Annotated in this window: 50 protein-coding genes and 3 riboswitches (1 of these 53 only partly in view); of the genes, 25 read left to right on the top strand and 25 right to left on the bottom strand. The window is 71.1% G+C overall.

All coding sequences use genetic code 11. From position 1 onward, the window contains the following. Nucleotides 1-412 carry the end of an MFS transporter gene (locus tag ABZ833_RS03995; RefSeq protein WP_361040627.1) on the top strand. The gene continues 932 nt to the left of window position 1, outside the view, so only the last 412 of its 1,344 coding nucleotides appear in the window; its start codon lies off the left edge, out of view; its stop codon occupies nucleotides 410-412. A gap of 12 nt (nucleotides 413-424) precedes the next feature. Here ABZ833_RS03995 and ABZ833_RS03990 read toward each other — a convergent pair whose 3' ends face one another. Next, entirely contained in the window at nucleotides 425-1,066 is a 642-nt protein-coding gene (locus ABZ833_RS03990) for a TetR/AcrR family transcriptional regulator (protein WP_361040624.1), read from the bottom strand. A gap of 240 nt (nucleotides 1,067-1,306) precedes the next feature. Here ABZ833_RS03990 and ABZ833_RS03985 point away from each other — a divergent pair, with 240 nt between their 5' ends. Continuing rightward, nucleotides 1,307-2,509 carry a family 1 glycosylhydrolase gene (locus ABZ833_RS03985; protein WP_361040621.1) on the top strand — a complete coding sequence of 401 codons (1,203 nt, stop codon included), beginning with the start codon at nucleotides 1,307-1,309 and terminating at the stop codon, nucleotides 2,507-2,509. Between the two features lie 877 nt (nucleotides 2,510-3,386). On the opposite strand, the gene recA is transcribed toward ABZ833_RS03985, so the two are convergent. Then, entirely contained in the window at nucleotides 3,387-4,463 is a 1,077-nt protein-coding gene (gene recA, locus ABZ833_RS03980) for a recombinase RecA (protein WP_361040619.1), read from the bottom strand. Between the two features lie 297 nt (nucleotides 4,464-4,760). Between recA and ABZ833_RS03975 the strand changes: the two genes are divergently transcribed. The 7 genes from ABZ833_RS03975 (at nucleotide 4,761) to ABZ833_RS03945 (ending at nucleotide 11,661) form a co-directional block, all read left to right on the top strand. After that, a complete protein-coding gene (locus ABZ833_RS03975; protein ID WP_361040617.1) occupies nucleotides 4,761-5,561 on the top strand; it encodes an SAM-dependent methyltransferase in 801 nt (266 codons plus the stop codon). Between the two features lie 198 nt (nucleotides 5,562-5,759). Next, the gene (locus tag ABZ833_RS03970; RefSeq protein ID WP_361040615.1) at nucleotides 5,760-7,328 is read left to right on the top strand and encodes an alpha/beta hydrolase; all 1,569 of its coding nucleotides are present in this window, start codon (nucleotides 5,760-5,762) and stop codon (nucleotides 7,326-7,328) included. Nucleotides 7,329-7,543: 215 nt separating this feature from the next. Next, nucleotides 7,544-7,696, top strand: coding sequence for a hypothetical protein (locus ABZ833_RS03965; protein WP_361040613.1), 153 nt, complete (start codon nucleotides 7,544-7,546; stop codon nucleotides 7,694-7,696). 285 nt (nucleotides 7,697-7,981) lie between these two features. Then, nucleotides 7,982-8,560, top strand: a complete 579-nt coding sequence (locus ABZ833_RS03960) for a fasciclin domain-containing protein (RefSeq protein WP_361040611.1) — start codon at nucleotides 7,982-7,984, stop codon at nucleotides 8,558-8,560. Between the two features lie 227 nt (nucleotides 8,561-8,787). Continuing rightward, nucleotides 8,788-9,582 (top strand): VOC family protein, encoded by a 795-nt coding sequence (locus ABZ833_RS03955; protein WP_361040609.1) that lies wholly within the window; start codon nucleotides 8,788-8,790, stop codon nucleotides 9,580-9,582. Between the two features lie 187 nt (nucleotides 9,583-9,769). After that, nucleotides 9,770-11,029: a sensor histidine kinase gene (locus ABZ833_RS03950; protein WP_361040607.1), complete on the top strand. Its 1,260-nt coding sequence runs from the start codon at nucleotides 9,770-9,772 to the stop codon at nucleotides 11,027-11,029. After that, nucleotides 11,014-11,661: a response regulator transcription factor gene (locus ABZ833_RS03945; protein ID WP_361040605.1), complete on the top strand. Its 648-nt coding sequence runs from the start codon at nucleotides 11,014-11,016 to the stop codon at nucleotides 11,659-11,661. Before ABZ833_RS03950 ends, ABZ833_RS03945 begins: the two co-directional genes overlap by 16 nt. Here the strand turns inward: ABZ833_RS03945 and ABZ833_RS03940 are convergent. The 6 genes from ABZ833_RS03940 to ABZ833_RS03915 are packed head-to-tail and all read right to left on the bottom strand — an operon-like array spanning nucleotide 11,643 to nucleotide 18,295. Next, the gene (locus ABZ833_RS03940; protein WP_361040603.1) at nucleotides 11,643-13,082 is read right to left on the bottom strand and encodes a hypothetical protein; all 1,440 of its coding nucleotides are present in this window, start codon (nucleotides 13,080-13,082) and stop codon (nucleotides 11,643-11,645) included. The two genes, ABZ833_RS03945 and ABZ833_RS03940, sit on opposite strands and share 19 nt — an antisense overlap. Then, nucleotides 13,079-14,479, bottom strand: coding sequence for an MFS transporter (locus ABZ833_RS03935; RefSeq protein ID WP_361040600.1), 1,401 nt, complete (start codon nucleotides 14,477-14,479; stop codon nucleotides 13,079-13,081). The genes ABZ833_RS03940 and ABZ833_RS03935 overlap by 4 nt, the downstream gene beginning before the upstream one ends. A gap of 13 nt (nucleotides 14,480-14,492) precedes the next feature. Then, entirely contained in the window at nucleotides 14,493-14,948 is a 456-nt protein-coding gene (locus ABZ833_RS03930; protein WP_361040597.1) for a MaoC family dehydratase, read from the bottom strand. After that, complete coding sequence (locus ABZ833_RS03925) at nucleotides 14,945-16,483, bottom strand: long-chain fatty acid--CoA ligase (protein WP_361040594.1); 1,539 nt, start codon at nucleotides 16,481-16,483, stop codon at nucleotides 14,945-14,947. The genes ABZ833_RS03930 and ABZ833_RS03925 overlap by 4 nt, the downstream gene beginning before the upstream one ends. A gap of 10 nt (nucleotides 16,484-16,493) precedes the next feature. Further along, entirely contained in the window at nucleotides 16,494-17,366 is an 873-nt protein-coding gene (locus ABZ833_RS03920; protein WP_361041353.1) for an amidohydrolase family protein, read from the bottom strand. A gap of 5 nt (nucleotides 17,367-17,371) precedes the next feature. Next, nucleotides 17,372-18,295, bottom strand: a complete 924-nt coding sequence (locus ABZ833_RS03915) for an SDR family NAD(P)-dependent oxidoreductase (RefSeq protein WP_361041350.1) — start codon at nucleotides 18,293-18,295, stop codon at nucleotides 17,372-17,374. Between the two features lie 279 nt (nucleotides 18,296-18,574). On the opposite strand from ABZ833_RS03915, the gene ABZ833_RS03910 reads away from it, so the two are divergent. Further along, nucleotides 18,575-19,000 (top strand): MarR family winged helix-turn-helix transcriptional regulator, encoded by a 426-nt coding sequence (locus ABZ833_RS03910; protein WP_361041348.1) that lies wholly within the window; start codon nucleotides 18,575-18,577, stop codon nucleotides 18,998-19,000. Between the two features lie 24 nt (nucleotides 19,001-19,024). Here ABZ833_RS03910 and ABZ833_RS03905 read toward each other — a convergent pair whose 3' ends face one another. The 5 genes from ABZ833_RS03905 to aceA all read right to left on the bottom strand — a co-directional run bounded on the left by ABZ833_RS03905 (nucleotide 19,025) and on the right by aceA (nucleotide 28,992). Continuing rightward, on the bottom strand, nucleotides 19,025-22,132 hold the full coding sequence (locus ABZ833_RS03905; protein ID WP_361040592.1) for a hypothetical protein: 3,108 nt from the start codon (nucleotides 22,130-22,132) through the stop codon (nucleotides 19,025-19,027). Nucleotides 22,133-22,256: 124 nt separating this feature from the next. Then, nucleotides 22,257-24,572 (bottom strand): 5-methyltetrahydropteroyltriglutamate--homocysteine S-methyltransferase, encoded by a 2,316-nt coding sequence (gene metE, locus ABZ833_RS03900; protein ID WP_361040590.1) that lies wholly within the window; start codon nucleotides 24,570-24,572, stop codon nucleotides 22,257-22,259. Between the two features lie 159 nt (nucleotides 24,573-24,731). Further along, nucleotides 24,732-24,950: riboswitch (cobalamin riboswitch) on the bottom strand. A gap of 171 nt (nucleotides 24,951-25,121) precedes the next feature. Next, nucleotides 25,122-25,991: a 3-hydroxybutyryl-CoA dehydrogenase gene (locus ABZ833_RS03895; RefSeq protein ID WP_361040587.1), complete on the bottom strand. Its 870-nt coding sequence runs from the start codon at nucleotides 25,989-25,991 to the stop codon at nucleotides 25,122-25,124. Next, nucleotides 25,988-27,580 carry a malate synthase A gene (aceB, locus tag ABZ833_RS03890; protein WP_361040585.1) on the bottom strand — a complete coding sequence of 531 codons (1,593 nt, stop codon included), beginning with the start codon at nucleotides 27,578-27,580 and terminating at the stop codon, nucleotides 25,988-25,990. The genes ABZ833_RS03895 and aceB overlap by 4 nt, the downstream gene beginning before the upstream one ends. A gap of 122 nt (nucleotides 27,581-27,702) precedes the next feature. Continuing rightward, complete coding sequence (aceA, locus tag ABZ833_RS03885; RefSeq protein ID WP_361040583.1) at nucleotides 27,703-28,992, bottom strand: isocitrate lyase; 1,290 nt, start codon at nucleotides 28,990-28,992, stop codon at nucleotides 27,703-27,705. A 374-nt stretch (nucleotides 28,993-29,366) separates the two neighbouring features. Here aceA and ABZ833_RS03880 point away from each other — a divergent pair, with 374 nt between their 5' ends. From ABZ833_RS03880 to ABZ833_RS03835, 10 genes are all read left to right on the top strand, one after another. After that, nucleotides 29,367-30,785 (top strand): short-chain fatty acyl-CoA regulator family protein, encoded by a 1,419-nt coding sequence (locus ABZ833_RS03880; protein WP_361040580.1) that lies wholly within the window; start codon nucleotides 29,367-29,369, stop codon nucleotides 30,783-30,785. Nucleotides 30,786-30,852: 67 nt separating this feature from the next. Beyond that, a riboswitch (cobalamin riboswitch) is annotated at nucleotides 30,853-31,038 on the top strand. Between the two features lie 242 nt (nucleotides 31,039-31,280). Continuing rightward, on the top strand, nucleotides 31,281-32,780 hold the full coding sequence (locus ABZ833_RS03875; RefSeq protein WP_361040578.1) for a CoA-acylating methylmalonate-semialdehyde dehydrogenase: 1,500 nt from the start codon (nucleotides 31,281-31,283) through the stop codon (nucleotides 32,778-32,780). 5 nt (nucleotides 32,781-32,785) lie between these two features. Further along, nucleotides 32,786-33,934 carry an acyl-CoA dehydrogenase family protein gene (locus ABZ833_RS03870; RefSeq protein WP_361040576.1) on the top strand — a complete coding sequence of 383 codons (1,149 nt, stop codon included), beginning with the start codon at nucleotides 32,786-32,788 and terminating at the stop codon, nucleotides 33,932-33,934. Continuing rightward, nucleotides 33,931-34,998 carry an enoyl-CoA hydratase/isomerase family protein gene (locus tag ABZ833_RS03865; protein WP_361040573.1) on the top strand — a complete coding sequence of 356 codons (1,068 nt, stop codon included), beginning with the start codon at nucleotides 33,931-33,933 and terminating at the stop codon, nucleotides 34,996-34,998. The genes ABZ833_RS03870 and ABZ833_RS03865 overlap by 4 nt, the downstream gene beginning before the upstream one ends. Before the next feature lie 38 nt (nucleotides 34,999-35,036). Further along, on the top strand, nucleotides 35,037-35,912 hold the full coding sequence (gene mmsB / locus ABZ833_RS03860; RefSeq protein ID WP_361041346.1) for a 3-hydroxyisobutyrate dehydrogenase: 876 nt from the start codon (nucleotides 35,037-35,039) through the stop codon (nucleotides 35,910-35,912). Next, the gene (locus tag ABZ833_RS03855) at nucleotides 35,909-36,763 is read left to right on the top strand and encodes an enoyl-CoA hydratase (protein ID WP_361040571.1); all 855 of its coding nucleotides are present in this window, start codon (nucleotides 35,909-35,911) and stop codon (nucleotides 36,761-36,763) included. Before mmsB ends, ABZ833_RS03855 begins: the two co-directional genes overlap by 4 nt. Nucleotides 36,764-36,895: 132 nt before the next feature. Then, nucleotides 36,896-37,107: riboswitch (cobalamin riboswitch) on the top strand. 29 nt (nucleotides 37,108-37,136) lie between these two features. Then, nucleotides 37,137-37,910: an energy-coupling factor ABC transporter permease gene (locus tag ABZ833_RS03850; protein ID WP_361040569.1), complete on the top strand. Its 774-nt coding sequence runs from the start codon at nucleotides 37,137-37,139 to the stop codon at nucleotides 37,908-37,910. Then, nucleotides 37,910-38,308, top strand: coding sequence for an energy-coupling factor ABC transporter substrate-binding protein (locus ABZ833_RS03845; RefSeq protein WP_361040566.1), 399 nt, complete (start codon nucleotides 37,910-37,912; stop codon nucleotides 38,306-38,308). The genes ABZ833_RS03850 and ABZ833_RS03845 overlap by 1 nt, the downstream gene beginning before the upstream one ends. A gap of 6 nt (nucleotides 38,309-38,314) precedes the next feature. Next, a complete protein-coding gene (gene cbiQ / locus ABZ833_RS03840) occupies nucleotides 38,315-39,064 on the top strand; it encodes a cobalt ECF transporter T component CbiQ (protein WP_361040564.1) in 750 nt (249 codons plus the stop codon). Then, entirely contained in the window at nucleotides 39,061-39,942 is an 882-nt protein-coding gene (locus tag ABZ833_RS03835) for an ATP-binding cassette domain-containing protein (protein WP_361040561.1), read from the top strand. The genes cbiQ and ABZ833_RS03835 overlap by 4 nt, the downstream gene beginning before the upstream one ends. On the opposite strand, the gene ABZ833_RS03830 is transcribed toward ABZ833_RS03835, so the two are convergent. From ABZ833_RS03830 to ABZ833_RS03815, 4 genes are all read right to left on the bottom strand, one after another. Then, the gene (locus tag ABZ833_RS03830) at nucleotides 39,931-41,133 is read right to left on the bottom strand and encodes an MFS transporter (protein WP_361041343.1); all 1,203 of its coding nucleotides are present in this window, start codon (nucleotides 41,131-41,133) and stop codon (nucleotides 39,931-39,933) included. The genes ABZ833_RS03835 and ABZ833_RS03830 overlap by 12 nt on opposite strands. Nucleotides 41,134-41,216: 83 nt before the next feature. After that, the gene (locus tag ABZ833_RS03825; RefSeq protein ID WP_361040559.1) at nucleotides 41,217-43,046 is read right to left on the bottom strand and encodes an ABC transporter permease subunit; all 1,830 of its coding nucleotides are present in this window, start codon (nucleotides 43,044-43,046) and stop codon (nucleotides 41,217-41,219) included. A gap of 7 nt (nucleotides 43,047-43,053) precedes the next feature. After that, entirely contained in the window at nucleotides 43,054-44,547 is a 1,494-nt protein-coding gene (locus ABZ833_RS03820) for an ABC transporter substrate-binding protein (RefSeq protein WP_361040557.1), read from the bottom strand. 145 nt (nucleotides 44,548-44,692) lie between these two features. Next, nucleotides 44,693-45,232 (bottom strand): GNAT family N-acetyltransferase, encoded by a 540-nt coding sequence (locus tag ABZ833_RS03815; RefSeq protein WP_361040554.1) that lies wholly within the window; start codon nucleotides 45,230-45,232, stop codon nucleotides 44,693-44,695. A 109-nt stretch (nucleotides 45,233-45,341) separates the two neighbouring features. Between ABZ833_RS03815 and argG the strand changes: the two genes are divergently transcribed. Continuing rightward, the gene (gene argG / locus ABZ833_RS03810) at nucleotides 45,342-46,790 is read left to right on the top strand and encodes an argininosuccinate synthase (protein ID WP_361040551.1); all 1,449 of its coding nucleotides are present in this window, start codon (nucleotides 45,342-45,344) and stop codon (nucleotides 46,788-46,790) included. A 78-nt stretch (nucleotides 46,791-46,868) separates the two neighbouring features. Here argG and ABZ833_RS03805 read toward each other — a convergent pair whose 3' ends face one another. Next, the gene (locus ABZ833_RS03805) at nucleotides 46,869-47,861 is read right to left on the bottom strand and encodes a winged helix-turn-helix transcriptional regulator (RefSeq protein WP_361040549.1); all 993 of its coding nucleotides are present in this window, start codon (nucleotides 47,859-47,861) and stop codon (nucleotides 46,869-46,871) included. 324 nt (nucleotides 47,862-48,185) lie between these two features. On the opposite strand from ABZ833_RS03805, the gene ABZ833_RS03800 reads away from it, so the two are divergent. The 3 genes from ABZ833_RS03800 to ABZ833_RS03790 all read left to right on the top strand — a co-directional run bounded on the left by ABZ833_RS03800 (nucleotide 48,186) and on the right by ABZ833_RS03790 (nucleotide 51,717). Then, the gene (locus tag ABZ833_RS03800; RefSeq protein ID WP_361041341.1) at nucleotides 48,186-49,226 is read left to right on the top strand and encodes an NAD(P)-dependent alcohol dehydrogenase; all 1,041 of its coding nucleotides are present in this window, start codon (nucleotides 48,186-48,188) and stop codon (nucleotides 49,224-49,226) included. Between the two features lie 260 nt (nucleotides 49,227-49,486). Further along, a complete protein-coding gene (locus ABZ833_RS03795; protein ID WP_361040547.1) occupies nucleotides 49,487-50,575 on the top strand; it encodes a ferredoxin reductase in 1,089 nt (362 codons plus the stop codon). A 113-nt stretch (nucleotides 50,576-50,688) separates the two neighbouring features. Next, nucleotides 50,689-51,717, top strand: coding sequence for an acyl-CoA desaturase (locus ABZ833_RS03790; protein WP_361041338.1), 1,029 nt, complete (start codon nucleotides 50,689-50,691; stop codon nucleotides 51,715-51,717). On the opposite strand, the gene ABZ833_RS03785 is transcribed toward ABZ833_RS03790, so the two are convergent. The 3 genes from ABZ833_RS03785 to ABZ833_RS03775 form a co-directional block, all read right to left on the bottom strand. Further along, entirely contained in the window at nucleotides 51,714-52,118 is a 405-nt protein-coding gene (locus ABZ833_RS03785; protein WP_361040544.1) for a hypothetical protein, read from the bottom strand. The genes ABZ833_RS03790 and ABZ833_RS03785 overlap by 4 nt on opposite strands. After that, nucleotides 52,118-52,714, bottom strand: a complete 597-nt coding sequence (locus ABZ833_RS03780) for a hypothetical protein (RefSeq protein ID WP_361041336.1) — start codon at nucleotides 52,712-52,714, stop codon at nucleotides 52,118-52,120. Before ABZ833_RS03780 ends, ABZ833_RS03785 begins: the two co-directional genes overlap by 1 nt. A 201-nt stretch (nucleotides 52,715-52,915) precedes the next feature. Continuing rightward, complete coding sequence (locus tag ABZ833_RS03775; protein ID WP_361040542.1) at nucleotides 52,916-53,512, bottom strand: TetR/AcrR family transcriptional regulator; 597 nt, start codon at nucleotides 53,510-53,512, stop codon at nucleotides 52,916-52,918. 237 nt (nucleotides 53,513-53,749) lie between these two features. Between ABZ833_RS03775 and ABZ833_RS03770 the strand changes: the two genes are divergently transcribed. Continuing rightward, nucleotides 53,750-54,121 carry a hypothetical protein gene (locus tag ABZ833_RS03770; RefSeq protein WP_361040540.1) on the top strand — a complete coding sequence of 124 codons (372 nt, stop codon included), beginning with the start codon at nucleotides 53,750-53,752 and terminating at the stop codon, nucleotides 54,119-54,121. A 37-nt stretch (nucleotides 54,122-54,158) separates the two neighbouring features. On the opposite strand, the gene ABZ833_RS03765 is transcribed toward ABZ833_RS03770, so the two are convergent. The 4 genes from ABZ833_RS03765 to ABZ833_RS03750 form a co-directional block, all read right to left on the bottom strand. Then, entirely contained in the window at nucleotides 54,159-54,419 is a 261-nt protein-coding gene (locus ABZ833_RS03765) for a hypothetical protein (RefSeq protein ID WP_361040538.1), read from the bottom strand. A gap of 69 nt (nucleotides 54,420-54,488) precedes the next feature. After that, complete coding sequence (locus ABZ833_RS03760) at nucleotides 54,489-54,791, bottom strand: carboxypeptidase-like regulatory domain-containing protein (protein WP_361040536.1); 303 nt, start codon at nucleotides 54,789-54,791, stop codon at nucleotides 54,489-54,491. A gap of 10 nt (nucleotides 54,792-54,801) precedes the next feature. Next, nucleotides 54,802-55,734 carry an endopeptidase gene (locus ABZ833_RS03755; RefSeq protein ID WP_361040533.1) on the bottom strand — a complete coding sequence of 311 codons (933 nt, stop codon included), beginning with the start codon at nucleotides 55,732-55,734 and terminating at the stop codon, nucleotides 54,802-54,804. A 378-nt stretch (nucleotides 55,735-56,112) separates the two neighbouring features. Next, nucleotides 56,113-56,538: a VOC family protein gene (locus ABZ833_RS03750; RefSeq protein ID WP_361040531.1), complete on the bottom strand. Its 426-nt coding sequence runs from the start codon at nucleotides 56,536-56,538 to the stop codon at nucleotides 56,113-56,115. Nucleotides 56,539-56,541: the final 3 nt, after the last annotated feature.

Raw genomic sequence — 56,541 nt, 5'->3', positions numbered from 1 at the left:
GGCGGCCCAGTTCGCCTTCGCGCTCTTCGCCTACTTCGGCACCCAGTTCGACTACGGGAGCATCGCCCTGTTCGGTGTCTTCTTCGCCCTCATGGGCGCGGCCCAGGGCGTCAACCCGAGTGTCAATCGCCCCATGGTCATGGCCATCACCCCGCCCGAGCTGCGCGGCGCCGCCTTCGCCATCTACGTCTCCGTCTTCGAGGCGATCGCCTGGGCCTCCTTCAGCCTCGGCGCCGGCTTCCTCGGCGACGCGATCGGGCTCCGCACCGTCTTCCTGTGGGCGCTCGTCATCCTGATGCTGGTCAACGGCATGTTCCTGACGCTGCTTCACCGCTCGTACGCCGATGACGTGGCCCGTGTCCAGAGGGAACTTCACGCGCGCCGCGAACAGGCCCTCGACGCCACCACCTGACGCTTCTTCCTTTCAGTCTTGCTGTGCCGGTGCGGGGCCGTTCTCGGGGGCCAGGGCCGGGAGGAGGGTCTGGGCGAGGGTGAGGATGTCGGCGGCCATGTCGATGTCCGGGTCGCGCAGCCACTGGAGTTGGAGGCCGTCGACGGCGGCGAGCAGGATGCGCGCCGCCCAGTCGGCGTCGGGGGTGGTCCGGCGTCCCTTGAGCTCCTGTTGCCGGGCTTGGCGACTGGAGAGGTCGGTGAGTGAGTCCGCCAGGCTGCCGCGCAGCCGGGGGTAGCGCTCCTTGAAGTAGCTGTGCGCGGGGTGGTCGGGCTCGGCCGATGCGGCCGCGAGGTCGAGGAACAGTTTGACCAGGCCGGGGGCTGTGGCGTTGTGGGCCAGGAGGTCGAGTGCCGCCTTCGGGTCTTCGCTGGGGTTTCCGAAGGCGGCCCGGTCGGTCGTCTCCCGTGCCTTCAGGACGGCGGTGAGCAGTTCCTCGCGGCTGCCGAAGTGGTGCAGGACTCCGGCGTCCGTCAGGCCCACGCGCTGGGCGATGTCCCGTACGGAGACGCCCCGGCTGCCCGCTTCGGTGTACGCGGCCAGCGCGGCGTCGATGATCTGCTGACGTCTGGCGACGGTCTTGCGGTACGGGCCCCGGGGGCTGCGGCTGGTCACGCCGCGATTCTAGGCGGCGCAGGGCCCGGGAAACGAAAACCTTGACACGCAAGGTTTACGAATCCATGCTGGCCAGGTCGGCACCCGGGCCACCCGTGGCGGAGGGATGCGACTGCCGCGCCGCTGTCTTCGACGCTCGCCTGCTGCGGCCCCGACCGCCGGGCCCGTTGCCCGCCTCGACTGTTCCCGCACATGGCCACACAGCTACCCGCATGGCTACTTGGAAGAGAGAACCAGCTCATGACGCATGCACGACGCCTGCCCGAGGGATTCCTGTGGGGTGCCTCCACCGCCGCCCACCAGATCGAGGGCGGCAACACCAACAGCGACTGGTGGGAGTTCGAGCACAGCGGAATCCCGTACGTCAAGGAACCCAGCGGTGACGCCTGCGACAGCTACCACCGCTGGCCCGAGGACATGGACCTCCTTGCCGAACTCGGCTTCACCGACTACCGGTTCAGCATCGAATGGGCCCGCATCGAACCGGCCCCGGGCGAGTTCTCCCGCGCAGCCATCGCCCACTACCGGCGCATGGTCGAGGGTGCCCGCGAACGGGGTCTGCGGCCCATGGTGACCCTGCACCACTTCACCGCACCGCGGTGGTTCGCCCAGCGCGGCGGCTGGGCCGCCGCCGGATCGGACGAACTCTTCGCCCGCTACCTCACTGCTGCGGCACCCATCTACGCCACAGACGTGGCACACGTGTGCACCATCAACGAGCCCAATATTCTCGCCGTCATGGCTGCCGCGCAGGCCGCCCTCGTCTCCGGCCAGGCCGTGTCCTTCGCCGAGGACCCGCCGGCCCCGGACGAGGCCACCACCGATGCCCTGGTGCGGGCGCACGCCCGCGCCGTCGAAACGGTCAAGTCCCTTGCGCCGCAGGTGAGTACCGGCTGGTCCGTCGCCAACCTGGTGTGCCAGCCCTTGCCCGGAGCCGAGGGTGTCGCCGCGGCATTCCGGCACCCACGTGTGGACGTCTTCCTCGAAGCCGCCCGCGGCGACGACTGGCTCGGAGTGCAGGCCTACACCCGCACTCTCATCGGCCCGAGCGGTCGACTGCCCGTACCCGACGGCGCGGAACGCACCCTCATGGGATGGGAGTACTACCCGCAGGCGTTGGGCCATGCCCTGCGGCACAGCGCTTCCGTCACCGCCGGCACCCCGCTGATCGTCACCGAGAACGGCATCGCCACCGCCGACGACACCCGCCGGATCCAGTACACCACCGGCGCCCTGGACTCCCTGGCCGCCGCAATGCGCGACGGCATCGACGTCCGCGGCTACTTCCACTGGAGCGCCCTGGACAACTACGAATGGGGCCGCTACGAGCCGACCTTCGGCCTGATCGCCGTCGACCGCGAGACCTTCATCCGTACGCCCAAGCCCTCGGCCGCCTGGCTCGGCGCCATCGGCCGCACCCGCGTGCTGCCCAGTGAGGCGTGAGGAGCTCGACACTGCCGCCTGCCGTTGGCGTACCGGGGGAACTGGCGTTGCACCACAGGAACGAACAACGCGACAGCACTGGGCGACGAGGTCCCGGGCGCGGGCAGTGATGCGCAGCTGATGGTGTGGAGGAAGCCTTGTGCGGTGCTGTCGCTTTGCGCCTTCCTGCGGAACGCGTGGAGGGGCCCGGGTGCCGTACCGGCACCCGGGCCCCGAAGGAAACTGCTACACCATCTGCCGGCCCTGATACTGCGCCGGCCTTCTGTTTCCGCACACCCACCTGGGAGCGGGGGAGTGCGGGGATCGCGGTTGCTTGACCGGAGACCACCTCACTATCGATGTCCTGCGGTACCCGGGCTCTGCCATTCCGCCCGGGCGATCCTGATGGCGCGAAGCTCCTCCGTTCTTCCCTCTTGATCAACATTTACCGAAGGGGGGACTGCGTACTGCTGGTACTGCCCTACTGCGTACTGCTGGGTGATGCAAACTGCTGGTGACCTGATGAAGCGTCACGCTTCGGCAGCCAGCCCCGTCGCCTCTCCTGCATCCGCTCTGGCTTAGAACCCCACTGCCGAACCTCCCGGTGCGCGCGCCCGCAGCCGACGCCTTCACCGAGGTGCTGCTCACTTGCCTGCACTGCTGGGTACTGCGAACTGCACTTACCTGTACTGCACTTGCGGGTACTGCTGCCCGGCAGTTCATCTCTGCCGGGCCCTGCTGTCTTTCTGGCTACGAGAGAAACCATAACCACACCACCACCCAATGTCTACTCCGGCCGACATAGATTTCCGCGTGTTCGACAGTGAGGTAATCGACCTCGACGCCGACGGGGGGGCAGGCGCAAGGGTCGGAGCCCGTCACCAATGCCCTGCGCCTGTCAGGCGGCGTTTCCCGCCGAGGTCCCTGCGGCATCGGGGACGGGGGCGGCCGCCGTGTCCTCGGCGACCGCGGCCTTCGCCGGTGCCCCGATTCCGAGCTTCTCGAGGATCTTCTTCTCGATCTCGTCGGCGAGATCGGGGTTGTCCTTCAGGAAGTTGCGGGCGTTCTCCTTGCCCTGGCCGAGCTGGTCGCCCTCGTGCGTGTACCAGGCGCCCGCCTTGCGGACGAAGCCGTTGTCCACGCCCATGTCGATCAGGCCGCCCTCGCGGCTGATGCCCTGGCCGTAGAGGATGTCGAACTCGGCCTGCTTGAAGGGCGGCGCGACCTTGTTCTTGACGACCTTGACGCGGGTGCGGTTGCCGACCGCGTCGGTGCCGTCCTTCAGTGTCTCGATGCGCCGGATGTCGAGCCGCACGGAGGCGTAGAACTTCAGCGCGCGGCCACCGGTCGTGGTCTCCGGGGAGCCGAACATCACGCCGATCTTCTCGCGCAGCTGGTTGATGAAGATGACCGTCGTCCTCGTCTGGCTGAGCGCGCTGGTGATCTTCCGGAGGGCCTGGCTCATCAGGCGGGCCTGCAGACCCATGTGGGAGTCGCCCATCTCGCCCTCGATTTCCGCACGCGGCACCAGGGCCGCGACGGAGTCGACCACGATCAAGTCGATCGCGCCGGAGCGGATCAGGATGTCGGCGATCTCCAGCGCCTGTTCACCGTTGTCCGGCTGGGACAGGATGAGGTTGTCGGTGTCGACGCCGAGCTTCTTGGCGTACTCCGGGTCCAGGGCGTGCTCGGCGTCGATGAACGCCACCGAGCCGCCGGCCTTCTGTGCGTTCGCCACCGCGTGCAACGTCAGCGTCGTCTTGCCGGAGGACTCCGGCCCGTACACCTCCACCACGCGGCCGCGGGGCAGGCCGCCCACACCGAGCGCCACGTCCAGCGCGGTCGATCCGGTGGGGATCACCTCGATGGGCTCGTTGGGCCGCTCGCCGAGGCGCATGACCGCACCCCTGCCAAATTTCCGCTCGATCTGTGCGAGCGCGGTGTCAAGCGCCTTTTCGTGGTCGGTTCCTGCCATGAGCTTTCACCCGGTCCGATTGTGTGGCACGCGGCACGTCGGAGGACGTGAGCGTCAACTGCCGACTACGGACGTCTCGGAGATCCCAGTAAACGAACATCCGATCGATTTACGTGTCCAGTGAAAGGTACCAAACTGCGGGGGACCGGGACGGGACGCGCACCGGACCGCTCCTGACGCGGGCCGCGCCGCCGCCCGCTTCCTCTCGTGATCGGCCTGCTTCTGCAGGCCGAGCCGCGGTTCGGGCAGTTGTAGCGTTTGAAGACCATTGGCAGCGGTGAAAGGCGGAGCGTGCCCATGCACGGCGCAGGCGATCGGATCGACACCTCGACCGCGCATTCGGCGCGGGTGTACGACTACATCCTGGGAGGCAAGGACCACTACCTTGTCGACGCCGAGGCGGGCGACGCCATGTGTCAGCACTGGCCGGCGCTGCCCGTGCACATGCTGGAGAACCGGCGGTTCATGCACCGTGCCGGGCGCTGCCTCGCCCAGGAGCACGGTGTCCGGCAGTTCCTCGACATAGGCACCGGCCTGCCCACAGCCCCCAACCTGCATGAGGTGGTGCAGGAGGTGGCACCGGAGTCCCGTGTGGTCTATGTCGACAACGACCCCATCGTCCTGGCTCACGCCCGCGCCCTCCTGCAGGGCTCATCCGAGGGGGCGACCGCCTACATCGACGCTGACATGCACGACCCGGACGCCATCCTGGAGAGTCCCGAATTCCGTGCGCTGATCGACGTGAACGAGCCGGTCGGCTTGATGGTCATCGGAATCCTGCACTTCATCTTGCCGCCGGACGACCGGCGTCTGGTGCAGCGACTGCTCGAACCGCTGCCGTCGGGCAGCTTCCTGGCGATGACCATCGGCACCGCCGACTTCGCGCCCGAGGAAGTCGGACGGGTGGCCGAGGAATACACCCAGCAGGGCATGCCCATGGCGCTGCGCGACCTGCCGACCGCCACCTCCCTCTTCGACGGAATGGACCTGGTCGAGCCCGGCGTCACCCAGGTTCACAAATGGCGACCGGGCCCCGAGCAGGACGGCATCGACGACCGGGCCATCGCCATGTACGGGGCGGTGGCCCGTAAGCCCTGACCAGTTGTGACGTCCAGGCACCAGGCAGGAGTTGGTGTCGCTCGGCGGGATGCGGTGGCCCGCCGGAGGGCTGGGGCAGTTCGCCACCGCCGCCTGTGCCTTCGGGCCGCCGCTCCTCAAGGAGGCGGGGGACAACCCCACTTGGGTACGGGGTTCTCCCGGAGTGTGCCGGGATGTCCGCCCCCCTAGCGTGCAGGCATGTCAACTACCCGATGCGTCAAGGTCTTTGCGGCGTGCGTGGCGGTGGTCGCCGCCGCCACTACGACGGCGACCACCGCCGCAACCGCGACGACCCCCGCCGCCCCCGCCACTGCGACCCCCGCCGCCCCGGGCCCGTTAGCCCGCTTCCACGACCAGCACGTCGACTGGCACGCCTGCGCCCTCGGCGCCGACGACGAGGACGGCCAGGAGCTGGACGCCGCCGGCGCCGATTGCGCTGACATCGACGTACCGCTCGACTACGCGGACCCCGGCGGCCGCACCATCACCGTCGCCATATCCCGCCTGAAGGCCACCGACACCGCCCGCCGCGTCGGCCCGCTGCTGCTCAATGACGGAGGACCGGCCGGCCCCGGCCTCCGTATGCCGGTGACCAAGTCGAAGGTGATGGGCGAGGTCGCCGACCGCTACGACCTGATCGGCATGGACCCGCGCTTCGTCGGTCGGAGCACCCCGCTGGACTGCGGCTGGGACCTCGGCTCCGCCCCCCTGCGCTCCGCGGGCGCCGACCTGGCGGCGTACCGCGAGGAGGTCTCCGTCGCGCGCGAGCTGGCCGGGCGGTGCAAACGCGCCCACGGCGATGTGCTGCCGTACGTCACCACCCGCAACACCGCCCGCGACATGGACGTCATCCGCGCCGCCCTCGGCGAGGACACCCTCTCCTACCTCGGCTACTCCTACGGAAGTTACCTCGGAGAGGTCTACACACAGCTCTTCCCCGGCCGCACCGACCGCATGGTGCTCGACGGCGTCAATTCCCCGAAGCGCTACAGCCACACCCTGCTGCGGGGTTCCGAGGCGGCCAACGAAGCGGCCCTGCGCGCATGGGCGTCGTGGGCCGCCGCACGGCACGCCACCTACGGTCTCGGCGCCACGCGCGCCGAGGTCCTGGCGACGGTGCAACACATCCTCGACGCCGCCGCACAGAAGCCGCTGCGGATCGGGGACGCGTACCTGCTGGACGAGCACGCGCTCCCCTTCCTCTTCATCGGCGGCCTCGGCAGCGACCTCGACGAGGAGCGCGCCGCCCTGGCCGCGACCGTACGTCTCCTGGCACGCGCCGCCGACCGGGAACCGGTCGAGCCGTCCGAAAGGCTTGCCGCTCAGCTGGAGTTCCTGCTGACCGGGGCAGGCTCGGCCCCCGCCAGCCAGATGACCGCGATCATCTGCGGCGACGTGGCCGAGCGGCGCGGCGTCGCCGGCTACTGGCGCGCGGTCGAGAAGTCCCGTGCACAGTTCCCCCTCACCGGACCGCTGGCCAACAACATCACCCCCTGCGAGTTCTGGGACCAGCCCGCCGAAGCGCCGACCGTGCTCGACAACGACGTCCCGGCACTGCTCGTCAACGCCACCGGCGACCCCCGCACCCTCTACGCCGACGCCAGGGCCATGCGCGAGCAGTGGCCCAGCTCCCGGCTGCTCACCGTCAAGGGCGCCCGCCAGCACGGCCTGTACGGCGAGTACGGCAACACCTGCGTCAACGAGCGCGTCAACGCCTACCTGCGGACGGGACGGCTCCCCACGCACGATCCGACCTGCGAGAAGTAGCGCCAGTGCCCCTGAAAGAACGGCGGGGTCGGGTGCGCGGCTCCACCACGCCGACGCTTCCGCCGGTCGGCCTGATCGACGTCCCTGCCTGACCAGGCTGCTTCCCCTTCGGACCAATCCGGTGGTCCCGGCTGCTCCGGATTACTCATGGAAGCTGCTCCGGGATTGCACCCAGCCGGATTCCGCGCAGAAGGGGAAAGCGAGGTGACGGTGAAATGACTGACGAAGAGTTCGACAAGCTGATGGCTCAGGCCCGCAGGGAGATCCTTCAGCGGCACTTTGCTCCGCCTCCTCGCCAGGAGAAGCGGGACGACGACGCGTATGCCGTCCGGGCCCGGCACGCGGAATTCGGTGCCTGCGCTCACTGAGCAGTGCCCCGTTCAGCGGTGAGTGCGTCGCGTCTCAGCTGGGCCATGCACCACGAGCAGGGAACCCTCAGTGCTCATGGAGTGGCTCGCGGTCAATATGTGAGCTTTAAAGGGAATTTTCTGTCGGAGACGCCAATCCGGCTCTGGTTCTGCTTCGAATTAACGGTGTGATCGAAATGGGCCGGTTTCAATGGATTCCTTCGGGGGTGAGTCGTCCGCCGGCCTCCATCGGCACTCGTACAAGAGCTCTTCGAGAGCTCATCTCGTCCCGAGGAGGGACTGATCATGACCACCCGAAGCATGATCCGCACTGCCGCTGTCTCTGCCGCGGCCATCGCCCTGCCCGTGTCCCTTGGGCTCCTCGCCCCAGCGGCTCACGCCGACGACAGCAAGCCGTTCGGGCCTGCGTGTTCGTCGGTTCCCAAAGAAGGGGCGGGCAGCCTGGACGGCATGGCCAAGGACCCGGTCGCCACGGCCGCGTCCAACAACCCGGAGCTGTCGACGCTCGTGACCGCGGTGAAGAAGGCGGGCCTGGTCGACACGCTCAACAACGCGAAGAACATCACCGTCTTCGCCCCGTCCAACGACGCCTTCGAGAAGATCCCGAAGGCTGACCTGGACAAGGTCCTCGCCGACAAGGATCAGCTCACCAAGATCCTCACATACCACGTGGTCGGCGAGAAGGCCGCGCCGAGCCAGCTGGAGATGGGTTCGTTCAAGACCCTTGAGGGCGGCGAGCTCACCACCAAGGGATCGGACGAGTCCTTCAAGGTCAATGACATGGCGAACGTCGTCTGCGGCAACGTCCAGACAGCCAACGCGACGGTCTACATCATCGACAGCGTCCTCATGCCGCCCAAGTAGGCGACTGACACGGCAAGGCAGGTCCGGGCTGTGGCGTCAGGAATGACGCCACAGCCCGGACGCATGAATCCGCGCGTCCGACTGGCCGGACATGTGACTGACCGGCCTTCTGTCGCCCTTCCGGGCCGTGCGGCGTGGGTCGCTTCGCGATCCGCCATGCGGCCGACGCGCGACTGTCAGTGCCGAGTGCCAGGCTGGTGTCACAAGGACCTGCGAAGGGAATCGTCGTGATCACCACTGACAACACTCCCGGATCCCCCTGTTGGCTCGACCTCGGTACCCCCGACGTCCCGGCCACCGCTGCCTTCTACGGCGCGGTGCTCGGCTGGGAGTACGAGTCCATGGGCGAGGCGGACGGGGAAGGCGGCATGTTCCAGAAGGACGGCAAGACCGTCGCCGGGCTCGGCAAACTCACCGAGGAGGGCGCGCGCCCGGCCTGGATGATCTATTACACGGTCACCGACGCGGACGCCACGACTCAGGCCGTCGAGCGCGCGGGCGGCACGGTGCGGGTGGCGCCCAGGGACCTCGACGACTGGGGACGGATGGCGCAGTACACCGACCCGCTGGGGGGCCAGTTCGCCGTCTGGCAGCCGGGCACGAACTCGGGCTTCGAGCTGGCGGACGACCCGGGCTCGCTGTCCTGGGCCGAGCTGTTCACGACCGACGTGGCCGCCGCGAAGGAGTTCTACGGCGGCGTCCTCGGCTGGCAGTTCAGCAACATGGAACTGCCGGGCGGCGCCGGCACGTACACCCTCGTCACCCCCGCCGGCCTTCCCGAAGAGCGCATGCAGGGCGGCCTGATGGAGCTGAGCGAGAAGGACCTCACGCTGACGGACGGTCGGCCGTACTGGCACCCGGTCTTCGCGGTCACCGACTGCGACGCCGCGGTCGCCCAGGTCACCGGGAACGGCGGCAGCGTGGTGATGGGGCCCGACGACGCGGAGGGCGTCGGCCGGTTGGCCGTCTGCCGCGACCCGTCGAACGCGGAATTCGTGGTGCTCAACCCCGTCGAGAGCTGAGCTCGTCCCCCTGGCTGAGCCCCTAGGAACCAACGACATCGCCGTCCTTCCGGTGGGCCCGGACCCAGAGGTGGGTGGGGCTAGGCCCACTTCTGGGCTGACCAGGGGGGGGAATCGGGCCGTGTGCCGTGCAGAGTGGACGCACCGAGCCGCACCGGCCGGGGTTCATGAAGCAGAGGGAAGAGTCATGCGACAGGTCGTGTCGTGGGTGGGGAGCGCCTGCGTGGGGTTCGTCCGGGCGTGCGTGGTGGTGATCGTCAGCATGGTGGTTCCGGCCGTGTGGGCCGTTGCCGTGGCGTGGGGGATCTGGTGGGGAGCGGGCAACCCGTGGTCGTGGGTCGCGCCGGTGGTGGTGGCGGGTGTCGGTACGTTCGGCCTGTCCCGCCCGGTCTGCCGGATGTTTCGCTTCCTCGTCGCGCGGTGGACAGGCACCGTCATCCCCGACGGATACCGGCAGGCCGAGCCCGTGATGCGGATGTCCACCGGGTTCTGGTGGAACGGCTTCTCGTACGAGCGCACCCGCCGCGACGCCTTGATGGACCAGCGGTGGCGGATCTGGTGGAGCGACCCGGCCGTCCGGCGTGACCTGCGCTTCACGGGGATCGCGCCGCTCACGGCGGGCGTGATCGCGGCCGTCCCGCCGGCCGGCGTCGCGGCGGCGGCCGGCGGGTTCAGCCAGCCCTCGCTCTCCGCACACCTCGTCGGAGGGTTCGGCCTCCTCGCCGCGATCGCGAGTGCTCCGTACGCCTGGCGGGCCGTCGAGCCGGTGGCCGCCCGCTTCCTGCGCGCGTCTCCCGCGATGGTCCTCGCCGCCCGGGTGGACGAACTGACGGCCCAGCGCGCCGACACGACCGTCGCGCAGGCCGCCGAGATCCGCCGGATCGAACGCGACCTGCACGACGGGGCGCAGGCACGGCTCGTCGGGCTCGGGCTCTCCTTGGCGACGGCCGAGAAGCTGATGGAGACCGATCCCGACCAGGCCAGGGCGCTGATGCGGGAGGCGCGAGCGGGCGCCACCACGTCACTGGCCGAGCTCCGCGAACTGGTCAAGGGGATCAACCCGCCGGTGCTCAACGACCGAGGGCTCATCGATGCCGTTCGCGCTCTCGCCCTCGACAGCCCGCTGGAAGCGGCTGTCACCGCCGACGTGTCGCTGCGCCTCGACCCGCCGATCGAGTCCGCCGCGTACTTCGGGATCGCCGAACTGCTGACCAACGCGGTCAAGCACGCACACGCGACCCGGGCGCGGATCTCCTTCGCGCGGGACGGCACCGGTCTCGTCGTGGACGTCGAGGACGACGGCCGGGGAGGGGCGAGCGTGCGCGCCGACGGTGGACTCGCGGGGCTGCGCCGCCGCCTCGCGGCCTTCGACGGCACCCTGGAGATCACCAGCCCGGCAGGCGGCCCGACCCGCGTGAGAATAGTGGTGCCATGCGAATCGTCGTAGCCGAAGACCTCTACCTCCTGCGTGACGGAATGGTCCGCCTCATCGAGGCGTGCGGACACGAGGTGGTGGCCACGGCGGCCACCGGCCCCGAGACGCTCGACGCGCTCCTGAAGTGGCGCCCGGACGTCGCCGTCGTCGACGTCCGCATGCCGCCGACCCAGACGGACGAGGGCCTGCGGGCGGCTCTGGCCGCCCGCGGTGAAGTGCCGGGACTGCCGGTCCTGATCCTCTCCCAGTACGTCGAACAGCTCTATGCCCGCGAGCTGTTGGCCGACGGCACCGGCGGCATCGGCTACTTCCTCAAGGAGAGCGTGTTCGACGCCGACCAGTTCATCGACGCCCTGGAACGCGTCGCCGCCGGTGGCACCGCCATGGACCCGGCCGTCATCGCGAAGCTGCTGTCCAGCGGGTCGTCGAACCGGCTGCTTGACCGGCTCACCGAACGCGAACACTCCGTGCTCGCCCTCATGGCCGAGGGACTGTCCAACCAGGCCATCGCCGGGCGGCTCTTCCTGAGCGACAGCGCCATCAGCAAGTACACCACCTTGCTCTTCGGCAAGCTCGGCATCACCGATGACGACAGCAACAACCGTCGCGTCCTCGCCGTCCTCACCTATCTGAACAACCCCTGACGCGGGTACGGACCGGGGCGGTACGCCGTGTAGCGGGCCGCGGTCGTCGGGTCGGCCTGCTGGGCGCGGGAGTTGAGGGCGGACGGTGAGGTGTCGTCCCAGTGGCCCGCCGTGATCCGGTGGTCGATCGCGTGCACGGCGGCGAGCTGTTCGGCGGGGCTGAAGGTGCAGTGCCCGGCATGGTTGGTGTACGCCTGGCGCAGCAGCGGGGCGCGGCCCGCCGAGGCCACCGCGCGCCGGTAGGCGCTCTCCACCTCCACCGGGACGAGCGCGTCACCGGTGGTGTGGATGTCGAACTGGGGCTTGCTCAGGCGGCCGGAGGGCGCGGCGTGCTCGGCCATGTAGCGCACCGCGCGGGGCTGTGCGCTGACACGGGGCGCGCGGGCGAGGTCGTCGAGGTCGTGCCGGAGGGAAAGGCCCGCCGACTTGTACAGGGCCTTGACCTGCTTGTAGTGGGCGGAACGGGCCAGCATCGCCGAGTAGTCGACGCCCGTGTTCCAGGACATGTTGCCGCCCGCGCGGCGCTCGGCCTCCTCCCGCCAGACGAAGCCGGGCTGCGCCACCAGGCCGCGTACCGCCGTGAATTGGTTCGCCTGCTGGGCGGCGTGGTCGTCGGGGGCGGGCCGGGGCGTGTTCGGGTCGTTCCAGCCCGGGATGTTGTGGAGCGCGGCGGCGAGCGCGATGCGGGCCCGGCCGTCCGCGGTGTTCTGCGCCGCGCCCAGGGTCTCGCCGAGCCGCTCGGCGGAGGCGGCCGCGTCGGAGGCGTCCTTGAACCCGGTCAGCCGGATGCCCCGGATGCCGGAGCCGCCTGCGGCACCGCCTGCGGCTCCACCTCCGGCCGAGTCACCGGAGCCGGGCGCGAGGAGGGTACGGAGGGCGAACGTGGCGTCCAGCGTGGAGTTCCAGTTGGCGACCCCGCCGTGCACGAGGCCGCACATGGAGAGGGAGCCGTCGATGCGTCCCGCATGGCGCTCGGCGATCGCCGTGGTGATCAGGCCGCCGAGCGACTGGCCCCAGGCGAGCGTACGTCCGGCCTCGCCGACCTCCCCTCTGAAGGCGTCGAGCGCCGCCAGTTGGTCGGGCACCGCCTGCTCCACCGACCAGCCGTTCGTCGCGTACGAGGAGCCGACGAGCGCGTAACCCTCCTTCAGGAGCAGCTTCTTGGTGGGTTCGTCGGGGGCGTTCACGGCCGGGTTGGGGGCGCCTTCGGGGCGGTATCCGTGGCTGAAGAGCAGCACGGTGCCGTTCCAGTCGGCCGGGGTGTCGATCATGTACGTGGCGCCGGACGGGAGGGTGCCCTCCAGGTGGCGGGGGTCGGGCCGTGCGGCGGAGGCCGGGGCTGCTGCCGCCACCAGGAGCAGCAGGGCGGCGAGACCGACCGCGGGGCGGCGGGCGGTGCGTGGCCGGGCGATGCGTGTCATGCGGAGTCTCCTCGTACGGAGGGCGCGGGGGATGCAGGGGAAGCAGAGGACGCGAGAGGCGTGGCGGCCTGCGTGGCGAGGTCGTCCGCGTGGGTCTCCTTCACCCGCCAGACGGCCAGCGCCGTGATCACACCTCCGGCCGTGAGCAGCAGGGCGACGGCGTCGCTGGAGTCGTGGGCGGCGAGCAGTCCGCTGGCGATCAGCGGAGAGAAACCGGCGCCAAGGAGCGTCGCCGTCTGGTAGCCGAGCGAGGCGCCGGTGTAGCGCACCCGGGTCGAGAACATCTCGCTGAACAGGGCGCCCAGCGGCCCGTACATCACGGACTGGGCGATCCCGTGCCCGATCACGCAGGCCAGGATCAGCAGGCCCGGCCGGTGACTGTCCACGAGCGCGAAGACCGGGAAGGCGGTGGCCGCCGACAGCAGGGCCCCGGCCAGGACAAGGGGGCGGCGCCCGAAGCGGTCGGAGAGGAGGTTCGCGCACGGCAGCACCACGAGGGCCACGCAGGAGGCGACGGTGACCCCGGTGAGCACCTGCGGGCGCGTGTACCCCTCGTCGACCGCGTACGAGATCATGAAGCTCGTCATCAGCGCCTGCGCGGTGAACGGGCCGATGCCGACCGCCGATGCGAGGAGCACCGGGCGCGGCGCGCGCAGGACTTCGAGCAGCGGCATCCGCGCACGCTCCCGCCGCTGCGAGAGCGAGGCGAAGAGCGGGCTCTCGGTGACCTTGAGGCGGATGTAGAGGCCCGCGCCGAGCAGCAGGACGGAGAGCAGGAAGGGCACACGCCAGCCCCAGGCCCGGAAGTCGTCGTCGGGCAGGGTGCTCACCAGGGCGACGACCCCGGTGGACAGGACCGTGCCCAGCGGGGCGCCGAGTTGGGTGAAGCTGGTCCACAGTCCGCGCGGCCGGTCGCCCGCGTGCTCGGCGACCATGAGCGTGGCGCCGCCCCATTCACCGCCGATCGCGATGCCCTGCACGACGCGGAGCAGGACGAGAAGGACGGGCGCCCAGACGCCGATCGTGTCGTACGTGGGAAGCAGGCCGATGAGGAAGCTGCCCGCGCCCATCAGGACCATGGTCAGGAGCATCATCGACTTGCGGCCGAGCCGGTCGCCGAAGTGGCCGAAGACGATGCCGCCGAGGGGCCGGGCGAGGTAGCCCGCGGCGAACGTGCCGAAGGCGGCCACCGTGCCCACCGCCGGGTCGGCGTCGGGGAAGAAGAGGTCGCCGAAGACGAGTGCGGCGACGGTGCCGTACACGAGGAAGTCGTAGAACTCGATCGCTGTGCCGAGCAGTCCGGACAGGGCGACGCGGCGCAGTTGCCCGGCTCCCTCCCCGGATCTCTCCTCGGGTCCTGCCTTCGAGCTCGTGCTTCCGGCGGGCGGGTGCGTCATGGTGCCGGGCTCCTCAGGCGTAGAAGCGGGACAGGCTGCGCAGGACACAGGCCGGCTTGTCGCCGCCCTCGATCTCGACCGTGCCGTCGACCGCGATCTGCACCCCGCCCCGCACCTCGTCGACGGAGGCGAGCGTGGCGCGCAGACGTATCCGGGAGCCCGCCTTCACGGGGGAGGGGAAACGCACCTTGTCCAGGCCGTAGTTGACCTTCGTGGTGACGCCCTGGACGTCGAGGAGATCGGTGAAGAGGGGGATGAAGAGGGACAGGGTGAGGTAGCCGTGCGCGATCGGTGCCCCGAAGGGTCCCTGTGCGGCCTTCTCGGGGTCGGTGTGGATCCACTGGTGGTCGTCGGTCGCGTCGGCGAAGGTGTCGATGCGGCCTTGGCCGACCTCCAGCCAGTCGGTGACGCCGAGTTCGCTTCCGGCGAGGGCGTGCAGTTCGTCAAGTCCCTTGGCGGTGACGGTCATTGAGGTGCTTCTCCTTCACGAGTGGGTGCCTGGGTGCCGCCGCCGTGGTCGCGGCGCAGGCTGGGCTTGTGGAGCTTCCCGGAGGCGGTGCGCGGCAGTTCGCGCACGCACACCACCGACTTGGGGATCTTGTACTTGGCGAGCCGCCCGGACAGGAAGCCGCGTACGTCGTCCGGGGCGGGGGCCGTGCCCTCGCGGGGCACGACGACGGCGCGCGGCACTTCGCCCCAGCGCGCGTCCGGCACCCCGATGACGGCGCACTCCGCCACGTCGGGGTGGGCGAGGAGCGCGCTCTCGACCTCGGCGGGGTAGATGTTCTCGCCGCCGGAGATGATCACGTCCTTGAGGCGGTCGGCGATGGTGACGAAGCCGTCGGGGTCCACCCGTGCCGCGTCGCCGGTGCGGAACCAGCCGTCGGCGAAGGAGGCGGCGGTCTCGTCGGGCAACTGCCAGTAACCGGCCATGACATGAGGGCCGCGCACCAGGACCTCGCCGGTCTCTCCGGTGGCCGCCGGGCCGAGGTCGGGGCGTACGACGCGTACGTCGGTGAAGAAGTGCGGCACCCCGGCCGAGCCCGCCTTGCGCTGCGCGTGCTCGGCGTCGAGATAGAGCACGCCGGGCGCGGCCTCCGTCATCCCGTACCCCTGCTGGAAGGCGAGACCGCGCTGGGCGTACGCCTCGATCAGCGGCCCGGGAACGGGTGCCCCGCCGCACATCAGGATCCGCAGCGTGGACAGGTCGGCCGCACGCCAGCGCGGCTCGCGGGTGAGGCGCTCGTACATCGTGGGCACCCCGAACATCGCGCCGACGCCGTGCCGTTCGACGAGGCGGAGAGCCTCGGCCGGGTCGAAGGACGCGACCAGTACGCAGTGGCCGCCCTTGAGGAGCACGGGGAGGGCGAGCATGCCGAGTGCCGCGGCGTGGAAGAGAGGCGCGGAGACCAGAGCGACGGTGTCGGCGGTGAGGTCGGCGTCGACGAGGACGTTGACGGCGTTCCAGGTGAGGTTGGCGTGGGTGAGCATGGCGCCCTTGGGGCGGCCCGTGGTGCCGGAGGTGTACATCAGGAGGCACACGTCGTCAGCGCCGACCGCCTCGTCAAGCGGATCCTCGACGGAGCGCTCGATCAACTCCTCGTACTCCGCGCCTACTTCGACGCAGAGATCCACCTGTCCTGCCTGCCGCAGCTCCGCCACGACAGCGGTGTGCGCGGGGGAGTGGATCAGTGTGCGGGCGCCCGCGTCGGCCAGTTGATACGCGAGCTCGGGCGCGGTCAGGCGGGTGTTGAGCGGCACGAAGACCGCGCCGAGTGCTCCGGTCGCGAAGAAGGTCTCGAGGAAGGCCGGGTGGTTGGGGCCGAGGTGGGCGACCCGGTCGCCGCGCCGGACACCGCGGGCCCGCAGGGCGTGCGCGAGCCGGAGGACGCGGGAGTGCAGGGCGGCGTAAGTGGTGGTGCGGCCCTCGTAGGTGAGGGCGGTGCGGTGCGGGGTCTTGCGGGCCCGGCGCGCGGGCCAGGAGCCGAGTCCTTCGTTGCGCATGGCGCCCCCTCTACTTGAGCCCGAGCAGACGGGCGGCGTTCTCCTTGAGGATCTTGGGGCGGACCTCGTCCTTGATCGCCAGCTTCGCGAAGTCGGCGAGCCAGCGGTCGGGCGTGAGGACGGGGAAGTCGGAGCCGAAGAGGACCTTGTCCTTGAGCAAGGTGTTCGCGTAGTGCACGAGCCCGGGCGGGAAGTACTTCGGCGACCACCCCGACAGGTCGATGTGCACGCCCGGCTTGTGCGTGGCGACGGCGAGCGCCTCGTCCTGCCAGGGGAAGGACGGGTGCGCGAGGATGATCTTCAGATGCGGGAAGTCGGCGGCGACGTCGTCGACGTGCATCGGATTCGAGTACTTCAGCCGGATCCCGCCGCCGCCCGGCACGCCCGCGCCGATGCCGGTCTGCCCGGTGTGGAAGAGGGCGACGCAGCCGGTCTCTTCGATGACCTCGTACAACGCGTAGGCGAGAGAACGGTCGTTGGGGAAGAAGCCCTGAATGCTGGGATGGAACTTGAAGCCCTTGACGCCGTACTCCTCCACGAGCCGGCGGGCCTGCCGCACGCCCGCCTTCCCCCGGAACGGGTCGACGGACGCGAACGGGATGAGCACGTCCGGGTGGGCGGCGGCGGCCTCGGCGACCTCCTCGTTCGGGACGGGCACGGTGCCGGTGGCGGACTCGGCGTCCACGGTGAAGACGACGGCCGCCATCTTGCGCTCGCGGTAGTAGGCGGCCATCTCCTGGAGGGTGGGCCTGCGCTTGCGGGCCTCGACCTTGAAGTAGGCGCTGGAAGCGGCGTCGAGGTCCTCGGCGAGCGAGGCGTGCCCCTGGGACGAGACCTCGGCGTGCGTGTGGACGTCGATGGCGGTGAGCTCGGAGAGGTCCAACTCCCTCACGCCCCAGGGATCTTGGGTGCGGGGATGCCGACCGTCTCCGGGGCGCTGCCCACCGACGTGTGCCAGGCGGCGGCGATGGCCTGAGGGGTCCAGCCGCCGTCCGCGTACGCCACGGAGGCCTCCTGCGGATGCGACCACAGGGCGAGCCGGTCGCCGCCGATGCCGACGCACTGCCCGGTCACGTCGTGGGCGAAGCGGGATGCCAGGAACGGGACGAGCGCGGCACAGTCGTCGGCCGTCCCGAACCCCTCGCCCTTGCGGAGGAAGTCCGGCAGCGGCTGTCCCTCCCTCATGGCCGCGACGTAGGGGGCGAAGGCCGGGATGGTCTCGGTCATCGCGGTGGCGGCCACCGGCACGATCGCGTTGACCGTGATGTCGGCCCTGGCCAGCTCCATCGACCAGGTGCGCACCATGGCCGCGATCCCGGCCTTGGCGGCGGCGTAGTTGGTCTGCCCGAAGTTGCCGCGCTGCCCGGCGGGGGAGCCGACCAGGATCAGACTGCCGCCCTCGCCCTGCTCCCGCATGCGTACGGCGGCGGCGCGGGCGCAGGTGAAGGTGCCCCGCAGATGGGTGGTGACGACCGCGTCGAAGTCCTCGTCGGACATCTTCCACAGCACCCGGTCGCGCAGGATCCCGGCGTTGGTCACCATCGCGTCGAGCCGCCCGAACTCGTCGACGGCACGGGCGACAAGGCGGTCGGCGGCCTCGGTGCTGCCGACCGCGGCCACCTCGGCGACGGCGCGCCCGCCCGCTTCGGCGATGGTCTTGACGGCGTGCTCGGCAGCCTCCGCATCGACGTCGTTGACGACCACCGAGGCCCCGGCGCGAGCGAGGGCAAGGGCGTAGGCGAGGCCGAGGCCGCGCCCCGATCCCGTGACGACGGCGACCTTGCCGCGCAGATCCACGGCGTATGAGTCCAGCACTGGAAAACCCCTTCAACAGGCAGCGAAAAGAGATGGGTTGGCGGGTCGGGGGAACACGACTCCGGTCGGCATCGGCCCGCAGAAAGGAAGCTAAGACAAACCATTGTTGTCGTCAATGATTGTTTCCAACATCAAAGATGCGGCATGCTGGACACTGTCAGCGACGATCGTCGTACGCCTGCGAAGCACCGATCAGGGAGAGCGCCCCTCATGACAAGACGGAAGACCACTGCCGAGCCCGTGGAGAAAGGGTCCGTCGACGAGGGAGCACCCTGGATGCGGGGCCTCCACGCGGATGCGGGCTACCTGCTCTACCGCCTCGGCCTGCGCTCGGGTCAGCTCTTCAACGCGGCACTCCAGAGATCAGGCCTCCGCCTGCGTCACTACGCGCTGCTGCGTTACCTGGCCACCGTGGAGGGTGCGGCACAGCGCGAACTGAGCCAGGAGCTCGGCTACGACCCCAGCGCGATCGTCGGCCTGGTGGACGACCTGGAGCGCCTCGGCTTCGTCGAGCGCCGCCCGGCCCCTGATGACAGGCGCCGCCGGATCGTGGCTCTGGCTCCCGCGGGCCACGATTTCCTGCGGGACTCCGACGAGGTGGCCCGGGGGGTCACTGATGAGCTGCTGGCCCCGCTCGACGCGGAGGAGCGGGAGACGCTGCATGTGTTGTTGTCTCGGGTGGCTCATACGGGTGGGGAGTGAGGGCGACCCTTTGCCGGGCGCGGGTCAGTCCGGGTCGTCGAAGAGTGTGCGTGCGTGGCGGTCGAGTTCGCGGCCTGCGGTCTGGCCGGAACGGTTGGTGCGGATGATGGCCATGGTCCGTTCAAGCCAGGCCTCGCCCGGATGGCGGTCCATCGTGTGCCATTCGTGGACCACCGTGCGCAGGTAGCGTTCGAGGAAGTCCTGGTACTCGGGTTGTGCCCCGGGCAGGCTGTGCAGAGCTACGGTGATCGCGGTGCGGTGCGGTGCCGAGGGTCCGGCCGGGGTCTCCTGTCGGGTGAGCCAGAGCTGGAGCAGAGCGTGGGCGCCGGAGAGGCAGTGGTCCTCCCAGTAGCCGGTGAAGTTGTTGATGGCCGTGCCCAGTCCGGCGGCGCACAGCGGCTCGAGAGCGTGCTGAAGGACATCGCGATCCCTGTCACAGAGAAGGAGCGTCTCCCTCCGCATGGCCTCATGCCCCTGCCTGAACCAGGAAAGGTGGCCGCGTGCCTCGCTGTCCGGAGCTATGCCGTACGTCCAGTACGGATCGACCGCGGGGATGGTGGGGTGTACCTCGGAGTCTCTGGCGGCCACGCTGATCTGAATGTCCTTGAACTGTTCGGAGCGCTGCTCGGACCAGGTGCGCTCAAGGTCGATCGACCAGCTGAACGTACGCCAGCCCTCGTCCGTGAGCTGCGACTTGATCAGAGTCATCAGCCGGTTCCAGTGGTGCGCGGGCTCCTCCTCCGGGAACAGCTCCCGCCCCCGCACCGGCTCCCCCAGCAGGACAAGAAGCAGCAACAGGTTCGCGGCCCACGAAGCGTGCCGGGCCGGTACGGGGAGGTTCGCGGGCCGGTATCCGTCGAAGGCGCGTTCCTGCCGGGCATGCAGCGCGGAGTGGAAGAGCCGCAGGAGCAGCGGTCGCAGCGCCGTGAGCTGCTCCGCGGGAAGCCGCTCCAGGGACTGGTGGAGGAAAGTGAGGGTGGCTGAGCGGACGGAGAGCGTCTCGAAGGAGAGCAGGGCGTGGAGAAAGGCGTCGTCGGGGGCGGTGACCCGCACGCGGGAGGCGTCCGCGAGGGCAGCCCTTGCCAGGTCCTCGAGTTCACGCAACGCCAGGCGGGCCACCAGGAATTCGCCGAAGGTGGAGTGCAGGAACTCGAAGGACCGCAGCCGCACCCCGTCCCGTGACGCCTCCGCCCGGTGGATGAAGAAGAACCGGCCCACGACCACCTGCCCGGGAGTGAGCGCTGCCCGCAGGTCGGCGGGGCGCGCCCCGTGCGTCCGCTGGGGGAGCAGTACCGCCAGGTCCGCCGTCAGCTCCTCCTCGGTGACCCACTGCCTGCCCCGGTTGACCATGGCGAAGGCGGTCACGGACAGGCACAGCAGCTCGGCCTCCACCGCGTGGGCGTGCTGTTCCTCGGTGAGCCCTGGATCGCTCTTGCGGACCTCTCGCGCGGCGAAGCGGGCCAGGAGGCGCTCGTAGAGGTCGTAGCCCGCGAGGTCTCCCTGGTCGTACTGGAAGGCGTTCCCGTCAGCGTCGTACAGCGCGAGCATCAGCAACAGCAAGGGCTGGCTTCCCAGTTCACGCTGCGTCAGCACATGTTCCGGGGACAGGGGGAGCAGTGACTGGTTGCGGAAGTAGGCGGCATTGGTCCGGTTCCATAGCTCCAGCCACCGTGTCACCTGCGCATCGTTGAAGGGTTCGAGCCGCACCGCGACACCGCCGGGCGAGAGGCGGGCCCGGTCGGCGACCGCGGTGCGGCTGGTGACCACCACGGCCAGCGGGCGGCCGTGCGTGGCTTCGCGCTGCTGGAACGCGGCCACCTTCTGCACGTAGTCGGACTGGCTCACGCCGGTGGCCTGGAGCAGTTCGTCGAAGCCGTCGAGCAGCACCACGGGCAGCGCGCGGCGCGCCGTGCGCGTCACGTCGGGCCAGGCCATGGCCTCCCCGGTGGCGTCGCGGATGGCGGTCTCGATCTGGTCCTGGATCGCCGCGTCGGCCGGCACGGCTGACAACGGCACCCGTACGACCAGGAACTCATCGGCGGGCAGCCGGGCCGCCAGGACGCGCGTCAGCACGGACTTCCCCGAGCCCGGCTGGCCGAGGAGCAGCAGCGGCGACTCCACGGCCTGCGGCGCGGTGAGCAGGCCCGCCAGGAAGCCTTCCAGGTCGTGGTGGACGTGCAGTCCGTCCCACCAGTGCTCCCCTGAAAGCCGGTCGGCGGCCCCGAAGGCGGCCACTTTGAAGTCCGGGGAGACGTATCCCTCGCCGAGGGTGGGGACCGTCAGGCCCTCCGGCAAGTCCTCCAGGGACAGCAACGGCGCGTCCATCGCCGCCCGCGACGCGCGGTTCAGGGCCACGTACCGCTCGGCCGCGATCCGCCCGTCGGTCGCCCTGGCGATCGCTGCCTCCAGATCCCGCAGCGTGCCTTCGAGTCGGCGGACCTCGTTGCGGGTGGCCTGATGGTCGGTGACGTTGACCCAGACGGCCACCTCGGGGAACTCGGCCGCCAGGCGTCGGTACATGATCTCGTATGCGGCCAATGCTTGTCGGGGAGCGGTCTCTCCCAGAGAAGCCCGCACCTCCTGCCGTTCCCGCTCCGGCACGGCCTCCCAGGCGGCACAGCCCGACACGTACTCCATGAGCTGCTCGGACAGCCTGCGGTAGAACCCGGTCAGCGCGACGAGCTCCGACTCGTAGGGCCGGTGCGGCGCAGGCATCGGGACCTCGGCGCGCAGCATCTCGTCCGCGAGGGCGGCCGGTCGGCCGGACTCCGGCGACCGGCCGGTGGCCAGGAGCACGGCCTCGGACCTCCCGACCCTCAACTCCCTTCTGTCGAAGGGGAGATCAAGCTCCTTGAGGGTGTCGAAGTACGAGGCGAGGACCACGACGGCGTGCGCCGCGGCAAGGCGCTGCGTGCGGTCGAACCGGCCGAGGCCGCGGGACCGCTCCGCGAGGCCGGAGACCAGCGACTGACTCAGCCGCGCCAGCTCACCCCGCGCGTCGAACAGGCTCAGCGCAAGGGCGGACCCGCCGCCGGTGGCGACCAGCAGCGCCCCGCCCGTCAGCCGGTCGAGGGCCGCGAGCGCGGGGCTCTCCGCACCACCCAGCAGCCGCACCGCATCCGCGTAACTCATCCCCCTGGACACCGGCGCCCTCCCAGCTCCGCGACGGAACGGCCAGCGTGTCCATCATGGCGGCAGACGAGGGCACGGGGCGGCCAATCGCCCGCAAATGGCCGCCCCGGCAGGCGCGTTCGGGTCAGGAACCCGCGGGCAGCTCCGCCCTCACCTCGCGCGCGGCGGCGACCAGGTTCTCCAGGGAGGCCTTGGTCTCGGGCCAGCCGCGGGTCTTGAGGCCGCAGTCGGGATTGACCCAGAGCCGTTCGGCGGGGATGGCCTCAAGTCCCTTGCGCAGCAGGGCCGCTGCCTCCTCGGTGCTCGGTACGCGGGGGGAGTGGATGTCGTAGACGCCGGGTCCCGCCTCGCGCGGGTAGCCGTGCTCGGCCAGTTCGCGGGCCACCTGCATGTGCGAGCGGGCGGCTTCCAGGCTGATGACGTCGGCGTCGAGGTCGTCGATGGCCTGGACGATGTCGCCGAACTCCGCGTAGCACATGTGCGTGTGGATCTGCGTGTCCGGGCGTACGCCGCTGGTGGTGAGGCGGAAGGATTCCGTGGCCCAGTCCAGGTAGGCCGGGTGGTCGGCGGCGCGCAGTGGCAGCGTCTCGCGCAGCGCGGGCTCGTCGACCTGGATGACCGAAGTACCCGCCTCCTCCAGGTCGTTGACCTCGTCGCGCAGGGCGAGCGCGACCTGGCGGGCCGTGTCGCCGAGCGGCTGGTCGTCGCGGACGAAGGACCAGGCGAGCATGGTGACGGGACCGGTGAGCATGCCCTTGACGGGGCGGTCGGTCAGGGAGTTGGCGTACGAGGTCCAGCGCACCGTCATCGGCTCGGGCCGGGAGATGTCGCCGGCCAGGACCGGCGGGCGCACATAGCGGGTGCCGTACGACTGGACCCAGCCGTGCTGCGTGGCGAGGTAGCCGGTGAGCTGCTCGGCGAAGTACTGCACCATGTCGTTGCGTTCGGGCTCGCCGTGCACCAGGACGTCGATGCCCGCCTTCTCCTGGAAGGCGAGGACCTCGCGGATCTCGTTCTTGATGCGCTCCTCGTAACCCGCCGTGTCGAGACGGCCCGCACGCAAGTCGGCCCGTGCCGTGCGCAGTTCGGTGGTCTGGGGGAAGGAGCCGATGGTGGTCGTGGGCAGCAGCGGCAGGCCGAGCCGGGTCCGTTGGGCCGCCGCACGCTCCGGGTAGGCGTGGGCGCGGCGGGCGTCGGCGCCGGTGATCGCGGCGACGCGGGAGCGTACGGCCGGGTCGTGGGTGAGGGCCGAGCCCGAGCGGGACGCCAGGCCGGCGCGGTTGGCGGACAGTTCGGCCGTGATGGCGCCCGTGCCCTGGGCCAGGCCGCGGGCCAGCGTGGCGATCTCGGCGGTCTTCTGGTGGGCGAAGGCCAGCCAGCGGGCGATCTGCGGGTCGATGTCCCGTTCGGCGGTGGCGTCCAGCGGGACGTGAAGCAGGGAGCAGGACGCGGAGACGTCGACCCGGTCGGCGAGGCCCAGGAGCGTGCCCAGTGTGCTGAGGGACTTCTCCAGGTCGTTGATCCAGATGTTGCGGCCGTTGACGACGCCCGCGACCAGACGCTTGCCGGGCAGCCCGCCGACGGCGGCGAGGTCCTCCAGCTGGCTCGCGGCGGCCTCGGTGAAGTCCAGGGCGAGGCCCTCGACCGGCGCCTTGGCGAGCACCGGAAGCGCATCGCCGAGCCTGCCGAAGTACGAGCCGACGAGGAGCTGAGGGCGGTCGGTGAGCGCACCGAGGTCGCGGTAGGCGCGGGCGGCGGCGTTGAGCTCGGCCGGGGTGCGGTCCTGGACCAGGGCGGGCTCGTCGAGCTGCACCCACTCGGCGCCCGCCGCGCGCAGGTCGGCGAGGACCTCGGCGTACACGGGCAGCAGACGGTCCAGGAGGGTGAGCGGCTCGAAGTCGGCGGCCACGCCGGGCGCGGGCTTGGCGAGCAGTAGATAGGTGACCGGGCCGACGAGCACCGGCCGGGCCGCGAGACCGAGCGCGACAGCCTCCTTCAGCTCCGCGACCTGCTTGGCGGAGTCGGCGGTGAAGACGGTGTCGGGGCCGAGCTCCGGCACGAGGTAGTGGTAGTTGGTGTCGAACCACTTGGTCATCTCGAGGGGCGCCACGTCCTGGGTGCCGCGGGCCATCGCGAAATAGCCGTCGAGCGCGTCGGTGTCGACGGCCTCGCGGTGCCGCTGGGGGACGGCGCCGACCATGACGCTGGTGTCCAGGACATGGTCGTAGTAAGAGAAGTCGCCGGTCGGCACTTCGTGGATGCCTGCGTCGGCCAGGTGCTGCCAGGTGGACCGGCGCAGCTGCGCGGCGGTGTCCCGGAGGGCGTCGGCGGTGACTCGGCCCTTCCAGTAACCCTCGACGGCCTTCTTCAGTTCCCGGTTGGGGCCCTGGCGGGGGTAGCCGTACACGGTGGCCTGTGCTGCCGCGGACTTCGCTGTCACGGAAATCTCCTTCGCGAGATGACTCCTGAGATCCCGGGACGGGACGCGGACGCGAAGGGATGACGAACCGGGCGGACCTGACGCGCGCCACCGGCGCGGTGCTCCACCTGATCTGACGCCGACCCGCCCACGAGGTCACCGGGATGTCCGCACGTGAGGGGTCACGTACGGGCAACGGGCAGGTCTTCGGACTCGCGGGCACACCTGCCGAGGCAGGTTCCTACTGGCCGTCGCTTCCCGGATCCGCGCTCGGATCCAGTGCGTATGACGGCGGTCGTTCCCACTCACCGCTGCGGGGCAGTCCCGGATTCCCACCGGGTTCCCTCTTACGACGCGTCTGCCTGGCGGACAGGGCGAACCAGCTGCACAGGTCAGGCTAGAGGGTGTTCGGCCTTCTGGGCAGTACTGATCACATTCCGGACCGTGAGGTGAGACACGGACCCCGCCCGGATCGGCACATGAGGGCGCGCGGAACAGATCACCACTCTGTTCCGCGCGCCCGCTCACAGCAGCCGCGGGCCCCTCAGCCCGGCGGCGGACCCGGGCCCCTCAGCCCCGGTCGTAGGTGTGGAACCCGCGGCCGCTCTTGCGGCCGAGCAGCCCCGCCTCCACCATGCGCTGGAGCAGCGGCGGCGGGGCGTACAGGGATTCCTTGAACTCTTCGTAGAGCGATGCCGCGATGGAGGCGACCGTGTCGAGGCCGATCAGGTCCGCCAGCTTCAGCGGCCCCATCGGGTGCGCGCAGCCCAGCTCCATGCCCGCGTCCACGTCGGCGGGCGTGGCGAAGCCGGACTCGGTCATCCGGATCGCCGAGAGGAGGTAGGGGACGAGCAGCGCGTTCACGACGAAGCCCGCTCTGTCCTGGGACCGTACGACCGTCTTGCCCAGGGTGTGCGTGGCGAAGTCCTCGACGGCGGCGACGGTCCGTGCGGCCGTGTGCAGCGAGGACACGACCTCGACCAGGGGAAGCACGGGGGCGGGGTTGAAGAAGTGCAGCCCGAGGACACGGTCGGCACGCCGGGTCGCCATCCCCAGACGCATGACCGGGATGGAGGAGGTGTTGGTGGCCAGGATCGCTTCGGGGTCCTCGACGACCTTGTCCAGGGTGGTGAAGATCTCCGTCTTGGCCGCAGTGTCCTCGACGACGGCCTCGACGACGAGCTGGCGGTCGGCCAGGTCGTCGAGGCTGCCGGTGAAGACCATGCGGGCCAGTGCGTCCTCGGCGCCGATGCGGTCCAACTTCCCGCGCTGGACGGCGCGTTCGAGCGACACGGCGACCCGCTCGGCGGCGGCGCGTGCGGCGAGGGCGTCGGCCTCGCAGACCACGGTGTCCAGGCCGGCGCGGGCACACACCTCGGCGATCCCGGCGCCCATCTGGCCCCCGCCCACCACACCGACCCGCCGGATGGCCGTGGTCATGACTGTCCCTCCGGGCGGCGCACGAGGTGACGGCTGTAGGCGTCCGTGGTGAAGAACGCGGGCAACTCCCGTGCCAGGGCGGTCCGTTCGAAGAGGCCACGGACTTCGTCGAGAGGGGCCCACGGGTACTCCGCGCCCAGGGCGGCTAGCTCGTCCTCCACCAGTTCGAGGACCGTCGCGCGATCCACGACCCGGTGGCGCAGCCACTGCCAGATCTGCACCCGGGCGATCTCGGCGGTGGCGGCGTCCTCCATCAGCCCGTACAGGGCGACGGCTCCCTGCCCGTGCAGCCACGCGGCGAAGTAGCGCAGGGCGACAGCGATGTTGGTGCGTACGCCCTCGGACGTCGGTGGCGCGCTGATGCGGCGCACGGAGAGCAGCCGGGCCGCCGTCACCTCGACGTCGTCACGGGTGCGGTCGATCTGATGCGGGCGCGTGTCGAGCACCCCGTCGAACACCGCGCGGCAGACGGGCACAAGGGCGGGGTGGGCGACCCAGGAGCCGTCGAAACCGTCCTCGGCCTCGCGCTCCTTGTCGAGCCGCACCGTGGCGAGGGCCGCCTGGTGGGCGTCCGGGTCCTTGCCGGGAACGTGGGCGGCCATGCCGCCGATGGCGTGGGCGCCGCGCTTGTGGCAGGTGCGGACGAGGAGTTCGGTGTACGCGCGCATGAAGGGGGCCGTCATGGTGACCTTCGCCCGGTCGGGCAGCAGGAAGTCGGTGCGGTGGCCGAAGGTCTTGATGAGGCTGAAGAGGTAGTCCCAGCGGCCCGCGTTGAGGCCGGAGCTGTGCTCGCGGAGCTCGTAGAGGATCTCCTCCATCTGGAAGGCCGCCGTGATGGTCTCGATCAGGACGGTGGCGCGGATCGTGCCGCGGGGGATGCCGAGGAGGTCCTGGGCGAGCACGAACACGTCGTTCCACAGCCGGGCCTCGTCGCGGTTCTCCAGCTTCGGAAGGTAGAAGTACGGGCCGTGTCCGGCGTCGATCTGCCGCTGGGCGCAGTGGAAGAAGTAGAGCCCGAAGTCCACGAGCGATGCGGGCGCGGGCCGCCCGTCGATCAGCAGGTGCTCCTCGGTCAGGTGCCAGCCGCGCGGGCGGACGACGATGGTCGCGACCTGCTCGCCGAGCCGGTAACGCTTGCCCTCCGGTGTGCTGAAGTCGATCCTGCGCTCGATGGCGTCGAGCAGGTTCAGGTGACCGCCGACGATGTTGTCCCAGGTGGGCGAGGTGGCGTCCTCGAAGTCCGCCATCCACACCTGCGCACCGGAGTTGAGGGCGTTGACCGCCATGCCGCGCTCCGGCGGCCCTGTGATCTCCACGCGGCGGTCGGTCAGGCCGGGCGCGGGGGGCGCCACCTGCCAGGAGTCGTCCGCCCGTATGCGGGCAGTGGCGATGGAGAAGTCGAGCGGGGAGCCGGAAGCGAGGCGGGCCGCCACCCGCATGCGCTCCTTGAGGATCTCCAGGCGGCGTTCGGCGAAGGCGTCGACGAGTCGGCCGACGAACTCCAGGGCCTCGGGGGTGAGGATCTCGTCGTGCCGGTCGGCCGGTGAGCCGAGGACCTGGGCACGGCGGGTCGGAGCGGAGAGGGGCATGCGGTCTCCTCAACAGGGGGTACGGATCTACGGGACGGTGGAGGCCCCGTAAGGGGCGCGGGGAACTGCGCGCCAAGCCCCCACCGGCCCGCGGATGAGATGGCGGCGATCCAGCGAAGCGTCTAGTGGAACTGCTCTTCCTCGGTGGAACCGGACAGCGCCGTCGTCGAGGAGGCGGGGTTGACGGCGGTGGACACCTGGTCGAAGTAGCCGGTGCCGACCTCGCGCTGGTGCCTGACGGCGGTGAAGCCCTGCGCCTGCGCGGCGAACTCGCGCTCCTGGAGGTCGACATAGGCGGTCATGCCGTGCTCGGCGTAGCCGCGGGCCAGGTCGAACATGCCGTGGTTGAGGGAGTGGAAGCCGGCCAGGGTGATGAACTGGAAGCGGTAGCCCATGGCGCCCAGCTCGCGCTGGAACTTGGCGATCTGGTCGTCGTCCAGGGCGGCACGCCAGTTGAACGAGGGCGAGCAGTTGTAGGCGAGCATCTGGTCGGGGTGCTCGGCGTGGATCGCCTCGGCGAACTCACGGGCCTGCGCGAGGTCAGGGGTGCCGGTCTCGACCCAGATGAGGTCCGCGTACGGGGCGTAGGCGAGGCCGCGGGCGATGACGGGCGCCATGCCGTTCTGCACCCGGTAGAAGCCCTCGGCGGTGCGCTCGCCCGTGACGAACCGCGCGTCGCGCTCGTCGACATCGCTGGTCAGCAGGTTCGCCGCGAGGGCGTCGGTGCGGGCCACGATCAGCGTCGGCACATCGGCGATGTCGGCGGCCAGGCGGGCGGCGTTGAGGGTGCGGATGTGCTGGCCGGTGGGCACGAGGACCTTTCCGCCAAGGTGGCCGCACTTCTTCTCGGAGGCCAGCTGGTCCTCGTAGTGGATACCGGCGGCGCCCGCGGCGATCATCGCCTTGGTCAGCTCGAAGGCGTTGAGCGGTCCGCCGAAGCCCGCCTCGGCGTCGGCGACGATCGGCGCGAGCCAGTCGGTGGTGTCCTCGCCGCCCTCGGCGGTGGCGATCTGGTCGGCGCGCAGCAGCGCGTTGTTGATCCGACGGACCACCTGCGGCACCGAGTTGGCCGGGTAGAGCGACTGGTCGGGGTAGGTGTGCCCGGCCTGGTTGGCGTCGGCGGCCACCTGCCAGCCGGACAGGTAGATCGCCTGAAGGCCGGCCTTGACCTGCTGGACCGCCTGGCCGCCGGTCAGGGCGCCGAGCGCGTGGATGTAGTCCTGCTCGTGCAGCTGCCGCCACAGCCGCTCGGCGCCGCGCCGGGCGAGGGTGTGCTCCTCGCGGACGCTGCCGGAGAGCCTGACCACGTCGTCGGCGGTGTAGGTGCGCTCGATCCCGTTCCAGCGGGCGTCGGTAGCCCACCGCTGAGCAAGCTCCTGGGCCGTTGCCGTCGTCGTCCCTGCCTGTGCCATGACCGTCTCCTGGGAACTCGTGAACTAAGGAAATCGTGAACTGTGCGAATCAATGGCACGGAGTGCCGGACTCATCGAGAGTGCGGCCCGCCGGCTCCGTGGTGAGCGATCCGAGCAATGCCGCCGAGCCGGGCGGAAGGGTCGGGATCACCGACGTCAGGGCATTGAGTCGTACCCCGTTTCCGATCCGCCCGACGGAGTCCGGCGGGCCGCGGTACGACTCTGACATCGGCACTCAGTGCCAACAAGCGGGGAAAGATGCCAAGTTCTGCGCTTCGCCGTTTTGCCAATCTTGTTAAGCCCGCAGTTCTCGTCCGCGTGGCTACCATCACGGGCAGTGCCGACGATCGTGACCGGACGGGCAGGAGCCACGGGTGAGCAAGACGTACGCGGGAGCGCGGCTGCGACGGCTGCGGGAGGAGCGCCGCATGAGCCAGGCCGACCTGGCCCGTGCCCTGGCCATCTCGCCGAGCTATCTGAACCAGATGGAACACGACTCCCGGCCGCTGACCGTGCCCGTGCTGCTGCGGCTCACGGAGGCGTTCGGCGTCGACCCGGGCTTCTTCTCCGCGCGCGACACCAGCCGTCTGGTGGCCGACCTGCGGGACGCCCTGACCGGCGAGGTCTCGGCGGGCCGGGTGTCCGCCTCCGACCTCTCGGACCTGGCATCGCGCATGCCCGCCGTGGCGACGGTCCTGGTGGACCTCGGCCGCCGGAACCAGCACCTCACCGAACAGCTCTCCGAGGCCGCGGAGGGGCGCGGTCCGGCAGCGGCGGCGCAGCCCCGCTCCGCGCACGAGGAGATCCGCGAGTTCTTCTACCGGCGCCAGAACTACCTGCACGACATCGATCTCGCCGCCGAACAGTTCGCCGCCGACATCGGTGTACGCCCCGGTGAGGTCGTGCGCGCCCTGTCCGCGCGCCTCGCCGAGCGCCACGGGGTGCGCCTGGCCGCGGACGCCGACCGACTCCTGCACCACTACGACCCGACGGCCCGGGTCCTGCACCTCTCCAACCGGCTGCGCCCCGGCCAGCAGGCGTTCCGGATGGCCACCCAGCTCGCGCTCCTGGAGTACGCGGACGAGGTCTCCGACCTCGCGTCGGAGGACTTCGGCCAGGAGACCGCGGCCTGGCCGCTGGCCCGCATCGGCATCGCCAACTACTTCGCGGCCGCGCTGATCCTGCCCTACCGCCGCTTCCACGCGGCCGCGGAGGAGTTCCGCTACGACATCGAGCGGCTGACCGACCATTTCGGCCTCGGCTACGAGACGATCTGCCACCGGCTCAGCACCCTGCAGCGCTCCCGGCTGCGCGGCGTGCCCTTCTCCTTCGTCCGGGTCGACCGGGCGGGCAACATGTCGAAGCGGCAGTCCGCCACCGCGTTCCACTTCTCCCGCGCGGGCGGCACCTGCCCGCTGTGGAACGTGTACGAGGCGTTCGCCGCGCCCGGCCGCACCCACGTCCAGGTCGCGTCCATGCCGGACGGTCAGCGTTTCCTGTGGACCGCTCGTGCGGTCACCCGGCACCGCGGCGGCTGGGGCGAGCCCGGCAAGACGTTCGCCATCGGCCTCGGCTGCGAGATCCGCCACGCCGCACGGCTCGTCTACTCGGACGGCCTCGACCTCGGCAGCGCCTCGTCCGCCGTGCCCATCGGCATGGGCTGCCGCCTGTGCGAGCGCACCGACTGCCCCCAGCGGGCGGTTCCCCCGCTGGACCGGCGCCTCGCGATCGACGAGAACAGCAGCACCTTCGTGCCCTACCCCGTGGCCGGGGAGGAGGCGCGCGCCGACTGAGGGGCGGGCCGAACTGAGGGGCGGGCCGAACTGAGGGGCGGGCCGAGGGGGGTGGACTTACTAGGACGTCCAACTATATGTTCGTGGCACAAGGTCCGCGGTGCAGGGAAGCCGGTGTGAATCCGGCACGGTCCCGCCACTGTGACCGGGGAGTGTGCTGTCATCCACACGCCACTGGCGAGGTCTGCCGGGAAGGCGGGCGGCGCGCGCAGATCCGGGAGTCAGGATACCGGCCGCGGAATGTTCCGTGTTGTCCACGAGGATGGAGCAGACACGCATGGCACCGGTCCGTACCCACGACCCTGGTGATCCGGCGGAGCGCACGCAACTCAGCACGCGCTCATAGGACTTCGCGACCCAAGGCGGTCCCGATCCACGCCTGACGGTCCCGACGTCCGCTGTCCCACGGCTCGCACCGGCAGCGCACACACCCGTGCGCCCCGCCGGCGGCTCGCCGTGCCGTCCCCGGATCTCACCTGACGAGAGCAGGCACCCATGGTCCGTGAACTCACCCATTTCATCGGCGGCAAGCACACCGCCGGCACGTCGGGCCTCTTCGGCGACGTGTACGACCCCAACACCGGCACCGTCCAGGCCCGCGTACCGCTCGCGGGACGGGCCGACACCGAGACGGCGATCGCCGACGCGGTCACCGCCCAGCGGGAGTGGGGCAGTTGGAACCCACAGCGGCGCGCCCGTGTCCTGCTGCGCTTCCTCCAGCTCGTCGAGGCGGAACGCGACTCCCTGGCACGGATGCTGTCCGCCGAGCACGGCAAGACCGTGGCCGACGCGCACGGCGACCTCCAACGCGGCCTGGAAGTCGTGGAGTTCGCCGCGGGGATCCCCCATCTGCTCAAGGGCGAGTTCACCGACAACGCGGGCACCGGGATCGACGTGCACTCGCTGCGCTCCCCGATCGGTGTGGTCGCCGGGATCACCCCGTTCAACTTCCCCGCGATGATCCCGCTGTGGAAGGCCGCGCCCGCGCTCGCCTGCGGCAACGCGTTCATCCTGAAGCCGTCCGAGCGCGACCCGTCCGTGCCCCTGCGCCTTGCCGAACTGTTCCTGGAGGCCGGTCTGCCGCCCGGCGTCCTGAACGTCGTCAACGGCGGCAAGGAGGCAGTCGACACGCTCCTGGAGGACCCCCGGGTCGGCGCGCTCGGCTTCGTCGGCTCCACGCCGATCGCCGCGCACATCTACGCCACCGCGGCCGCGCACGGCAAGCGTGCCCAGTGCTTCGGCGGCGCCAAGAACCACATGATCGTCATGCCGGACGCCGACCTCGACCAGGCCGTCGACGCGCTCATCGGTGCCGGATACGGCTCGGCGGGCGAGCGCTGCATGGCCATCTCGGTGGCCGTGCCCGTCGGCGAGGAGACCGCCGACCGGCTGGTCGCCGCGCTCAAGGAACGCATCGGCACGCTGCGCATCGGCCGCAGCGACGACCCGGAAGCCGACTTCGGCCCGCTGGTGAGCAGGGACGCACTCGACCGGGTCCGTCGCTACGTGGACATCGGCGTCAACGAAGGAGCCGAACTCGTCGTCGACGGGCGGCAATTCACCCTGGCGGACCACGAGAACGGCTTCTTCGCCGGAGCCTCGCTCTTCGACCGGGTCAGCCCGCGGATGCGGATCTACCGCGAGGAGATCTTCGGCCCCGTCCTGTGTGTCGTACGGGCCGCCGACTACGAGCAGGCCCTGCGCCTGCCCAGCGAGCACCCGTACGGAAACGGGGTCGCGATCTTCACCAGGGACGGCGACACCGCCCGCGACTTCACCCGCCGGGTCGACACCGGAATGGTCGGCGTCAACGTCCCCATCCCGGTCCCCGTGGCCTACCACACCTTCGGCGGCTGGAAGCGCTCCGGTTTCGGCGACCTCAACCAGCACGGCCCGGACGCCATCCGCTTCTACACCCGTACCAAGACCGTCACCTCGCGCTGGCCCTCAGGGGCCAGGGAAGGCGCGAGCTTCACCCTGCCCACCATGGGATGAGCGCCATGACCACCACCTCGCTCAGCCAGGACCAACAGGCCCTCGTCGAGACCACGCTCGACTTCGCGGAGGACCATCTGGCTCCCCGCGCCGTGCAGTGGGACCAGGACAAGCACTTCCCCCTCGACGTACTGCGCAAGGCGGCCGGGCTCGGGCTCGGCGGCGTGTACGTACGGGAGGACGCGGGCGGCAGCGGTCTGACCCGGGCCGACGGTGTCCTCGTCTTCGAGGCACTCGCCTCCGGCTGCCCGTCCATCGCGGGCTACCTCTCCATCCACAACATGGTCGCCTGGATGATCGACACCTACGGCGACCAGGAGCAACGGGCACGGTGGCTGCCCCGCCTGTGCTCCATGGACGATCTCGGCAGCTACTGCCTCACCGAACCGGGCGCCGGATCGGATGCCGGTTCCCTGCGCACCCGGGCCGTGCGCGACGGCGACGACTATGTCCTGAGCGGGGTCAAGCAGTTCATCTCCGGTGCGGGCGCCGCGCAGGTGTACGTCGTCATGGCGCGCACCGACGGAGAAGGGCCCCGCGGGATCTCCGCGTTCGTCGTCGAACGAGACGATCCCGGGCTCTCGTTCGGCCCCAACGAGAAGAAGATGGGCTGGAACGCCCAGCCCACCCGGCAGGTCGTCCTCGACGGCGTGCGGGTGCCCGCCGACCGGCTGCTCGGCCCTGTGGGCGACGGCTTCCGCATCGCCATGAGCGGCCTGAACGGCGGAAGGCTCGGCATCGCCGCCTGCTCCCTGGGCGGCGCCCGGAGCGCCCTCAACAAGAGCCTGTCGTACCTCGCCGACCGGGAGGCCTTCGGCGCCCGGCTCCTCGACGCGCAGGGCCTGCAGTTCCGCCTCGCCGACATGGCGACCGAACTCGCCGCCGCCCGCGCCCTGGTCCACCAGGCCGCCCAGGCCCTGGACCGCCGGGACCCACAGGCGCCGCAGCTGTGCGCGATGGCCAAACGCTTCGCCACCGACACCGGCTACTCCGTAGCCGATCGTGCCCTGCAACTCCACGGAGGCTACGGCTACTTGAACGAGTACGGCATCGAGAAGATCGTCCGCGACCTCCGCGTCCACCAGATCCTGGAAGGAACCAACGAGATCATGCGCGTCATCGTGGCCCGAGGCCTGACGGAGCCGCTGCGGTGACCGCGGCCGAGGACTTCGTCCTGCTCCGTACCGAGGGCCACGCGGCCCACCTCACGCTCAACCGGCCCCAGGCCCTCAACGCCCTCACCCACGCCATGGTGCGGCGCGTCGACGAGGCGCTCACCGCCTGGGAGGACGACCCGGACGTACAGACCGTGATCATCCAAGGCGCGGGCGGACGCGGCCTGTGCGCGGGCGGCGACATCCGCTCCATCTACGAGGACGCGCGCGCCGGGACGACCGCATCCGCCGACTTCTGGCGCGACGAGTACCGGCTCAACGCCCGCATCGCCCGCTACCCCAAGCCGTACGTCGCCCTGATGGACGGGATCGTGATGGGCGGCGGCGTCGGCGTCTCCGCGCACGGCGACGTCCGCATCGTCACCGAGCGCTCCCGCATCGCGATGCCGGAGACCGGCATCGGCTTCGCGCCCGATGTGGGCGGCACCTACCTGCTGGCCCTCGCGCCCGGTGAACTGGGCACCCATCTGGCGCTCACCGGCGCACAGATCGGCGCGGGCGACGCCTTGCTCTGCGGGCTCGCCGACCATTTCGTGCCCAGCGGGGACCTGCCCCGGCTCCTCGACGACCTCGCCGTGCGACCGGTGTGGGACGCGCTCCGGCCTTACGTGCGCCAGGTGCCGCACGGTGAGCTGGCCGGGCATCGCTCCTGGATCGACGACTGCTACGCCGCGGGCACGGTGGAGGAGATCCTCGCCCGGCTGCGCGGCCATGGAGCACGCGCCGCCGCGGAGGCGGCCGACACCCTCGCCGCCAAGTCGCCCACCGCCCTGAAGGTCACGCTCGCCGCACTGCGCTGCGCACGGCGGCTCGGCCCGTTGGAGCGCGTCCTGGAGCAGGAGTACCGGATCTCCTGCGCCGCGCTCGCCTCGCACGACCTGGCCGAGGGGATCCGCGCCCAGGTCATCGACAAGGACCGCAGCCCCCGCTGGGCCCCGGCCACCCTGGCCGAGGTCGGCGGCGCGGACGTGGAGCGCTACTTCGCCCCGCCCGCCGGAGGCGAACTCGACCTGGCCTCGGCCCCACAGGAGGTGGCGTGGTGAACGGCAAGCGCACGATCGGATTCATCGGCCTCGGTCACATGGGCGGTCCGATGGCCGCCAACCTCGCCGGGGCGGGGCACCGCGTCCTCGGCCACGACCTGATGCCCGACCTGCTCACCGCGGCCGTCGAGAACGGCGTGGAGGCGGCCGGATCATCGGCACGGGCCGCAGCGGCGGCGGACGTGGTGATCACCATGCTGCCCGCGGGACGGCACGTGCTCGGCCTCTACCGAGAGGAAGGGCTCCTGGCCGCCGCGCGGCCGGGCACGCTGTTCATCGACTGCTCGACCATCGACGTGGCCGACGCGCGCAGCGCGCACGAGGCCGCGGTCGCGGCCGGGATGCGGACGCTGGACGCCCCGGTCTCCGGGGGAGTGGTGGGCGCCGAGGCCGGCACGCTCACCTTCATGGCGGGCGGCGGCGAAGCCGAGTTCGCCGAGGCCGAGCCGCTCCTGACGGTCATGGGCAGGAAGGCGGTGCACTGCGGCGGGCCCGGCGCGGGCCAGGCCGCGAAGATCTGCAACAACATGATCCTCGGGGTCTCGATGATCGCGGTGAGCGAGGCGTTCGTACTCGGCGAGAGCCTCGGCCTCTCCCCTCAGGCCCTGTTCGACGTGGCGTCGACCGCGTCCGGCCAGTGCTGGGCCCTGACCGTCAACTGTCCGGTGCCGGGCCCCGTCCCGGGCAGCCCCGCCAACCGCGACTACCGCCCCGGGTTCGCCGCCCCGCTGATGGCCAAGGACCTCGGCCTGGCGGCCAACGCCCTCGCAGCCAGTGGGATCGACGCCCAACTCGGCCTCAAGGCGGCTGAGTTGTACGCCACTTACGCGCAGGGAGCCGGAGCGGACCAGGACTTCTCCGGGATCGTCAACACCATCAGGCACCACAAGGCAGGGGACGGGAACAACGCATGACCACGGAGACCACGGAGACCACGGAGACCACGGAGACCACGGAGACCACGGAGACCACGGAGACGGCTGAGGCCACGGAGTCGTACGAGACGATCCGCATCGAGCGGAAAGGCCGCACCGCGCTGCTCACGCTCGACCGCCCCAAGTCCCTGAACGCACTCAACCTCCAGGTGATGAACGAGATCGTCGCCGCGACGGCGGACCTGGACCGGGACCCGGGCATCGGCTGCATCGTCCTCACCGGATCACCGAAGGCGTTCGCCGCCGGGGCCGACATCAAGGAGATGCGGCCCCAGAGCTACATGGACATGTACCTCAGCGACTGGTTCACCGCCTGGGACCGGCTCGGGGCGCTGCGCACGCCGACGGTCGCGGCCGTCTCCGGTTACGCGCTCGGCGGAGGCTGCGAGCTGGCCATGCTGTGCGACATCCTGCTGGCCGCCGACACCGCCGTGTTCGGACAGCCCGAGATCAAACTGGGCGTCATCCCCGGCATCGGCGGCTCGCAGCGGCTGACCCGCGCGGTGGGGAAGGCCAAGGCCATGGAGATGTGTCTGACCGGCAGGACCATGGACGCCGACGAGGCGGAGCGGGCCGGGCTCGTCTCCCGGGTGGTGCCCGCCGGTGATCTCGTCGGCGAGGCACTCGCCGTCGCCGAGACCGTCGCGGGCATGTCCCTGCCCGTCGCGATGATGGCGAAGGAGGCGGTGTCACGCGCCTTCGAGACGACCCTCGCGGAGGGTGTCCGCTTCGAACGCCGCCTCTTCCACGCCGTGTTCGCGACCGCGGACCAGAAGGAGGGGATGGCCGCCTTCGTCGAGAAGCGACCGCCCGGCTTCACGCACTCCTGACGCTCCACCCGCTCCCGGCGCCCGGAGAAGGCGTGGCGCGCGCCAGGTGTGCACGCACCGGGCACAGGGGCTGACCAGGGGCGTACGCCCTGGTCGTGTGCGCTCGCGCGTGCCACAGCTGCGGTGGCCCCGCAAGTTGTCAGGAATCTCGGTTGCGCACTAAGGTCACCACGCCTTGGTGAACGGGAAATCCGGTGTGATGCCGGTGCGGCCCTCGCCACTGTGATCGGGAAGTCCGGCTCCAGCCCTCGCGGCAGCCACTGGGTGCTCACGCACCCGGGAAGGCGGAGTCCGGTCGGTACGACCCGTCAGCCAGGAGACCGGCCAAGGCACGTTGTCCATCCACGAGGTGCTGGAGAGGGTCTGCTTAGCCATGCACATAGCCGAGGGTTTCCTCCCACCGGCGCACGCGATCGCCTGGGGCGTAGCGTCCGCGCCGTTCGTCGTCCACGGAGTCCGCTCCCTGACTCGTGAGGTCAAGGAGCACCCGGAGAGCACCCTGCTCCTGGGCGCCTCCGGTGCCTTCACATTTGTCCTTTCCGCACTGAAAATCCCTTCCGTCACGGGCAGTTGCTCGCACCCGACGGGAACCGGCCTCGGCGCGATCCTGTTCCGGCCGCCGATCATGACGGTGCTCGGCACCATCACCCTGCTGTTCCAGGCCCTGCTGCTCGCCCACGGCGGGCTCACCACGCTCGGCGCCAACGTGTTCTCCATGGCGATCGTCGGGCCATGGGCCGGATACGCCGTCTACCGGCTCCTGAAGCGGTACGACGTGCCGCTCATGGTCGCCGTTTTCTTCGGCGCGTTCGTCGCCGACCTGTCCACGTACTGCGTCACCAGCGTCCAGCTGGCCATGGCGTTCCCTGACCCCAGCAGCGGATTCATCGGCGCCCTGGGCAAGTTCGGCGGCATCTTCGCCGTCACGCAGATCCCCCTGGCCGTCAGCGAGGGACTGCTCACCGTCATCGTGATGCGGCTGCTCGTGCAGTCCAGCAAGGGTGAGCTGACGCGGCTCGGCGTGCTGCTCCAGGGCAAGCAGTCGGCCACCAAGGCGACGGAGACAGCGAAGACCGCGGAGACGGCGAAGACCGCGAAGACCGCGAAGACGGAGAAGACGACGACGGAGACGGGGGCCAGCGCCTGATGAGCCGGAACGCGAAGATCAACACTCTGCTCCTCCTCATCGTCGCCGCGCTCGCGGTACTGCCGCTGGCGCTCGGTCTCGGCGACGACGAGAAGGAGCCGTTCACCGGGGCCGACGCCCAGGCCGAGACCGCGATCACCGAGATCAAGCCGGACTACGAACCCTGGTTCTCGCCGCTGTACGAACCCCCCTCCGGGGAGATCGAGTCGGCGCTCTTCGCCCTGCAGGCGGCGCTGGGCGCGGGCGTCCTCGCGTACTACTTCGGTCTGCGCAAGGGACGCAGGCAGGGCGCGGAGATCGCACGATCGCAGGAGGCACCCGCCCCCGTCCCCGCATCCGCCCCCACGGAGCAGAGAGCCGATGCGGAGGGCGCCCGGCCCGAGACCGAGCAGGTCTGACCCGGCGTGCTCCCCATCGACGCGGCGGCGCACAGCAGTCGCTGGCGCCGCCGCCACCCCGTGGACAAGGCCGTGCTCGGGCTCGGCCTCACCGTCCTTGCCGTCTCCCTGCCGCCCTGGCCGGGTGCCGCCCTGGTCCTGGTCGCCGCGCTCGCCGTACTGCTCGGACCCGCCGGTGTGCCGCCGCGCAAACTGTGGCGCGCCTACCGCGTGCCGCTCGGCTTCTGCGTCACCGGCGCCCTGACCCTGATCGTGCAACTCGGCGGGCCCGAAGGGTTCGTCACGCTCGCCGACGGCGGCCCCGCGCGGGCCGGCGGTCTGCTCCTGCGCACGTCGGCGGCCTCGCTCGGCGTCCTGCTCTTCGCCTTCACCACACCGATGTCGGATCTGCTGCCCCGCCTGGTGAAGGCGGGCGTACCGGCGCCGGTCGTGGACGTCGCCCTCGTCATGTACCGCATGAGCTTCCTGCTCCTGGACTCCATGAGCCGGATCCGGCAGGCGCAGGCCGCGCGCCTCGGCCACACCACCCGGGCCGCTACCTGGCGCTCCCTCGGCGGCCTCGGCGCCACCGCGTTCGTGCGGGCCTTCGACCGGGCGACGCGATTGCAGGCCGGGCTCGCAGGGCGCGGCTACGACGGAACCCTTCGGGTGCTCGTGCCCGACGCCAGGGTCTCCCGGCGCTTCGTGGCCGTCAGCGCGGTACTCCTCACGGGCCTGGTGGCCCTCACCCTCGTACTGGAAAGGCTTCTTCCATGAGCGAGCCGAGCGCTCCTCGCGAGCCCGGCGAGACCCTGGTCGCTCTGCGCGCCGCTTCCTACGCGTACGAAGAAGGGCCCACCGTGCTCAGCGGCCTGGACTTCGACGTCACCGAGGGACGCGCCCTCGCGCTCCTCGGACGCAACGGCAGCGGCAAGACCACCCTCATGCGGCTGCTGAGCGGCGGACTCCGGCCGGAGCAGGGCGGATTGACGCTCGGGGGCACCCCCGTGACGTACGACCGCAAGGGTCTGACCCGGCTGCGCACCACCGTGCAACTGGTCGTCCAGGACCCGGACGACCAGCTGTTCGCGGCCTCGGTCGAGCAGGACGTGTCCTTCGGGCCGCTGAACCTGGGTCTTTCCGACGCCGAGGTCCGGGCGCGGGTCGCCGAGGCGCTCGCCGCGCTCGACATCAGCGCCCTGGCGGACCGGCCCACGCATCTGCTCTCCTACGGCCAGCGCAAACGCACGGCCATCGCCGGCGCCGTGGCGATGCGCCCGCGCGTACTGATCCTCGACGAGCCGACCGCGGGGCTCGACCCCGACGGCCAAGAGCGCCTCCTGGACACCCTGCAAGGCCTGCGGGACGCGGGGACGACCGTGGTCATGGCCACCCACGACGTCGACCTGGCCCTCCGCTGGGCCGACGACGCGGCGCTGCTCATGCCCTCGGGGGTGCGCACGGGACCGGTCGCGCAGATGCTGGCCCACCGCGACCTCCTGGCGCAGGCGGGCCTCCGCCTGCCCTGGGGGATCGCCGTATCGGAGCTGCTGCGGACCAAGGGGCTGCTGGACGGCGCGGGCGAAGGGCCGCGCACCCCGGAGGAGTTGGCGGCCCTCACGGCCCCGGCGATGCCCGGTGCGTCAACCGGCTGACGCACCACGAGCAGGGGCGCGGCGGGGCAGCAGTGCCACGGCGAGGAGCGGGACCGCGGCGAGCGCGAGCCACGGCACCGAGGGCGGGAGCCCCGCGTCGAGAAGCGAGCCGCTCGCGGCGCTGCCCGCGAGGACGATCAGGCCGGAGACCGAGGACAGGGCACCGGTGTAGAGGCCCAGCCTGCCGTCGCGCGTCAGATCGGGGACCCAGGCGCGCGCGGCCGGGGCGACCAGCATCTGGCCGAGCGTGAGCAGGACGACGAAGGCGGCGGCGGGCAGCAGTCCGGCAGCGCCGGTCCAGGCGGCCGGGCGCGCGAGGGCCACGACGGCGAATCCGGCGGAGACGAGCACGAGCCCGGCCGCCATGGAGCGCCGCTCGTCGAGCCGGCCCGCGGCCCAGTGCGTGACCGGAAGCTGCGTGGCCACCACGAGCAGCGAGGACAGGGCGAAGAGCCAGGCCAGCGGCGCCTGCGACCCGGCCGCGCGCTCCACCTCCTGAGGCAGGGCGAGATAGAGCTGGTTGTACGCCAGGAGATAGGCGCCGTAGGCACAGCACACCGCCAGGAAGCGGCGGTTGCGCAGCAGCTCGCCCACGCCTCCTCGTACGCGGATCCGCTCCCGCCCCGGGATCCGCTGCGGCAGCAGCCACAGGTGCCCGGCCAGGACGAGGACGAAGACCCCGGCCCCGGCCAGGCAGACGGTGCGGAAGTCGACGGAGAGCAGCAGCGCGCCGATGAGCGGACCGAGGAACGCGCCTGCCTGGCCCGCCACGGTGAGCAGGGCCAGGACGCGGGTGCGCGGGCCGTGGCCCTCCTCCTCCCAGAGCACGGCCTGCCGGGCGACCTCGGACTCCACGGCGGGGGAGAACAGGGCTGCGGCGAACCCGATCAGGAGTACGGCGCCGATGACCGCCCAGGTCTGCCGCGCGAAGCCGAGCCAGGCGAAACCGGCGATCCGCAGCACGCACCCGGTGAGCACGACCGGGCGTACGCCGTACCGGTCGGTCAGGACGCCGCCCACGACGAAGAGCCCCTGCTGGCTGAACGTACGAAGCCCGAGGACGAGCCCCACCAGCCAGCCCGCCATGCCGATCGCCGCGCCGAGGTGCTCGGCCAGGAAGGGCAGCACGGCGAAGAAGCCGACGTTGAAGGCGAGTTGGGTCAGGATCAGCAGGCGCAGGAGGAGAGACAGGTGCGGCCAGGTCCGTTCGCGGGGCGGTCGCTTCCCGGGCCGGGTGCGCAGCCGCGAGGGCAGGGGCAGTTGACGTCGACCGCTCACCGGGCGCCCGTCCCTGCCGTGGTCAACTCCCGCTTCGGGGACGGCACGTCGGCCACCAGAGGCTGATCGTCGGACCGGCGTCCGCGCCGCAGCCACCGGGGGACCGGCACTCCGCCCGCCGATGTCACCGCGAGGGCCCCGAGAAGGGCGAGCGCCGCTGCCGGGGCGAGCAGTGCCCAGGGGGCGCGTTCGGCGTAGGGCTGGTTCTCGGCGAGGAGCAGGCCCCACTCGGGGGACGGGGGCTGGGCGCCGAGGCCGAGGAAGCCGAGGGCGGCCAGGGCGAGCGCGACGCCGGGAAGCCGCAGCAGCGCGTGGCGGGCGACGGGCGGCAGGACCGCGGGCAGCAGATGGTGCCGGAGCTGATGCAGGGGGCCCGCGCCCAGGCTCCGGGTCGCCGTCAGGTGGAGGGTGGCGCGCTCCTGGAGGAGCAGGGCGGCGGTGTGGGCGGCCAGGGGGACCCAGGCGACGGCGGCCACCGCGATCGCGGGCGTGGCCGCACCGCTGCCCGCGACACCGGCGACGAGAAGGCCCGCGAGGGTCGGCGGTATGGCGTTGAGCGTGTCGAGGAGCGGACCGGAGAACCGGGGCAGGAGCCCGAGAAGCACACCGGCCACCAGGGCGAAGGCGCTGATGCCCAGGGCCAGGGCGAGCGTGTGCAGCGCGCCGTGCCCGACCCGGGCGAGCACATCGCGGCCCAGGGCGTCCGTGCCGAACGGGTGTGCCCAGGACGGCGCCTGGAGCCGGGCCGCGGTCTCCAGGGCGAGGGGATCGCGGGCCAGGCTGAGGAGGATGACGCCCAGGAGGAGTCCGCCGTACAGGAGCGGCAGTCGGCTGGGCGCGGGCGGCGCCGGGCTGTGCAGGGTCGGCAGCGCGCCGTCGCGCAGGGCGGGACCGCTCGTGAGCCGCGCAGCGAGGCGGAAGAGGCCGCCCGCCACGGCGGCGAGCAGCACGAGCGCGAGCGCCCCGGCCTGGAGGACGGGCAGATCCTGTGCCACGGCGGCCTGCAGGGTGGAGCGGCCGAGCCCGGGAATGTCGAAGACCTGCTCCACGGCGACCGCGCCACCGGTCAGGCCCACGACGAACAGGCCGAGGTTCGGCAGCAGGCCGGGGACGCAGCGGCGCAGCGCGTGGCACGCGATACGCCCGCTCGGGATGCCGCGGGCCGCGGCGGCCCGCGCCCACGGTTCGGCGAAGGCGCCGGGCAGCAGGTCGTCGAGGAGCCGCCCGAGCAGTGCGCCGGCGGGCAGGCCGAGCGAGAGCGCGGGCAGCACCAGCCACTGCGGCCCGTACCAGCCGAGGGCGGGCAGCCAGCCCAGGTGCACGCCGATCACGGTGGCGAGCACCGAGGCGGTCAGGAACTCGGGCAGCGCGGCGAGGACCGCCGCGCCGCTGCCCGGGTTGCGGCGCCCGGTGAGACGGCGCCGCGAGCCGAGCCACTGTGTGCGGGCGCACACCGCGCCGGCCGTGCCGACGGCCACCGCGAGCGCCACGGACATCAGGAGCAACGAGACACCCAGGGACTGCACCACGGAGGGCAGTACGGCATCACCGGAGATCCACGACCGCCCGGCGTCCCCGTGCAGCAGTCCGCTCGTCCACTGCCCGAGCAGGTGCAACGGGCCCTGGTCCAGGCCGATGTCGGCACGGATCGCGTCCAGGACCTCGGGCGTGGGGGTGCGCTCCGCCGACCGCGCCTTGAGCACGGTGAGCGCCGGGTCGGTGTGCGAGAGCCAGGGCAGCAGGCCGATCGCGCACAGCAGCGCGGCGGCCAGGGCCGCGCGCCAGAGCAGCGCCGCCGGCCGGCCGGCGCGGACGAGGCTTGGCACGCCGCCCTCAGCGCCTCGTGCCGGCGGAGACCAGCGTCCGCTCGTACGGGTCGAGGATCTCGCCCCGCACCGAGCCGCCGACGCCCGTGATGATCCGCTGGTGGACCAGCGGGACGACGGCGTCGGTGCCGAGGATCGCGGCCTCGGCGGCCATGGTCGCGTCCTGCCGCTTCGCGGTGTCGGCGGTGTTCTCGGCCTTCTGCACGGCCTTGTCGACCGACGGGTCGCACAGCAGCGAGAGGTTGTAGCTGCCGTCGCAGGTGTAGTCGCTCGCGAGGACCGAGACGGGGTCGCCGGTGTCGAGCATGGTGTTGCGGGCGCCGACGAACGCGTCGAACTTCCCGGCCAGCGCGTCGCCCTCGATGCGGGAGGACTCACGGACCTCCAGCGTCACCTTGAACCCTGCCTTCTGGAGCTGCTGCTTGAGGACTTGGGCGACCTCGGGCAGTTCGGGCCGGTTGTCGTACGTGCCCAGGGTGATCGACTTCCCGCCGGGTGCCTTCGCCTCCGCCTGTCCCTCCGGCTTGACGCGCTTGCCCTCGGCCCAGGTCAGGGCGGGGCCGAAGATGCCCTTGCCGGTGTCGGCGTGGCCTTCGTACACGTCCTTGGCGAGCGCGGACGTGTCGATCGCGGCACGGGCGGCGGCGCGCAGACCGGGGTCCTTGAAGGCGCCCTTCTCGGTGTTGAGCTGGAGAGCCGTGGTGCGGGCCGTCGCGGTCTCGCGGCCGTGGCCCTTGTCGAGGGAGGCGGCCTGGGAGACGGGGACCGCCTCGGCGATGTCCACGTCGCCGGTGCGCAGCGCGTTCGTCCGGGCGGTGCCGTCGGCGATGAATCGCGCGTCGACGCCGGACGCCTGGGCGCGACCGCCCCAGTAGTCGTCGAAGCGGTCGAGGACGGCCGCGGTGGCGCCGGTGGTCCCGGTCAGCTCGAAGGGTCCCGTGGCGGTGCCGACCGGACTGACCTTGTCGCCCTTCTCGTACGCCTTCGCGGAGAGCACGGCGAGGCCGGGGCTCGACAGGCGCAGCGGAAGCGCGGGGTCAGGGTCGGCGGTGGTGATCCGGACCCGGTCGTCGCCGACGGGCTCGGCGGTGAGGGCGGCCCCCGAGAGTGCGGCCGTGACGGGCTTGGCCTTGCCCGCGTGGGTGAGGGCCGACGAGACGGCGGCCGGTGTGACCCGGGTGCCGTCCTGGAAGGTGGCCTGGCGCAGGGTGAACAGCCAGCTGCGGTCGCCCTCCTGCTGCCACGACGCGGCGAGCGAAGGGGCGGCGGCGCCGTTCGCGTCCAGTTTGGTCAGGCCCTCCGTGACGCCGAGACGGCTGAGGAGGGTGGCATCGGCCCCGTACGGCGAGAAGTTCTCGGAGGGCGGGAAGGCCAGCGCGACCTTCAGCCGGGCGCCGTCCGCGGTGTCGCCCGACGCGTCGTTCTTGGCGGCGAAACAGCCGGCGAGCAGGGGAGCGACGAGCAGACCGGCTATGAGGGGGCGGTGGCGGACGGAGCGCATGGTCCTCGTTCTCGGGGTGGAGTGGGGCCGACTCGGGGTGGAGTGGGCCCGGTGGTGCAGCGGCAGCCACAGAGGCTACATGATAACCATTTCCATTAATGAGCCGGGGTCGTGGTGGGGCTGCGTGCCGGGGGAGGGCTGGGGGCTACGGCCGCACGGGCACTTCGAAATGCATGACGCGCGATGCGCCGGAGTCCTCGCGCTCGTCGTGCACCACCTTGCCCAGCGAGCGCCAGAAGCCCTCGGCGCCGGTCACCGCCGGGTCGGTGTGCAGATAGACGGCCTCGTAGCCGCCGTCCGCCGCGGCGAAGTCGAGCAGCTCGCCGACCAGACGCCGGGCAAGGCCGCGGCGCCGGTGCTCGGCACGTACATAGACGCGCCGCAGCTGTGCCGTCCCGCCCGAGGGGAAGCGATCGGCGATCCAGCGCGGGTTCGGCGGATGTGCGGGGCCCCTGGAGTCGAGCGCCGCGGTGGCGGCGACCGTCCCGTCCTGCCCGTCCACCGCGACCAGCAGGGTGTGGCGGGCGGGCCTCAGGTACGCGCCGCCGAGGTCGATGATGTCGCCGTGCCAGCGCGGCACGTACCCCGTGCCGAAGTCGTGGTAGACGGTGTCGAGCATGACGGCCCGCGCGGCGCCGAGGTCGTCGGTGGCGGCCGTTCTGATGCGGTATTCAAGCACTTGCACATCCTAGGCAATAGGCCGATACGGCCTGCGGCCAGGGCTTTGGTGCACTGCCGACCGCAGCTGGGCGGTCAACGTTGCATGGTCATGCGAAGTGATGCATACTCTTCCTATGTCCAAGGTCCTCACCTCCCTCCCCACCGGCGAGCGCGTCGGCATTGCCTTCTCCGGCGGTCTCGACACCTCGGTAGCCGTCGCCTGGATGCGCGACAAGGGCGCCGTCCCGTGCACGTACACCGCCGACATCGGCCAGTACGACGAGCCCGACATCGCCTCCGTGCCCGGCCGTGCCTCCGCGTACGGCGCCGAGATCACCCGCCTCGTCGACTGCCGTGAAGCGCTGGTCGAGGAAGGACTCGCCGCGCTCGCGTGCGGTGCCTTCCACATCAGGTCGGGCGGGCGTGCGTACTTCAACACCACGCCGCTGGGCCGCGCCGTGACCGGCACGCTCCTGGTGCGGGCCATGCTCGAGGACGGGGTGCAGATCTGGGGCGACGGCTCCACGTTCAAGGGCAACGACATCGAGCGGTTCTACCGGTACGGGCTGCTCGCCAACCCGCACCTGCGGATCTACAAGCCCTGGCTGGACGCGGACTTCGTCACGGAGCTCGGCGGCCGCAAGGAGATGTCGGAGTGGCTGCTCGCGCACGAGCTGCCCTACCGGGACTCGACGGAGAAGGCGTACTCCACGGACGCCAACATCTGGGGTGCCACGCACGAGGCCAAGACCCTGGAGCACCTCGACACCGGGCTCGAGACGGTCGACCCGATCATGGGCGTGAAGTTCTGGGACCCCTCGGTGGAGATCGACACCGAGGACGTGACGATCGGCTTCGACCAGGGCCGCCCGGTCACCGTCAACGGCAAGGAGTTCGCCTCCGCGGTCGACCTCGTCATGGAGGTCAACGCGATCGGCGGCCGGCACGGGCTCGGCATGTCCGACCAGATCGAGAACCGGATCATCGAGGCCAAGAGCCGCGGCATCTACGAGGCCCCCGGCATGGCGCTCCTGCACATCGCCTACGAGCGTCTGGTCAACGCGATCCACAACGAGGACGTCGTGGCCTCGTACCACAGCGAGGGCCGGCGTCTCGGCCGGCTGATGTACGAGGGCCGTTGGCTGGACCCGCAGGCGCTGATGATCCGGGAGTCGCTGCAGCGCTGGGTCGGCGCGGCGATCACCGGTGAGGTGACGCTGCGGCTGCGGCGCGGCGAGGACTACTCGATCCTCGACACCACGGGCCCGGCGTTCAGCTACCACCCGGACAAGCTCTCCATGGAGCGGACCGAGGACTCGGCGTTCGGCCCGGTGGACCGGATCGGCCAGCTCACCATGCGCAACCTGGACATCGCCGACTCCCGTGCGCGGCTCGAGCAGTACGCGGGCCTCGGCATGGTCGGCGGCGGCCACCCGACGCCGATCGGCGCCGCGCAGGCGGCTTCGACCGGTCTGATCGGCGCCATGGACGGCGGTGGCGCCGAGGCGATCGCCTCGCGTGGTACCGCCACGGACGAGGAGACGATGCTGGACCGCGCCGCGATGGAGTCCGGCACGGACTGATCGCTCACCGGTCACGAGCACCTGACCACCAGCGGGCCCCGGCGGATTCCGATCCGCCGGGGCCCGCTGTCGTCCCCGTCAGTGAACGGATACCGGCCCGTCGGCGCGGACCACGCCGAAGGCGTCCGCCATCCGCAGCGCCGCCTCCAGGTCGCCGTTGACGCTGATGACCTCGGCGCTGACCGCGTCTTCGAGCGGCAGGGAGCCCGCGCCCAGCTGGAGAAAGGTGCTCAGGTCGGTGACGACTGTCGTGACCGCGTCGGCCGCGGGGCCGAGGCCCATCTCGACGGTGCCGTCGTCGACGCGGGCATGGAAGACGAGCCCGCCGATCACGAACTCGTAGGTCTCGCGTACGCCGAGCGCGTGCTCGGGGCGGAAAGTGGCCCCCACGGCTCCGACGATGCCGTGGCGGCCGCCGGTGGCCTCGGGGTGCGCGCCGACGATGGCGATCGCCCGTGCGGCGGCCGGGAGTTCGCCCTCCAGTTCGGCGAGGCCGCGTGCGGCGGCGTCCTGGATGTCCACGAGCCGCGCGCCGACGGCCATGAAGGTCCCGAGGTCGGTCGTGATGACGCAGGCGGGGTCCGTGGCGGAGCCGTTCCGGATGTCGAGCGTCCCGTCGTCCACGCGGAGGTGGAAGGCGTCGCCGTCCACCCGGAACTCGTACGTCTCCCGCACGCCGATGGCCTGTTCGGGCCGGAAGCTGGCGCGCAGGCAGCCGAGCACCCAGCTGAGCCGGAAGGTGTCTTCGGGCCGTGCCGACGCCGGAAGGCGCATGCCCCAGCGGGTGAGCTCGTCGATCACCGGGCGCATGGAGGCGCCGAGTTCGGTCAGTTCGTAGATCGCGGACGGCGCCGGGGGCGGCAGCTTGGCCTGGCTGAGGATGCCCGCGTCGCGCAGTTCGCGCAGCCGCTCGGCGAGGACGTTGGGGCCGATGCCGGGCAGTCCCGCGACGAGGTCGGTGTAGCGCCGGGGGCCGAGCAGCAGCTCGCGCACGATCAGCAGGGACCATCGGCCGCCGACGACGTCCAGGGCCCGTGCCGCCGGACAGGACTGGTCATAGCTGCGTGTCATGCGGGTGGGTTCGCCTTCTTGCTTGATAGCAGGCACTTAGATTTTTGATAGTACCCCTCAACTTGTGCGTATCAGCGGCCTGTTGAGTGGCGCGGAGTCATTTCCCGGGCGCGCTCCTGATGTCTCAATGGGTCATATGTCTCATTGGGACATTACGAGGAGTACAGTCGGAGACATGAGCACCTACCACCCGATCGACGGCGGCTACGCACCGCGCCGCCGCGGGGATAGATGTCCAAGGGGGACGCCAGCGCACAGCACGAAGAACGAGAAGAGGCATCCCGGATGTCAGCGCAAGAACGCCCCGCATCGCCCGTCGAGATGATGAAGGCCGTCCAGTACCGCAGCGTCGGCGCGGCCCCCGAGGTGGTCACCGTCCCGCGCCCGGAACCGGCCCCCGGCCAGGTGCTCCTGAAGGTCACCGCCGCGGGCGTCTGCCACTCCGACATCGCGGTGATGAGCTGGTCCGCACAGGAGCTGACCTTCCCGCTGCCGCTCACCCTCGGCCATGAGGGCGCGGGTACCGTCGCCGCGCTGGGCGAGGGCGTCACCGGCTTCGAGGTCGGCGACTCCGTGGCCGTCTACGGCCCCTGGGGCTGCGGCGCCTGCGCGATGTGCGCGCAGGGCAAGGAGAACTACTGCACGCGCGCCGCCGACCTCGGCATCCGGCCGCCCGGACTCGGAGCGCCCGGCGCCATCGCCGAGTACATGATCGTGGACGACGCGCGCCACCTGGTCCCGCTGGACGGCCTCGACCCGGTGACCGCGGTGCCGCTCACCGACGCGGGCCTGACCCCGTACCACGCCATCAAGACCTCCCTGCCCAAGCTGACCCCCGGCAGCACCGCCGTGGTCATCGGCACCGGCGGTCTGGGGCATGTCGCCATCCAGCTCCTTCGCGCGCTGACCCCGGCACGGGTGATCGCCCTGGACGTCACCGACGGGAAGTTGCGCCTCGCCCACCAGGTCGGCGCCCACGAGACCGTCCTGTCGGACGAGCACGCGGCGGCGAAGGTCCGCGAGCTGACCGGCGGCCTCGGCGCCCAAGCGGTGTTCGACTTCGTCGGCGCGCCACCCACCGTCGCCACGGCGACCGCCTGCGCCGCGGTGGAGGCGGACGTCACGATCGTCGGCATCGGCGGCGGGACCGCGTCCGTCGGGTTCGGCACGACCCCCTACGACGCCGCGGTCCGCGCCCCTTACTGGGGCAGCAGGGCCGAGCTGATCGAGGTCCTCGACCTGGCGCGCTCCGGCGCCATCGACGTCCACGTGGAGACGTACGCGCTGGACGACGCCCCCAAGGCGTACGAGCACCTGCATGACGGCCGGATCAGCGGCAGGGCGGTCATCCTCCCCAACGGCTGATCCCCGGCGCACCGCGCGACCACGTCGGGAGTGGGCGTCACCATTCGGCCATTCCCGACCGGTTCGCCAGGACTTGTCCCCGCAGACCACCGCGCCGCGGGGAGATCCGCTCGCGAGGCGCCGCAGATCACGTGTGGCGGGATGCGGCCTCCTGGTCGTGCGCCCGTTCGCACCGGCGTGGTTACGTGGCCTCAGCCGGGCCCGGGACGACTCGACGTACGCGACACCCTTCGTGCCGCGTGACGAGAGGAATCCGTGCCATGCCTGCGATACCGGCCCTCATGGGCAGGCTGCTGACCGCCGCTTCCTGGCTGACCAGCCCGCTCGCCCCGGACGACTACCTGGGACTGATCGATCCCCTGCTCGACGCGCGCCTCCCCGCGGCCCGGGTGACAGCGGTGAGACCGGAGACCCCGGACGCCACCACGCTCACCCTCAGGCCCGGCCGGGGCTGGGCCGGACACCGCGCGGGGCAGTACCTTCCCGTGGGCGTCGAGATCGACGGCGTACGGCACTGGCGCACCTACTCCCTCACCTCCGTGCCGGACCGGGCGGACGGGCTGCTGACGATCACCGTCAAGGCCGCGCCCGGCGGCAGGGTGTCCCCGCGCCTGGCTCACGGGACGCCACCGGGCACGGTGCTCCGCATCGGCCCGGCGCAAGGGGAGTTCGTGCTCCCGGACCGGCTGTGGGACCGCATCCTGTTCGTGACCGCGGGCAGCGGCATCACTCCGGCCATGGGCATGATCCGCACCCTCGTGCGCGGTCGGACCCCGCCCCCCGATGTCCTCCTGCTGCACAGTGCGCCCGGCGCCGAGGACAGCATCTTCAGCGACGAACTGCACGCGGCCGGGCGGCGGTTGACCTGGCTGTCCTACGACGAACACCACACCCGGCCGCACGGCAGGCTCACCCCGGACGCCCTGGTCCGGCTCTGCCCCGACTGGCGCGAGCGCGAGATCTGGGCCTGCGGTCCGGCCCGACTGCTCGACGCGATGGAGGACCACTGGAGCGGGGCAGGCCTGCGTGAACGGCTCCACGTGGAGCGCTTCCGGCTCGCCCCGGTGCCGCCGCCGGACCCCGGTGCCGCCCCCGGCGGCCGGGCGCTGTTCACCCGTACCGGGACCGAGACCGCCGCGGACGCGTCGACCCCGCTCCTGGCCGTCGGCGAGTCGGCGGGGGTGCCGATGCCGTACGGATGCCGGCGGGGCATCTGTTTCGGCTGCCTCGTTCCCCTGACGTACGGGCGCGTGCGCGATCTGCGTACCGGTGAAATCCATGACCGGACCGGCCAGTTGATCCAGACGTGCGTCTCGGGCGCGGCCGGACCGGTTTCCCTCGACGCCTAGCCGCACGCCCAGCCACACGCCCAGCCACCCAAGGAGTCCCCGTGACCGCGACCTCTCTCGCCGCCACCGACACGGAACCCGGCAAGGAACCCGGCAAGGATCCCGGCAAGGAACTGGGCGATGAGCTCGACCGGATCCGCTCCGAGATCATCGCCGCGCGCGGCGCCGACGACGCCCGCTACATCCGCACCGTGATCGCCACCCAGCGCGGCCTGGAGGCGGGCGGCCGGGCGGCCCTCGCCGTCTCCCTGTTCCCGCTCGCCTGGGCGGCGGGCACCGCCATGCTCTCCGTCGCCAAGATCCTGGAGAACATGGAGCTCGGCCACAACATCCTGCACGGCCAGTGGGACTGGATGGGTGATCCGGCGATCCACTCGTCCACCTGGGAGTGGGACTTCCTGACACCCGCCGAGGCCTGGAAGCACACCCACAACCATCTGCACCACACCTGGACCAACGTCGTCGACCGCGACCGGGACCTCGGTTACATCCTCTTCCGGATGAGCGCCGACCAGCCCTGGCATCCGCGCCATCTCGCCCAGCCGCTCTACAACTTCGTGCTCGCGCCCCTCTTCGAGTGGGGCATCGCGCTGTATGACCTGGAGCCCGAGGCGCTCGCCTCGGGCTCCAGGTCATGGCGTTCGTTCGTGACGGACCTGACCGGGTTCCTCACCAAGGCCACCCGCCAACTCGCCAAGGACTACGTGCTCTTCCCGCTGCTCGCCGGGCCATCGGCGCTGCCGTGCCTGACGGGGAACCTCACGGCCAACACCGTGCGCAATCTGTGGTCGCACACCATCATCTTCTGCGGTCATTTCCCCGGTGACGTCCAGACGTTCACGGAGGAACACGTCGAGGGCGAGACGCGCGGTCAGTGGTATCTGCGGCAGATCCAGGGCTCAGCCAACATCGACGGCGGCCGACTCTTCCACGTTCTCAGCGGCAACCTCGGCCATCAGATCGAGCACCACGCCTTCCCCGACCTGCCCAGCAACCGCTATGCCGAGATCGCCCCTCGCGTGCGTGAACTGTGCGAGAAGTACGACATCCCGTACGTCACCGGGCCGTTGTGGCGGCAGTACGGCTCGGCGTGGGGACGCATCCTGCGCTTCGCCGTCCCCACGCCGCGTCGGCCCGCCTAGATGCGCAGCAGCCGTTCCATGGATTCCCGGTACTCCCGCAGCGCGAGGCGCAGTTCCTCCGTGTGCGTCTCCGTGTGCGCCTCGGTGCCCTGGCGGCCCTGCCAGCTCGCGCGCAGGGTGCGCCGTCGCTCCGTGAGGGTCTCGGTCAGGTGCCTGACGGCGTCGTCGAAGAGGCTGTCGGCCTCTTCCACCGCCTGACGCGGGCTCTCGACGAAGGTGTTGAGGGCCTGTTGGAGCCGCAGACCGAGCTTGTCCCGTTCGTCCTGCGGAATCAGCACGGAGTCGGTGGCGTGGAGGGGGGCGGGGGCAGGAGCGGGGGGCGGTACGGAAGCAGGGGGTGTCACAGGGGCGGCGCTGCCGGTGGCCGGCTCGCGCGGTGTGAAGTGCTGGGCGTCCGTCATCACGTGCCACTTCCCTTCGCATGGCGCCGGGGCAGTGCCCACGACGTGTTGCCGCGCTCGGCGGAGGCCGGCCGGCCGTTCCGGGTCGAGTCGGCCGCGTGCTCGGCGACCAGGGAGTCGAAGAGGCGCCGGGCCTCGACCATGGCCTCCCGCATTTCCTCGGTGCCGCCCTGTCCACGGGTGGCCGTGTGCACCCTGCGGTAGCCGTGGACGGAGTGGGCGTGGTGGACGGAGAGCGCGGCGACCTGCTCGTCGAAGCGCTCGCCGTCGGGGAAGCCCCGGTCCCTGGCCAGGCGGGCAAGGAGAGCGTCGGCCTCGATGACGGCCTGCTGAGGTGATTCGACGAACTGCTCCTGGACGCCGGCCCACTGGGCCACGTAGCGCTCGCGCGCCCCGGGCGGCAGGGGCTCGGCCTTGACGGAGCCGTGGAGCCGTACGCGCTCGCGGAGTTCCTGTTCGGCTGCCCGTACGTCCCCGTCGTGACGGGCGACGGTGTGGTCGTACTCGGGCCCGAAGCGGTGCTTCAGGCCGCGTCCGCCGCCCCGGGCTCGCCGCAGTCCGACGAACAGGACGGCGGCTGCCGCGATGACGACCACGGCGATATGACGGCGGTGATCATGGCTGCCTCCCTTGATCTCGTGGTCCGTTCGGCGCTGAGGCCTGCCGATGGGCACCCACGCGACGTGGGCACCGGCCGGGGCGTCTGCGTTCAGCGGTCGAACGGCTGGCTGTGGATGCGCATGGCGGCCGGGTACCCCCATGTTCGGCAAACAGTCGGGCCGGTTCGCGCCGCCGGTCTAGTCGGGCCGCAGCGAGCACCAGATCCGGTCGGGCAGGAACCGCGCGGCCTCGGCGAGATCCATGTCGTACGTGCCGGCGAGCCAGCGGTGCGCGGCCTCGGCGACCGGCCCCATGAGCAGGACCTCGAGAACGGGTGCGGGCACGGGAGCGATCTCGCCCGCCGCGATCCGCGGGAGCATCCACTCCGCGATGACCGCCAGCTTGGCGGCCTTGGCCGTGCGGATCCGGTCCGCGTGCGCCGCGAGGTAACCGGAGTAGGCGGAGGCGTGCAGGAAGAGCGCGGCGTCCGGGTGCTCCCGGGTGAAGCGGAGGTAGGCGACGACCAGGGCGCGGACCCCGGTGCGTGCGGTGCGCGCACGGCTCAGCGCGGCGATCATCTCGTCGAACAGCTGCTCCATGCAGCGGGTGTACAGCGCGGCGGCGAGACCCTCGATGCTGCCGAAGTGGTGGTAGAGGCTGCCGAGACTGACGCCGCCGGCGGCGGTGACCGTGCTGACGGTGAACCCTGGCTGGCCCGAGGTGGCGTACACCTCAAGGGCCGCGGTCAGGAGCCGGTCGACGGTGGCTTCGCCGCGCTGCTGCTTAGCCACCATGGAGTGCCGGGCCCGCTCTGCCCCTGTGCGTCATGGTCGGACCCTATCCCACAGAACTAAAACAGGTATCTAGAAATTCGCTCCATATCGCAGGTCGCGCGGGACGGGCGACACGCCTGTGCCGCGCCGGTCGCCTGATCCGCCGTGTCGGATGACATGCTGAAACGATCAGTCAAGTGGAGGGCGCAGTACGGCGAGTGCCGGTGACATCTGGACCACGCGAAGGACGAGTGCGAAGTGCTGACCGTGTTGGTGCTGGCCGCCGATCACCGGGCCAAAGACCTGATCCCGCAGATCGAGACCGTCCCCGGCGTGTACGTCATCTCCCAGACGGACGACAGCTTCCTCGCCCTGGCACGGGCCCGCGCCCTCCTGCCCGACATCCTGGTCATCGACCTCAGCGCCCGCTTCACGGGCGACGCCGCCACGGTCATCGACCAGGCACGCCAACTCCAGCCGCCCAGCCACATCCTGGTCCACTCGGGCGACTCCGTGGTGGGGACCGTTTCGCCCGCCGGCGCGGTCGGACCCGCCCCGGCGGCGGGTTCACCGCCGGGCCTTGCGCACGAGCTCGCACGCCTCGCCGGCGACGTGGCCCCGCCGCTGTGACAGGACCGGTGACCCGGCCGCGGCGGATCCGGATCCGCTATACGTCCGCGACCCGCACCGAGAGCCCGTAGTCCAGCTCGGACCCGTCGACCAGGAGCGCCTCGACGGTGCGGGTCCCGGGGTCGATGTCGGCCTCCATTCCGTCACCCGCGTACCGGGGAAACCCGGAGGACCCGGTCTCGCCCGTGGCCACCACGACGGCCGAGCGCAGGGCGCCGCGGGCGTCGGTCGTACTCACGCCGTCCCCCGAGAACGCGGGAACCAGCAGGATTTCGAAACGCTGCGGGACAGTGTTCATGCACGTGACGCTAGACAGGAGTCGCGCCCCACGCACGTCCACCGCTGCCGGTCGGCCCCGAACACCGTGCTAGCCGAGCGTCAGCTCGACCCGCAGCCGCCCCTGGGGGACGGCCTGGGCCGACGGTTCGACGCGGACGGTGGCCTCGGCCGTGCCGGACGGGCCCATGAGAGGGTCCGCCCGGCAGATGAGCGTGTACTCGCCCGCGGTCGGGGCGACGAGGGAGAAACGCCCCTCGGCGTCCGTCACGGCAGCGATGTCCGGCAGGGGCTGCGGCCCCTCGGTGAACAGGACGTGGGCGCCCGTCACCGGGGTGCCCGATGTGTCGCGGACGACGCCGGAGATCTCCACTGCGGAACTGCTGCCGTTCATCGGGGTTCGCTCACGCTTTCCATGCCACGTAGTTGTTGAAGACGGGTGTGGTGAACCGGGTTCCCGAGTTCACCCGGGCTCCGCCGTAGGCGTGTATGCCGAAGCCGTAGCGACCGGTGCTGTCGATGCGGTAGACGGAGCTGCCGCTCTGCCCGCCCGCGGTGTCGATGTCGTAGTACACCTTGCGCGGGGCGACCGAGTCGATACCGCGCGCCGCGTACCACTGCGTCCCGGACGGCTTGTCGCCCGGATAGCCGGAGATGTTGCCGGTGGTCTTGAGCAGGTCCGAGTCCGACCAGACGCCGAAGCCGAACCAGCCCGTGGTGGAGCCGATGTTGGAGGGCGTGATGATGGCGCCGTAGTCGAAGTTCTCGTCGCCGTTGGTCGTCCAGCCGGTCACGGAGCGGAAGCTCGTGCAGGTGATGCTGCCATAGGGCAGCGAGGCGCCGTTGCGTCCCGGCATGACCTGGATGCTCTTGACCCAGCCGTCCCGGCCCGCCACGCCGCTGCCCTTGATGTAGACGCAGTGGCCCGCGGTGGCCAGGGTGTGCGGTCCGAGGAGCCAGCCGGTGCCCTGGTAGAGGGCGTTGTCGCGGGCGGTGATCAGCAGGTAGCAGTGCACGCGCCACGGATACACGCTGGTGTTGGTGATCTGGATGCGGTCATCGGGACCGTGCACGGTCTCCGGAGCCAGGGGCGGGGGGCCGTACGACGCCTCCCCGATGTCGGGAAGCGTGGCGGTCGGGGCCGTCCAGGCCTCCGGCGCGAAGTGCTCCGGGCGGCGGTAGCCCTCGACGTGCTCAAGACCCTCGCCCGTCGAGTGCTGGGCCTGGCCTTCCGTCCCCTCGGAGGGCGGCTGGAGAACCGCCTCCTGCTCGGCGGCCAGGGTTATGGCTCCGTCGTCCGGCTCGTTCGTCACTGCGGTGTGTGGATCGTGCGCCATTCTGGATCACCCGGCTTCTCTCAGAGCTGATGTGATGCCTTGCAGGACGCCGCGGCCGCAACGTTTCTGGGTCGAGTCCCCTTCTTACTGCCGTCGGACAAGTGCCGCAATGAGCCTTTTGCGCCGTCCGTCGCGCGGGCGCACGTTCTGGGGTGCCGGGTGCCGCGTGCGTCAACTGCCCGGCTCCCGGGGCCCATACGGCGCGCGGGGCGTCAGCTCGCCCCGCCGCCTCACGGCGAACGGCTCCGGGCCGGGTCCCCGCAGCCACGGCCGGGCACCCGGGCCCCGCCCGCTCCGGGAGCGGGCAGGGTGCGATGCCTCAATCACGCCTCGAACACGTGGACAGGGCCAGGAGGGGGCCGTTCCGCCCGAAGGGCGCTAGGGGCGGGCGTAGGGCCGGGTCATGATCTCCATGTTGTGGCCGTCCGGGTCGTCGAAGTACGCGCCCCGGCCGCCGAACAGGCGGTTGATCTGGCCGGGTTCGGTATGGCTGGGATCGGCGTAGTAGGTGACCCCGACCGTCTCCAGGCGGGTGATCATGGCGTCGAACTGTTCGTCGGGCACGAGGAACGCGTAGTGCTGCGACTGGATCGGCTCGTCGCTCAGCTCGTAGTAGTCGAGCGTCACGCCGTTGCCGAGATCGACGGGCAGGAACGGCCCGAACGGGGCGCCGACCCGCAGGCCCAGGATCACGGCGAGGAACTCGGCCGACAGCTGCCGGTCCCTGGCGTAGACAGCGGTGTGGTTCAACTGGGCGGTGGTGACAGGCAGAGCGGGGTCGTGCGGGTGCTGGGCTTGCGGCATGTG

Source organism: Streptomyces sp. NPDC047525, from assembly GCF_040643025.1.
GTDB classification, from domain to species: Bacteria; Actinomycetota; Actinomycetes; order Streptomycetales; family Streptomycetaceae; genus Streptomyces; species Streptomyces durmitorensis.
Note: the sequence above shows the minus strand (reverse complement) of the source record. Positions and strands in the feature narration are given on the sequence as shown.

Bases quoted from the DNA above. Each gene is read 5' to 3' on its own strand.
- ABZ833_RS03985 (WP_361040621.1), top strand. From the start codon at position 1,307: ATGACGCATGCACGACGCCTGCCCGAGGGATTCCTGTGGGGTGCCTCC.
- recA (WP_361040619.1), bottom strand. From the start codon at position 4,463: ATGGCAGGAACCGACCACGAAAAGGCGCTTGACACCGCGCTCGCACAG.
- ABZ833_RS03975 (WP_361040617.1), top strand. From the start codon at position 4,761: ATGCACGGCGCAGGCGATCGGATCGACACCTCGACCGCGCATTCGGCG.
- ABZ833_RS03970 (WP_361040615.1), top strand. From the start codon at position 5,760: ATGTCAACTACCCGATGCGTCAAGGTCTTTGCGGCGTGCGTGGCGGTG.
- ABZ833_RS03965 (WP_361040613.1), top strand. From the start codon at position 7,544: ATGACTGACGAAGAGTTCGACAAGCTGATGGCTCAGGCCCGCAGGGAG.
- ABZ833_RS03960 (WP_361040611.1), top strand. From the start codon at position 7,982: ATGACCACCCGAAGCATGATCCGCACTGCCGCTGTCTCTGCCGCGGCC.
- ABZ833_RS03950 (WP_361040607.1), top strand. From the start codon at position 9,770: ATGCGACAGGTCGTGTCGTGGGTGGGGAGCGCCTGCGTGGGGTTCGTC.
- ABZ833_RS03945 (WP_361040605.1), top strand. From the start codon at position 11,014: ATGCGAATCGTCGTAGCCGAAGACCTCTACCTCCTGCGTGACGGAATG.
- ABZ833_RS03940 (WP_361040603.1), bottom strand. From the start codon at position 13,082: ATGACACGCATCGCCCGGCCACGCACCGCCCGCCGCCCCGCGGTCGGT.
- ABZ833_RS03935 (WP_361040600.1), bottom strand. From the start codon at position 14,479: ATGACGCACCCGCCCGCCGGAAGCACGAGCTCGAAGGCAGGACCCGAG.
- ABZ833_RS03930 (WP_361040597.1), bottom strand. From the start codon at position 14,948: ATGACCGTCACCGCCAAGGGACTTGACGAACTGCACGCCCTCGCCGGA.
- ABZ833_RS03925 (WP_361040594.1), bottom strand. From the start codon at position 16,483: ATGCGCAACGAAGGACTCGGCTCCTGGCCCGCGCGCCGGGCCCGCAAG.
- ABZ833_RS03910 (WP_361041348.1), top strand. From the start codon at position 18,575: ATGCGGGGCCTCCACGCGGATGCGGGCTACCTGCTCTACCGCCTCGGC.
- ABZ833_RS03905 (WP_361040592.1), bottom strand. From the start codon at position 22,132: ATGAGTTACGCGGATGCGGTGCGGCTGCTGGGTGGTGCGGAGAGCCCC.
- ABZ833_RS03895 (WP_361040587.1), bottom strand. From the start codon at position 25,991: ATGACCACGGCCATCCGGCGGGTCGGTGTGGTGGGCGGGGGCCAGATG.
- aceB (WP_361040585.1), bottom strand. From the start codon at position 27,580: ATGCCCCTCTCCGCTCCGACCCGCCGTGCCCAGGTCCTCGGCTCACCG.
- aceA (WP_361040583.1), bottom strand. From the start codon at position 28,992: ATGGCACAGGCAGGGACGACGACGGCAACGGCCCAGGAGCTTGCTCAG.
- ABZ833_RS03875 (WP_361040578.1), top strand. From the start codon at position 31,281: ATGGTCCGTGAACTCACCCATTTCATCGGCGGCAAGCACACCGCCGGC.
- ABZ833_RS03870 (WP_361040576.1), top strand. From the start codon at position 32,786: ATGACCACCACCTCGCTCAGCCAGGACCAACAGGCCCTCGTCGAGACC.
- mmsB (WP_361041346.1), top strand. From the start codon at position 35,037: ATGGGCGGTCCGATGGCCGCCAACCTCGCCGGGGCGGGGCACCGCGTC.
- ABZ833_RS03855 (WP_361040571.1), top strand. From the start codon at position 35,909: ATGACCACGGAGACCACGGAGACCACGGAGACCACGGAGACCACGGAG.
- ABZ833_RS03850 (WP_361040569.1), top strand. From the start codon at position 37,137: ATGCACATAGCCGAGGGTTTCCTCCCACCGGCGCACGCGATCGCCTGG.
- ABZ833_RS03845 (WP_361040566.1), top strand. From the start codon at position 37,910: ATGAGCCGGAACGCGAAGATCAACACTCTGCTCCTCCTCATCGTCGCC.
- ABZ833_RS03835 (WP_361040561.1), top strand. From the start codon at position 39,061: ATGAGCGAGCCGAGCGCTCCTCGCGAGCCCGGCGAGACCCTGGTCGCT.
- ABZ833_RS03820 (WP_361040557.1), bottom strand. From the start codon at position 44,547: ATGCGCTCCGTCCGCCACCGCCCCCTCATAGCCGGTCTGCTCGTCGCT.
- argG (WP_361040551.1), top strand. From the start codon at position 45,342: ATGTCCAAGGTCCTCACCTCCCTCCCCACCGGCGAGCGCGTCGGCATT.
- ABZ833_RS03805 (WP_361040549.1), bottom strand. From the start codon at position 47,861: ATGACACGCAGCTATGACCAGTCCTGTCCGGCGGCACGGGCCCTGGAC.
- ABZ833_RS03800 (WP_361041341.1), top strand. From the start codon at position 48,186: ATGAAGGCCGTCCAGTACCGCAGCGTCGGCGCGGCCCCCGAGGTGGTC.
- ABZ833_RS03795 (WP_361040547.1), top strand. From the start codon at position 49,487: ATGCCTGCGATACCGGCCCTCATGGGCAGGCTGCTGACCGCCGCTTCC.
- ABZ833_RS03785 (WP_361040544.1), bottom strand. From the start codon at position 52,118: ATGACGGACGCCCAGCACTTCACACCGCGCGAGCCGGCCACCGGCAGC.
- ABZ833_RS03775 (WP_361040542.1), bottom strand. From the start codon at position 53,512: ATGGTGGCTAAGCAGCAGCGCGGCGAAGCCACCGTCGACCGGCTCCTG.
- ABZ833_RS03765 (WP_361040538.1), bottom strand. From the start codon at position 54,419: ATGAACACTGTCCCGCAGCGTTTCGAAATCCTGCTGGTTCCCGCGTTC.
- ABZ833_RS03760 (WP_361040536.1), bottom strand. From the start codon at position 54,791: ATGAACGGCAGCAGTTCCGCAGTGGAGATCTCCGGCGTCGTCCGCGAC.
- ABZ833_RS03755 (WP_361040533.1), bottom strand. From the start codon at position 55,734: ATGGCGCACGATCCACACACCGCAGTGACGAACGAGCCGGACGACGGA.
- ABZ833_RS03750 (WP_361040531.1), bottom strand. From the start codon at position 56,538: ATGCCGCAAGCCCAGCACCCGCACGACCCCGCTCTGCCTGTCACCACC.